Below are 45,957 nucleotides of genomic sequence, written 5' to 3' on the forward strand. Positions count from 1 at the left end.
ACTAGGTGAAGCCATAATGTATGCTTAATAAGACCAGTCATTTGAGTTATCCATGGGTACATCAAACAGTTTATAGCGTAGGGCTTGTATTTGATCGGCATCTTTGGGCTGTTGGCTTGGGGGCGCGCTATATCTTTCCACGGTATCCGGTGCGAAATAAACCGGGGTTGATGTTGCGTTGGCATAACCAGAATAATTTTCAGCACAGCCAATGAGAATAAGTATAACACCACAGAGGCCAATGGATAACGCTGTCTTTTTCATCTAAACTGCCTTAAAATTGGCTTGTGATTGTGCAATTATAGTACAGTTTGGGGCGAGTAAATCATATAATGCCTATTATCAAGCATTTTATTTAGATTTACGACTAGAAAGTAAGTTGATATGGAAGCTTCCACCGTTTATGTGCTATACCTTGTTTGTTCCGGACGAGATGCGCCGTACCCGGTTAAGACAAGACGACGCTTTTATAAATCTTATAAAAGGAGAGCTTATGTTTTTAGCTTGGGTAAATTTATTTGTGGCGGGTTTATTAGAAGTTTGTTGAGCTGTGGGCTTAAATTATACGGATGGATTTTCAAAATAACGGCTTATTTTGCATCGGACTAAGGGAGGAGCGACATAATGCAAAAACGATTGCTTGGAAAATCGAATTTAGCTGTAGTGCCACTAGCTTTTGGTGGTAATGTTTTTGGTTGGACCGTGGATGAGAACCAATCGCATAAATTATTAGATACGTTTTTAGATTATGGTTTTAATTTTATTGATACCGCTAATGTCTATTCTACTTGGGTTCCAGGTCATCGTGGTGGCGAATCAGAAACCATCATTGGCAATTGGTTAAAGGCTACAAATAAACGCGATCGCGTGATTCTTGCGACCAAAGTAGGTATGCAAATGGGTGATGGTTCCCAAGGTCTTAAAAAAGAATATATTATCCGCGCCGTAGAAGATTCCCTTAAACGGTTACAAACTGATGTTATTGATTTGTATCAATCGCATAAGGATGATGAAAATACGCCCTTAGAGGAAACTTTAGCGGCTTATCAAATCTTGATGCAACAAGGTAAAGTACGTGCCATTGGTGCCTCTAATTATAATGCCGCTCGTCTTAAAAAGGCATTAGAACTTAGTAAAGAAAAAAATCTTCCTACCTACATCTCATTACAACCTGAATACAATCTTTATGATCGAGCCGGCTTTGAAGAGGAATTAGAACCTTTATGCCTAAAATATGGACTTGGGGTGATTAGTTATTATTCATTAGCCAGTGGGTTTTTAACTGGAAAATATCGCTCTAGTGCCGATCTAAGCAAGAGTACTCGTGGCAGTGTAATTGGTAATCGATACTTAAATGGACGTGGAATGCGTATTTTATCTGCCCTTGATGAAGTCGCACACAGTCACAATTGTGGACCGGCTGCTATAGCTCTTGCTTGGTTACTGCAACGCAAAAGTATCACGGCCCCCATTGCTAGTGCTACAAAGGTTGAGCAAATTAAAGAGTTTGTTAAGGCACTGGAAATCAAACTTGAGGCAAAGCAAGTGAAACGACTTGATGAAGCGAGTGCTCCATAGCCTAGTCGCGCACTTAAAGGAAGTTCATATGAGCGATTTAATTACCAAGACGCAGTTATCCGATTCAAAGGATTGTCCTGAATATTCATTAAAACCGGTACAGCAAAAAATTGTGACACGACAAGCCTTGCTCGGTGAAAAGCTAATGATTAAGCGGGCATTGCCAACGCGTGAGCGGCGCATGATCGGTGCTTGGTGTTTTCTGGATCATTTTGGGCCATTAGTTTTAAACAATGGCCATGAATTTGATGTGGCGCCGCATCCGCATATTGGATTGCAAACCTTTACGTGGATCATCGACGGTGAAATTCTCCATTGTGATAGTCTAGGTTCAAAACAGGTGATTAAACCAGGCCAAGTTAATTTAATGACCGCAGGTAACGGTATTTCCCATTCTGAAGAATCGGTAGATCCGAAGAGTGTTTTACAAGGCGTACAATTATGGATTGCTTTACCAGACGCTGTACGTCATATAGAGCCTGATTTCATGCATTATCCTGAGTTACCCGCCGTACACCATGAAGGATTAGCCATCGCTGTAATGGTTGGCGAGCTATTGGGTACTCAAGCGCCAACAGCTGTCTATTCGCCCTTAATCGGCTTGGACATTCAAGCGGTGGTGTCTGCAAAAACAACACTGCCATTGAATCCAAAATTTGAATACGGAATTTTACCCTTAACTGGTGATATTCGCGTGGAAGATGTAACCATTGATAAAAATACTTTACTGTATCTTGGCTGCGGACGTTCTCAATTAGCATTAAATATTCCTAAGCAGGAACGGTTTTTGTTGATAGGTGGTGAACCATTTACAGAGGAAATTCTCACTTGGTGGAATTTTGTGGCACGCACCAAACAAGAAATCATTACCGCGACTAATGCTTGGAATAACCATACTTATTTTGGTGAAGTTATGGGTTATGTTGGTAATGCACGCACTCCAGCACCGATAATGCCTTAAACGTAGTCCTGTGGACAGAGTTTTAGGCTGGGTTGTAACGTTCATAGACGTCAAGCGAAGCCGAAAACTCTCATCTCTCAGCAAAGAGCTTGGCTTGATGACCATGCCCACGCGACCAGCTTACCATTGACTTCAGAGAATTCTTTTCAATTAGGGGGCGATAAATTATTAGCAACTTTTCTAAGGCTTTGATAATGCTGAAGGGCAATTTTTCGGACAAGGGCATGATCAACCAATGGATAAGGATAGTCTTTACCTAGCGTGATGGCTAGAGTTTGTGGGGGAGCTTCCCAAGGCTTGTGTATCCATTGCCTAGGTACTTGAGATAATTCTGGGATCCACATTTTAATGTACTCTCCTTGTGGATCAAATTTTTCGCTCTGAAGTGTTGGATTAAAAATACGAAAGTAGGGCGCTGAATCAGCTCCTGTGCCCGCAACCCATTGCCAACTGGCGGAATTATTGGCTAAATCGGCATCGAGTAACGTGTTATAAAACCAGGCTGCCCCTGCGCGCCAATCAATCATCAAATCTTTGATTAAGAATGATGCGACGATCATCCGTACCCGATTATGCATGTATCCGGTATGCCATAATTCGCGCATGCCCGCATCGACAATGGGGAATCCAGTCATTCCTGTTTGCCAGCATTTTAGGTGTGTCTCATCTTGCTGCCATGGAAAGGCATCAAATTCCTGACGAAAATTTTTGTTGGGTAATTCAGGAAAATGATAAAGCAGGTAATAGGAAAATTCACGCCAACCTAATTCTGCAAGAAAATGGTCTGCGGAGCGTAAATCGCATTTGGGTTGTAATTTTGCTTCTTCGATGGCATTCCAGACTTGCCAGGGGCTGATTTCACCAAAGTGAAGATGAGGTGCGAGGCGAGAGGTTGCTGTTTTACTAGGGTGATTACGTGCTTCTTGGTAATCCTGTAAATGATGCTCGATAAAAAAATTCAGTTTATTCATCGCCCCATGTTCGCCTGGTTCCCAATAATTAGGAAATTCTATAGCCCAGTTAGGTTTTTGGGGTAAAAGACGCCAATCGGAAAGCTGTTCTGATGTACTTGTAAGGGGGGGCGGGCGCTGATTGATGCTACTTACTCTTGATTGCGTGGTTTGGCGAATGCATTGTTTCCAATATGGGGTAAATACTTTAAAGTAGTCGCCGTTTTTATTTTTGACGGTCCAGGGTTCATTCAACAAGCTGCCATTAAAACTATATACTTGTAATCCTTTGAGCCGCAATTCATCTTTAATTTGCTTATCACGCTGAATGCTTTTCGGCTCATAACAGCGATTCCAGTAGACTGCTTCAATCTTATGGTTTTTGATTAGTTCATGGATTATGGATAAGGCTTGGCCTTGTTTAAGACATAAATCTAACCCCTGTTTTTTTAATTCTTTTTGCAAGGCTAATAAACTATGATGTAGCCACCAGTGCTGGGCGGCGCCGAGCGATTCTTGAGAATAAATATACAGAGGAATAATGTACTGATGGTGGTTACATGCTTCTGCAAGTGCTTGATTGTCATTACAGCGTAAGTCTTGTCGAAACCATACGATTGCTGTGGACAATTAATACTCCTAAAAAGGTGTTAGCGCAAATTACTACGCTCTTGTAATTTCCTGGTTAAGTCGAGTAATGCCTCTGCTTTTTGCGCAAATAATTTTAATGCATCGTTGGCAATTTGATAATGCTTTACTATTTCTTCTTCCAACTTCGCTTGAGAATAGAGGGTCGCAAAGGTGGTTTTTTGATTCGCTAAATCTGACGACCGACCTTTCCCTAAAAGTTCGGTTGGGGCATAGTGATCTAAATAATCATCTTGCATTTGAAAAACCAGGCCAATGTGACTGGCATAGGTTCTTAGGGCCGCTTTAGTTTGTTCGGAGACGGTGTCTTTTGCTGCTAAAACCATTTCAATACACGCAGAAATCAGGCGCCCAGTTTTTAGGTGATGAATTTCACGCAATTGCTCTTCCGTAATGGATGATTTGGCTAATTCTGATAAGTCCAGGCTTTGTCCACTGACCATGCCACTGATGCCACTGGCTTTGACCAGCTCCTGAGTAATGGCAATAACTTGCACGGGATGCACTAGAGGGGATAAATGGGTTAACAACACCTCAATAGCCAAAGCTTGCATGCCATCACCGACTAAAATAGCCGTTGCTTCATCAAATGCTTTATGACAACTGGGTTTGCCACGTCGCAGATCATCATCATCCATTGCTGGTAGGTCATCATGAATTAGCGAATAGCAATGGGTTAATTCCACTGCAGCAGCAATGACATCCAAAACTTGTGGATCAACATCGATGAGATGGCCGGTTAAGTAGACTAAAATCGGCCGGATTCTTTTGCCGCCAGGAAATAAAGAGTAATTCATTGCCAAATGAATTTGTTGCGCTGGCACAGATGACTCATTAATTATTTGTTCAAGAACATGTTCATGGCGTTTTATGTAGGTATTAATCACTTAATTTTTCATCCGGGGTGAGTTCTGCAGTGGATTGGGCTGCAGTTAAAGTTTCTATTTTTTGTTCTGCTTGTTGTAATACATCCTGACAACGTCTGGCCAAACCAATGCCTTTTTCAAATTGCTTCAGCGAGTCTTCCAAGGTTAATTCCCCTTTTTCCAACTGCCGAACAATTTCTTCCAGTTCCCCTATAGACTGCTCAAAATGGATGCCTTTACTCATAGACGTTGTCCTGATTGTGCAAAATTAACTGATTATACTGAGTTGTTTTCAGTATTCAATGGGGGATGGGGGCGAACATTGCTTTCTGCTTGAGAAAGTTTTAGCCGTTGCTACTTTTTAGATGGCTGGCTTTCCGTTATGATGCAGTCACAAAATCGAATGGATTACTCAAGGTCAGCAACTATGAAAACAAAAACCCAATTTGTCTGCAATCAATGCGCCGCAGTGTTTAAACAGTGGGCTGGGCAATGCACGCAATGTGGGTCTTGGAATTCAATTGCCGAAGAAGGCGTTGTCCCAGCCAGTCGTAATACGCGTAGTGGTGCTTCTTGGGTGAATCAACGTTCGGTAATTACTGCGGTAGAAGACGTGGTAATGGATAAAGAAGTCCGTATGGATTGTGGTTTATCTGAATTAAACCGGGTTTTAGGTGGTGGCTTGGTCTATGGCTCTGTGGTGTTAATCGGTGGTGACCCCGGTATAGGTAAATCCACTTTATTATTGCAAACCCTGGCCAATCTTTCTCTTCGCGAAACAGTTTTATATGTTACCGGTGAAGAATCATTACAACAGGTCGCGATGCGTGCCAAGCGTTTAGGCCTTCCCTTAGCTGGTTTACGGCTGTTGGCTGAAACTCAGGTTGAGGCTATTCTTGCCCAGGCACAAAAGGAACATCCTAAGATCATGGTCATCGATTCTATTCAAACTATTTTTACCGAAAGCATCAGTTCTGCTCCGGGAGGCGTGAGTCAAGTTCGTGAATCTGCCGCACAATTAGTTCGTTTTGCCAAAATGACTCAGACGGCCGTTTTTTTGGTGGGGCATGTGACGAAAGAGGGCGCTTTAGCCGGTCCGCGGGTTTTAGAACATATGGTCGATAGTGTGTTGTATTTCGAAGGTCAAAGTGATAGTCGTTTTCGCGTTATTCGTGCCATTAAAAATCGTTTTGGGGCGGTGAATGAGTTGGGGGTTTTTGCGATGACGGATAAAGGTTTAAAAGAAGTTGCTAATCCCTCGGCAATTTTTTTATCACGCCAGCCAGAACCCACCCCAGGAAGCGCAGTAATGGTCACCTGGGAAGGTTCGCGTCCGATGTTGGTTGAAGTGCAGGCACTGGTGGATGAGGCCCATGGGCAGCAATCCAAGCGGGTTACCGTTGGTTTAGAACATAATCGTTTGGCCATTTTGCTCGCTGTTTTACATCGTCATGGTGGCATTGCTACGTATGACCAGGATATTTTTATTAATGTGGTTGGTGGTGTAAAAGTTACCGAAACAGGATCGGATTTGGCTTTATTAGCTGCTGTGGTGTCTAGTTTACGTAATCGAGTTTTTGATAGTGAAACCATTATTTTTGGTGAAGTAGGATTAGCTGGCGAAATCAGACCTGTACAAAGTGGACAGGAACGCTTAAAAGAAGCAGCCAAACATGGATTTAAACGCGCAATCGTTCCCTTTGCCAATGCACCAAAACAACAGGGCTCGGCAATGGTAATCGAACCTGTAAAATATTTACATGAGGTTTTAGAAAAGATGTGATTGGAGTACTAAATATTTATCAATGGAAGTTAGATTGTTAAATCCAACAATCACTCTTTATAATATGTCCTATGCTTATAGGGACGAATGAGATAATAGGTGCTCATTCGCCATTTCCTTTAAATTGAGTTGATATATGGACATAACCCCTTTTTTTAAATTAATGGTTGATAAAGGCGCTTCAGATCTGTTTTTTAGTGTTGGCGCGCCGCCTAATATTAAAATTGAAGGCATGATTGCGCCTGTAGGGAAATCGCCCCTTACATCTCAGCAAATGGTGGAAATTGCGTTATCGTTGCTGAACGATGAGCAACGCAAAGAGTTTGAGTCGACAATGGAGCTTAATATGGCTTTGTCACTAAATGGAGTAGGGCGTTTTCGCATTAACCTGTTTCGACAACGCGGCGATGTCTCCATGGTTGCGCGTTATATTAAGAGTGATATTCCTTCAATTGAACAATTAAATTTACCGCTTATTTTACAGTCTATGGTGATGGAGTTACGTGGTTTGGTTTTGATTGTAGGGGCTACGGGTTCGGGTAAATCCACGGCTTTAGCGGCGATGATTGATTACCGAAACCAGCATCATCGCGGGCATATTTTAACCATTGAAGATCCCATCGAGTACATTCATTTACATAAAAAATCAATAGTCGATCAGCGTGAAGTGGGTATCGATACGTTAACTTATGATAATGCATTGAAAAATGCGATGCGTGAAGCGCCTGATGTTATTTTAATCGGTGAAATTCGTGAGCGTAGCTCCATGAAGCATGCGATTGCTTATGCAGAAACTGGCCACTTATGCATTTCCACCTTACATGCAAATAATGCAAATCAGGCTTTAGATCGCATCATTAATTTTTTCCCTGATGATGCGCGGCAACAAATACTTATGGATTTATCGCTTAATTTACGTGCGATTATTTCTTTGCGCTTGGTTCCTGGTATGGAAAAACAGCGCATAGCTGCCGTTGAGATTTTACTTAACACGCCTTATGTTGCTGATTTAATTGAAAAAGGGAAGCTAGATGAAATTAAGGACGTTATGGCGCGCAGTACAGAGCAAGGAATGCAAACTTTTGATCAGGCTTTATTAAAACTTTATCAACGTGGCTCAATTTCCAAGGAAAATGCGATTAAATTTGCTGACTCAAAAAATAATGTTGGTTTGCAAATTCGCCTTAATGCTGAAGGAGGCTTAGAGACACCCGATGATAATTTAACAATTGAATCCGATGAATTGGATAAGTAATTAGGGCTTGTTGATATTTCTACTATCTTGGTCAAAATTGGCCGCTTTTCTGTGCTCTTATGCTTACATACTCTGTGTATGCTGTGTTTCGGTGCTCGACTATATTGATTCAAGCGAGCAAAATGTCAGCAATCCTTCCTTCGGAACATTGTTTTTTTTTGCGGAGTGTGTTAAAATTGAACACGCAAAATATCTTTGTGGAGGCATTTCGGTGGTTGCTTTTTATAACATTAGTGATATTACTTTAGGTGCTCCTTCGCATTCAGGGCATGAGGCTTATCTTGGGGCGATTTATAATCCACTCAAGCAAAAAATTGTATATAAGAAAAATAAATACGGCCTTCCCTCTTTTTCTCGCTTAGAAATATCCTTTAGCCAATTAGCCAAATTATTTTTATCTCCTGATTTAACTCCAGATCAATATTTAGTTTTGGATGAGAAATATAATGTGGTTGGGGTTGCGGCGCAGCATCTTTGTTATAGTATTGAAAATAAAGAAAGTTTATGTCAACCGTTTTATGCTTTAAATGAGCCCCTGCAAGGATTTAACACAACTGCACGCACTCTTAAAGATTCGGCACAGATTCCAATTTATTTTTTAGATAAATTACCGCAAGGTTATTTTGCTACACTAACCGAGGCAGAGAAAAAAGGTCAATTAAGCATTGATTATGAGGCCTTAGCAAGCATCCTGGCTACTTCATACACGATGGAAGAAGACGACTTACATAAAGGAAACTTTGGTTTCTATATGGTCAAAAAAAATGGCAAGCCCCACGTAGTATTTTTTAAAATTGATCATGACTTAATGTTTGTCGACAGTATTATGGGCTTTCATACCCGCAGACCATTCCATTTATTTCATGGCCCTAGTGCTTTTGACATTATCGCTGAGGATTTGCTTTCTTTTCCGAACTTAAAACACTCCGCAAATTCTTATTGGCCAACAAAATTTGGTTATGTTGCTAATCCATTTGATAATAAGGAATATCATAGTTTCAGCGAAAATGCTGCTTTTGCCGCTTTAGCGGATAATCCTGAATTTATAAAAGCGAAATGGAAAACTTTTTATAAACATATATTAATTCCAACCGAATTAATAGAACGTACCTTGCGCGACTGCGCCAACATTGAAAATGCTGCTGATCGAGCACATATCGCCTTATTGACGCAAGCAATGGTCGCACGACTGGCTGCATTACGTGCAGTGCTGTTTTCTGTAAAAGAGTTTCGTGAGTTTGTCGTTGGCTTAGATGCTCAAAAACATGAAGCCTTATTGCGTGAAATAATTCCGCCAAATCATCCTTTAGAGCAACAAATAAAAACATCTGTTGCTCACTTTAACAGATTGTGTATGTCTGCTAATGGATTTGTTGCTGGCGATACGCCTTTGCATATGGCAATCAAACTTGGTGAGTACCGTTATGAAGAAACCACGCGGATGTTCGGTCATTTTATTAATACCCCTAATAGTGCCGGCCAAATTCCTTTAGATCTTGTTGTGGAACGGGCTTGTACGTTAACGGTTGCCGAGCATGATATTCGCAAAGACAAACATGCCATTATGCAACATTTGTTAGAAAAAGGGGCCCGTAAAACGGATCGTTTTAAACAGGCCAATATGGATGAGGAAATTAAAAATCATCAATTTACAAATCCATACCTGCCCATGATAAAGCCAACACTTTCGTATGAGAATTTTAAAAATATTTTACGCGATATTGGTGAAGATCACCGGTTTTGTCTGAAACATAAAAAGAATTTGGCGATTGGGTGCCTTAATCACTGGATCGAGCTGCGCCAAACTCATCCTTATTTCAAATACGAATTAAAAAAACTGCAGCAGGATATCAATGGGAAATCACCCGAGATTGAGTGTGCAAGCGTAAAATACATTCGTCAATTGCGTAGTAAACTATGGCTTATTCGCCAATTACGGGGCTTGTATGGCCAAACATCAACACAGTCTGAAATAAATCATATTATAGATAAAGCCATGGAGCCTTTCCTCGCCAAAGAAGGCAATACGTTTTCCTTCTTTAGCAGGTTTAGAGAACAACGATTAGATTTTGATGAATATGATTATCAGCCGGTACCCTAAAAGCTAACCGGAACCCGAGCTTCAGCTTCCTGTCTATCAATGGGTTTGCATTTCTCCTAAACGGAAAGGGTAATCATGGCGGCAACGAGCATAGGCAGGACCTATCTTGGCTGGGTTATTATAGAAGGCGTAATGGGTGGCGTTGTACTGGCAGCAAGGCACAGAACTGATGAAGCAACCGCGTTTACCATTCCATACATAACCACGGGGTGTTAGTTCTAATGTTCGGCCGTCATAACAGATATAACGTGGTTGCGAAGGGGTGTTGCCGACGATGCATCCTTGCGCATAGACGAAATTTACCATTACTAATAGTCCAAATAGAATAGTTCTCATGTATTAAGCCTTAAACTTGCTATAATTACTATAAACTAGTCCATATTACCCCTTCTCTTCAAGAGCGATGGGATATTAAATTACGAAATTTAAGGTTAAATTAATAAATTAAGTTTAAAATAAATCCATAATGATTTTTGGAGTTTGAATATGTCTAAAAATGCTGCCTTGTTAGCGAAAATAAATGACACAACGTTCTGGACTGGTAAAAATGCTGAAGATACAACTAAGATGCAAAATGCTTTAGATGCATTATTACAGGCGAATCCTGAGGATGAGCAAGAATTCCAAACTGCAATCGCGAGTCACGAGTCTACATGGGGCGTATTTGAAGAGTCACAGGCAGAGGGGGTAACTGCACCTATGTTTGGCTGGGCCCTTAGTTTTTTTGGAGCCTTGTTTTCGGTTCTGGGCTTGTGGAAGAAGCCTGATAAAGAGTCATTAGATGTTGAGGAAGATGTTGAGGAAGATGTTGAGGAAGATGTTGAGGAAGATGTTGAGGAAGATGTTGAGGAAGATGAAAATGTTGTTGAAGAGGAAGAGAATCCTTCTTCTCTTGTCATCCAGCAGGCAGCAGTTGCCCAACGAGTGAAACTTAGTTTAAATAAAACAAATGACCAAGAAATATTGCTGAAGATTTTAAAATATAATGAGGATGAGTGTAGGGCGTATTTAGCAGAAAAAGTAGAGTCGAGTATTACTAAAGCTTATGGTTGGAAAGAGACAACCACACCGGCACCTCTAATTGATGGTACTCAGCCAGATAATATTAATGATTCTAAAGAAGTTTTGACTGATGAGTACATTAATAACGATATTAAAAAAATGGCAGCAGCCCGGTGGGTTTTACAGGCTGTTGCTACAGCCAGTCTTGAGGTATTAACTAAATTAGATACGGCTAAACAAGAGAGCAATCTTGACGTTTTTCGCGAAGCGGTAAAAGAATTAGGTTTACCAGAAAAGGCGCTTAATTTGATTGATATGGATATTGTTTATGATTTAGCACAGGATAAAATTCAAGAGCGTAGAACTCTGTTAGAAACGGCTAAGAAGCAAGAAGCAGCGCAGTGGGTTTTAAGTGCTGTTGATAATGCGAGTCTTGAGGTATTAACTACATTAGATACAGCAAAACAAGAGGGCAACCTTGAGGCTTTTCGCAACACAGTAAAAGGATTAGGTTTCACAGACGATAGCAAATTTATTGATATGGATACTGTCTATGCTGTTGCAGAAACTAAAATTCAAGAGCGTAGAACGGTATTACAAGAAGAACAGGCTCAATTAGAAGCGGTTAAGAAACAAGAAGCTGAGCAGTGGGTTGTAAATAATGTTGATAATGCGAGTCTTGAGGTATTAAATAAGTTAGACCTGGCTAAAAAAGCCAATGATGAGAACGCTTTTCGCAACGCTGTAAAAGAATTAGGTTTTACAGGCGATAGCAATTTGATTGATATGGATACTGTCTATGGCTTAACAGAAACCAAAATTCAAGAACGTAGAGGTATATTACAAGTGCAAAGCGATCTATTAATGGCCCAAGAAGCTATGACCACCTATGATAGTTATATTGCAGAGTTAAGTGATGATGAGGTTTTTGCACAAGGTAACGCTCTGTTGGATAAGGAAGGCGAGCAATTTCGCGCGGCTTTGGTGGTAAAAGACAATCGCGATAAGTTGACGGTGGATAATCTTACTGCCCTTAGAGAAAAGCTGGGAGCGCGCTATTTAAATGTTGCTCTGGCAAGAGATAATTATTCTCGGCTTCTTCCCGCCATGCAAAAAGAGGAACTTGCCGAATTTAATGCTGAATTAGGCAAGCTGTTTCCTGGGCATACTTATATTGCTCAAGTGGTTACCACTCAGGAACAAATGGTCGAACTTAAACACATTATGGCGGCGCATGCTGTCCCTAATTTGCATCAAGCAATCAATAATGTGATTCAGTCGGCTGTTGGTAGCAACGCTTTCAAAAGAGAAATAGCGCAGCTTAAAACCTTTGATCAGAAAGAAGGTATGACGCTACAGCAATTTAGAGCGGAATTAGCGAAGATTGTCGGCGAGGAAGATAAGGCCGCTTTGTCTTATCTTACTAAAAATGACATGCTTAAGTTGCAAGATACTGCACGTATGCGTCGTTTGGACGTTCAGATTGGCGTGTACTCGATTTATGGAGTGAATAGACATTCGCGACTTCGTGAGGCGTTTAGAACCCTTAGTGTTGGGCAGCAACGTGATTTCTTAGATCGTAGTGCTGATAGTGAGAATAATCCTGATTTACGCCATATACTGCGTTCTACCGAGCTGAGTGTACTTACGAAATATCTGCATGTCGCGGATGAGCTGTTACAGAAAATACAGGAAGAAAATATAAATAATCAACTCGTGAAAAGTATTCATAATTCTCAAGTTATTAAGTGTCTTCTTAGTATTTCACCACCCATTATCCTCACAGAAAGCCAAGTGGCGGACATCAATAAGAATTTTATTGGCGTGGCGTCGTTTGCTGATGGCATCGACAACAGTAAATACATTGCTTTGGTTCACGCCATTAAAATTCAGGCATCTATATCAGAAGCACAGAAGGGACTTTTTTATCTGGCTTTCGGACTTGAAGAAGATGGTTCTGTTGTTAAGGATGTAAAGATAAAAAATAATATTGAGGAGCAACATAAGCGTAACCTCGAGTTATTGAATATAGCCGCTAAGGCTCCTGATAAGCAAATAATCAGCCCTAGACTTATCAGCTTTTTATTAAGAGTAAATAAAGGTAATGGGGATATTACTCACCTGAAAATGCAGACTGAAAGTGAAATCCAGGAAAAAATTCAGATGGCATTTAGGGAAAGTCGCTCAGCTAAGGATTTTATTGATCTGTATATACGGGGGGATAATAGTTTGATTGCAGAGCAATATAAAAAGGAATTGACACGAGAACTTACACCCAAATTATATCGCGAAATCAAAAATGATATTCGGATCCAAACATTTAAAATAGCTCCTGAGCTAATAAATAAAGAACTCAATGAGGTAGAAAAGAACCTGGCTGGATTTAAACGCAATCATAAGCAGATTGGCAAGTATGCGAAGAGTGTCGACTACATTCCTAAAATGAATGACGTTCAAATATATAATCCTGAGTTTCAAAGCGAGCCGGAACCTAAGAAGATTAAATATGAAGCGATTTTAGCGGAGTGTGAGGTTAATAGAGAGCAGTTATTGTATGACCGTCGCAGGCTCAAGGATTATTTGGACAGTATCCCTGTGCCTGCAAAAAGTACTAGCGTCGCGCAGCAGGAACTGAAAGCCCGAATCGAAGAATTACATAGTGGTATCCAAGCACAAATAGATGATATTGATAAGCAGGTCGCTTTTTTTGCTGAAGCAAAAGACAAAATAAAAAATGCGATTTTACCATCATTAAATAGGGAGCATTCTAAAAAATGGACCTATAATCCACATACAGTGGTTACTTATCTTGTTGGGCGAGAGCAAGAAAAATCAGAAGCAAAACGTGCTAGAGTGGCTTCTGATGATCCATATGGCGAAGATATTCAGATCGAAACTGAACTTGGTAACCCTCAAGATGATAAACAAGAACGCATTACTAGGTTTGTCTTTGAAAATCAGCCCAATGCAAGTCAAGTCCGTTGCTTTGATGTGACTTATAAAACAAAACATACGACCTCACAAGAAGAAATTAAGATTCAAGGCCGCTTTATTTACGATAAATCCGCTAATGAGGCAGGAAAGAGCAATAAATCAGAGCCCGGAAAATATATAGTCCGTCAGTTCCCTACGGCTAAACCTGGAGATGGTATATCCCCAGAAGCGCTTGATGCTGCCAGAGTGAATTTTGCGATGGCTATGGCGACCCAGGTTCTGGCCGGTATGGATGGCCCTCCTACGCGGGAGAATCCTATTCGCTTGCGTAAGGGAAGCGCAGAGGAGTTGCAATATTTATGGACGGCCTTTGCCATTTTAGGTGAAAAAGTTCCAAAAATGAAATTTGGTACGGATGCAATTTTTGTGGTTTCAACTAAGTTTGATCCCGCCAGTCAAAAAGGATTTTGGGGGTATGCTGAGGGTTCCCTTTACAAAGAGTCATTTGCAAAGAATAATGAAGTAGTAAAAGAGTTTATCGATGATGCTCGTGAATACGTATCTAAGCGCCACGATAAAAAGGGTGTTAAGAGTAGAGAAAAAAGTGGCGAAAAAGCGACTGAGTTCTTTAAGAAGCAACTACATGCAACTCGAGTGGAAACCGAGGAGCGGCAGAAAGAAGAAGGCCTTGCCGCAGAACCGTCAGAAGCATCTTCTGTTGTTCCTCGCACTGGCGGATAATTATAAATATAAGGGGTAAGCAATTGAATTTGAATCAATTGGCTGTAGGTGTCTTTGACTCAGGGATGGGTGGCTTGACGGTGCTGCGCGCATTAAAAGAAAGTTTGCCGCATGAATCATTTATTTACTTAGGTGATACAGCACGTTTGCCTTATGGTACTAAAAGCCCTGATACCGTAAAACAGTATGCCATGCAAATGGCAAAACTGTTGGTCGAGCGTCATATCAAGGCTTTAGTTATTGCTTGTAATACAGCAACCACCGCGGCATTACCCTATTTGCAATCTATGTTACCGGATATGCCAATACTTGGCGTGGTTATTCCCGGTGCAAGTGCCGCTGTTGCCGCAACAAAAAATCAACGGGTCGCTGTTTTAGCTACGGAAACAACCATTGCTTCTAAAGCCTATCAAGAATTAATTGCGCGCCAATTACCGCAAGCGGTAATTAGTACTCGCGCTTGCAGTGTTTTAGTTGCATTGGCAGAAGAGGGGATGATTAATAACCAGATAGCGCGTGAGGCATTAAAGCATTATTTGGATGGTTTTAACGATGAGGACACGTTTTTACTGGGATGCACGCATTTTCCTGTATTTAAGTCTTTGTTAGTTGATTTGTTACCAGAAGGAATTGCTGTAGTTGATTCGGCGCATGCAACCGCTAATTCATTATATTCCTTATTACAGAAGCAAAATTTGCTTAATGACAAGATGTTGGGGAATGGTTCGGTAAATTATTTGGTGACGGATTCAATCAAGCGTTTTCAGGCTGTAGGCGAGATATTTTTAGGGGAAACGCTGGCCGTTGGGGATATTGAATTAGTTGACGTTCGCTAGAGTCTTAACAGGTTCTGCATGTGCTAATGCTGCTTATTTATGGCCAGGTTGTCCAGAGCATTAATCAATGCTTCGCTGAAATGTTCAGCTGGGTCAGAAGTGGTAAGATGCACTGGTAGCCATTTAGCAAGAGTTGACGTCGCGAGCACCGTACTTGTGATAAAGATAATTGCTAATATACTATGAAAAGGTAGAAATAAATAACTAAGGATTGTTTTTTATGAAACCATTTTTATGGTCTACATCAGTATTCATCATTCTATTTTTTCTCATCAATAAAGCTTTGGCTGTTTGTCCCATATGTACTGTTGCTGCATGCATGGGTTTGGGTTTAAGTCATTATTTGGGTATTGATGACATTATTTCTGGTATTTGGATTGGCGCAGTCGTTCTTTCAAGTAGTTTGTGGACAGTGGATATCCTCAAGAGGAAAAATATTCACTTTCCCTATCTAAAATTATTAATTGTCTTTTCTTTCTATTTTTTTACAATTCTTCCGTTATATAGAACAGGAATGATTGGTATTGATGGCAATACACTTTGGAAGATGGATAAATTAGCTCTTGGTATAGTCATTGGGTCAATTTCCTTCTTGATTGGTGTATTTGCTGATCTATTTCTACGAGCATTAAACGATTGCAAAGTTTTTTTCTATTTTCAAAGGCTAATATTACCCATTTCTTGTTTAGTGTTTACCACTACCATTTTTTATTTAATCACCAGATAAAAAATAAAAGAGGACTGATATGGAACTACAAGACAATATAAAACAATTTATAGATAAAGTTAAAAAAGCTGAAAAAGGCGAAATACTTGATCTGTCATCTGACGAAGACTTGTCTATGGGGGTGATGAATCTTATTTCTATGGAAGAGCACTTCTTCTTTACTTTTAATAAAACGAAAGATGAGAAGTATTTGGACTTGCTAAATGAAATACGTCAAATGCGTAAAGAGTTACTTAAAAGACTAATTAAAGACTATGAAGGCGAAGTGTGGTGTATCAGTAAACATTTATTAGCAGCATCCATGAGATTGATGGAAGTAGGGACAAAAGCGCTGACCAAGGGGGATAAAAAGGATGCGGCTGATTTATTTCAGAAGTCTTATCAGCTTTACAGTCTTTTTATGGGACTAAACTTAGGTTTAATTGATTCAAAATCAATGGAACATGTTAAAACTGATAATGAGCATGCATCGGTTCCGAATAATGAGCCAACCGTTAAAAATTCTGGGACAATTATGGCAAGATTAGGCCGGTTTGTACAGAAGATGGTTGATTGTTGCAAAGAGTAAAATAGTTTGGTTCCAGGTGTTTCTCTGGAATCTGTATCATATCAGCCCATTTTTAAAACCAGTAAAATCCAACATTATGTCCAAGCGGATCGACGGGTAATCTGCTCAGTCGCGATTTCTTATCCATAACATTATATTAATAGTGGCTAACGCTAGCGAAATGGCAACATAAATGGTTAATCGCTCTGGGTTATTATACTAAAACAGGATGCAGGAAGGCTTGCAATTATCACTGGGTTTCTTAACTAGGGCTTCTGTTTTCAATTCGCCATAAAGCAACAAAGCATTTTGCAATAAGCTATTTGCCTGATGCCATAGGGGTAAATTTTCATTGATTGCTGCTGCTAAATTACCTAATAAAATAATGCACTGTGCCTGTTGATAGCTGAATTTTTTTTGCGCAAAGAAAGAACCTTTGGGAGCTATTTCCGGTAATGGTACTTCTTTTAAATTAACAATATAGTCAATAATTTCAGGGAGTTGTTCTTGGCAAAGTACATTGAGCAAGCTTGATATGCGTTCATGAGCGAGTACTTTAGGCTCTTGCATAATTTCTTGGAGTACCCTAATTAATTGCTTTTTAGCGTACACAATCGCTGACGCATTTTCATGTTCAAGTAAGACCGTTTTTTCGAGTTCACCTAATATGGTAATTGCTTGCTCATATTTCTTTTGTATCTGTTCAATATAATTTTTCATGAAGTAAACCCCCAGGAATCAATTCAATTAAGAAGGAGTTATTCTTCCTTGGGTGGGCGGCTCATTAAATTATTAACGGCCTCTTTCGCACTGATTTTCCCTTGTAATAGTGCATTGATTTGCTCGCAAATAGGCATTTCAACGTGAGATTGCTTGGCTAAGGTACATACCTGTGCGGCATTGCTTTTTCCTTCAACAACTTGACCAATTTGTTTCTCTGCTTCATTTATACTCACATTTTGACCTAAAAGCAAGCCAAAACGGCGGTTGCGTGATTGATCATCAGTACAGGTAAGTACTAAATCACCTACACCAGCTAAGCCAAGAAAGGTATCTGCCTGTGCACCGAGACTTAATCCCAAGCGGCTCATTTCGGCTAAGCCACGGGTGATTAGGGCTGCTTTAGCATTAGCACCATAACCGAGACCATCGCTGATGCCACAACCAATAGCCAAGACATTTTTGACCGCGCCACAGACTTGTACCCCGGTGAGATCATCACTGAAGTAGACCCGTATATTACTGTGATGGAGTAATTGCTGAATGTTTTTTTGGTAGTCTAAATTGTTGCTCGCCAAGGTTAATGCGGTAGGTAAAAAACGCGCGACTTCTTTGGCAAATGAAGGACCGGTAATCATGGCCACTGGAAATGACGGGCCAAAACGTTGCGCCACTAAGTCACTTAATAATCGGTGACTGTTTGGATCGATCCCTTTAGTAATCCATGCCAGACCTTGCAATGGTTCTTTGATGTTGGCAAGAAGGCCGGCAAATGCATGGGAGGGGACAGCAATAAGAACATAATCCGCTTCACGCAGACATTGATTTAAATCGCCTGTAGGGATTAAGGTCTCCGGGAATTTAATATCTGGTAAATAGCGTGGATTTGTTTTTGTTTCTGCCATAAGGGCTACGTGCTGTGGGTTATGCGCCCACAGCAATACACGATGCCCTATTTGGGACAGATGAATTGCAACAGCGGTGCCCCAAGAGCCGGCACCTAATATGGCAATGGTTTTTTTATTCATCGTTTAGTGAGTAATCGCTTCTTCTGTAGTTTGTGCCCCTTTTTGCTTTTCTGCAAGTTGTTGCATGTATAAAGCATCAAAATTAATCGGAGCCAATACTAATTGTGGGAAGCTGCCACGAATTACTTGCGATGTAATCGCTTCACGAGCATAGGGGAAAAGAATACTTGGGCAGAAGCTATTTAACAGATGGTCTAATTGATTGTCTGGGGCGCCTTGAATAGTGAATATACCTGCTTGTTTTACCTCAACCAGGAATGCAACTGTTTTTTGGTTATTTACTGTAGCAGTTACGGTTAATATTACTTCATAAACGCCAGCTTCTAATTGAGTACTGGTTGTATTCAGATCGAGTGTCAGTTCTGGTTCCCATTGTTGTTGGAACACCGCGGGTGTATTTGGCGTTTCATAAGATAAATCTTTAACATAGACTCTTTGGATCATGAATTGAGTGTCATTGTTTTGTTGTTCTTGGTTTGCTTGTTCTGCCATGATATTCCTATCCTCTTAGTAATTGGTCTAATTTTCCCTGGGCCTCCAGGGCATATAAATCATCGCAGCCACCGACATGATGACCATTAATGAAAATTTGTGGCACGGTGTGCCTGCCGCTTTTGGCGATCATTTCTTCACGTAGTTCCGGTTGTAAATCAATACGAATCTCCGTAAATGAAACTTTTTTTTGCGTCAATAATTCTTTTGCTTTCACACAATAAGGGCAGTAGTCCTTAGTGTATATAATGATTTCAGGCATCTTTATTTCCCTTTAACCAACGGTAAATCTGCGTTTTTCCATGCCTCAATACCACCGGAAAGGACTAAAGGTTGATAGCCTTGGGTTTTGATTTTGTTGGCAAAAGCAGGCGTTTGCAAGCCACGGGCGCAGACTAAAATAATGGGTTTGTTTTTGTATTTTTCCATTTTTTGTTGTCCAAAGTCTTCGCTTTTGGCATTAATTGAATCAATGATGTGGCCTTTTTTAAAGCTTTCTGTATCGCGTAAATCGATAACGAGCGCATTTTCATTGTTGATCAAATCAACAGCTGCTTGTGGAGAGAGCTCTTTGGCTTTCTTTCTCTGAGTGAATAACTCATTTAAGAATGTTAAAAATAAAACCACAATGAAGAGAAGCCATAGTGGCCAGTGGTTTATGATAAATTGACCTAAGTGTTCCATAGTGAGCTCTTGATGTTTTGACAATGATGCGAATTATCCTCAGAAAGGTGGGTTAACGCAAGTGATGGTAGGGTAAAAAACTAGACTCGCGCGCGGTCTCTATTTTTTTTTAGTAAAACATAGACCGCACCAGTCCCTCCATCTTTAGGTAAGGCGCTGTGAAATGCCAAAACATTCTCTAACTGGGGTAGCCAACGATTAACTAAGTTTTTGATCACCGGTGGCGCGCCTTCATGACCGCCTTTTCCATGAATAATTAATAAACAGCGTTTATTATTCTCCGCTTCAATATGAATAAATTGGCAGAGGGCATCACGTGCTTTTTCACTCTTTAGCCCATGTAAATCTAAACGACTTTCCCAATGAATATGGCCATTTCTTAAGGCTTTAAAGCGTTGATTTGTCAGGCCTGGTTGCGCATAGGATAATATTGTTTGAGAAAGAACAGTATCTTTTATAATATCGGATAAATAATAGTCGATTTTTTTTTCCACTGGCGGAATATTAATTCTTCTCGGTGGTATTGCTGGCTTAGAGGGTGTTGTTTTAACCCGTTTTGTTTTTTCATTTAATGGTTTGACCGAGCGCATGTGCGCATGAAATAAAGCTTTGTCCTCATCAGACATAAAATCATCAACCATTTTTATAAGAATTTAAGGGTTATGCTTGAAGTATAACCCAGGTTATAGAAAGCAGGACAGCTTTCTGATATAAGGTACGATCATAATTTTTTTTCCTACTAGGGTCTGTTGACATCCCAATAAAATGGAGAGGTAATGAGCAATTATATACTTAAAGAAACGGAAGATTTATCCACGGTGCTGGATTTTTTACGTTTTAGTTTATCTTGTGCTATTAATGCGCATTTGTATTACGGTCATGGTACTGATAATGCTTGGGATGATATGCGTTCCTTAATTTTGAGAAGCTTATCTTTACCTTATGATCTTGATCCGCATTTGTTGAACGGACGTTTAACACCGAGTGAAAAAAAGCATTTATGCCAACAACTGGAAAAACGTATTAACCAGCGCGTACCTGTACCTTACTTAATTAAAGAAGCTTTTTTCTGTGATTTGCCTTTTTATGTGGATGAACGTGTACTTATTCCTCGTTCGCCAATTGCCGAATTAATTAAAGAACAGTTTTCTCCCTGGATTGATGCGGGCAATGTGCATCGTGTCTTGGATTTATGTACTGGCAGTGGTTGTATTGCTATTGCTTGTTGTTATGCTTTCCCCGATGCGCATGTCGATGCGGTTGATATTTCCAGTGAGGCGCTTGCAGTAGCTGCCATTAATCGCGAAGAATTAGGTGTTGAGGATCAACTTACGCTGATTGACTCCGATTGTTTCGCGAATGTACCCAAGGTCCGCTATGATTTAATTGTCAGTAATCCGCCTTATGTTGGCAAGGAAGAAATGCAGACATTGCCTGATGAGTTTCGTCATGAGCCCGTATTAGCTTTAGAAACAAGTAATAATGGCTTGGCCATTGTCGAAACGATTCTTAAAGAGGCACATGCTTATCTTAGTGAGCAGGGGATTTTAGTGGTTGAAGTAGGTAATAGCGAAGAGGCGTTAAGCGATGCTTATCCGCACGTGCCATTTACTTGGCTGGAACTGAGTCATGGTGGACAGGGCGTGTTTTTATTAACCAAACAACAATTGGACGAATACTTTCATGTCCGGTAATAGCTTTGGCACTTTATTTACCGTAACGACCTTTGGCGAAAGCCATGGTCCAGCCATTGGTTGTGTCGTTGATGGTTGCCCTCCTGGATTGTTGTTAGGTGAAGAGGATATTCAGCCGTTTTTAGATAAACGCAAACCAGGACAATCTAAATACACAACCCAAAGAAGGGAAGACGATAAAGTACAGATTCTTTCCGGAGTCTTTGAGGGTAAAACCACTGGTGCACCTATTGCTTTATTGATTCATAATACCGATCAGCGCTCTCGTGATTATGAAGAAATAAAAAACCTGTTTCGCCCGGGACATGCTGATTTTACCTATCATCATAAGTATGGTCATCGCGATTATCGTGGTGGTGGGCGTTCTTCGGCGCGCGAAACGGCGGCACGCGTTGCTGCAGGGGCGATTGCTCGTTTGTACTTACAACGGCATTTGCAAATAGAGATCGTCGGTTATTTACAACAAATGGGCGATTTAGTGCTGCAGGTTGATGACGAACAAGAAATTAATAATAATCCATTTTTTTGTCCTAATGACCGTCAGGTTAATGATCTTGCACAGTACATAGACCGTTTAAGGCGACAAGGCGACTCGGTGGGCGCGCGCGTTAAGGTTCTGGCTAAAAATGTGCCTGTAGGCTTGGGCGATCCGGTATTTGATAAATTAGATGCGACTTTAGCTTTTGCGATGATGTCGATTAATGCGGTGAAAGGCGTGGAAATAGGGACGGGTTTTGCTGCCGTAAATCAATTAGGCTCGGTGCATCGCGATCAGATGTCACAACAAGGGTTTTTGACGAATCATGCGGGTGGTATTTTAGGTGGTATTTCCACAGGACAACAGATTGAAGTGAGTATGGCCTTAAAGCCCACTTCAAGTATTACCACACCTGGAAAAACAATGAATGTTTTTGGCGAAGAAGTAACGGTAGTGACCAAAGGTCGGCATGATCCTTGTGTGGGGATCCGAGCAGTGCCGATTGCTGAAGCCATGATGGCTTTGGTGTTAATGGATCATTATTTGAGGCACAAGGCTTTAAAATAGGGTATGCGACCCAATATTAAATAATTTTCAAAGAGGGCATAATGAGCAGAGAACTAAACGTAGCTATAGTCGGGGCTACCGGCGCGGTCGGGGAGACTTTTTTAACGGTATTAGCCGAACGAAAATTTCCCATAAAAAATCTATATCCATTAGCTAGTGCTCGCTCTGTAGGTAAAACTGTTGCGTTTAAAAATCAAGAACTGGATGTTTTGGATCTCGCTGAGTTTGATTTTAGTCAAGCAGATATTGCTTTATTTTCCGCCGGTGGTGCTGTATCGAAAGAATATGCCCCCAAAGCCGCTGCTGCAGGTTGTGTGGTCATTGATAACAGTTCTTGCTTTCGTTACGAGGATGATATTCCTTTAGTAGTGCCCGAAGTAAATCCACATCGTATTGCTGAATATACGAATAGAGGCATCATTGCGAATCCAAATTGTTCCACGATTCAAATGGTTGTTGCTTTAAAACCGCTGTATGATGTTGCCGGAATTACCCGCATTAATGTTGCGACTTATCAATCCGTTTCGGGTACCGGTAAAAAAGCGGTTAGTGAACTTATTGCACAAATGGCTGATTTACTCAATGGTAGACCGGCAAAAGTGGATGTTTATCCGCAACAGATTGCATTTAATGCTATTCCCCATATTGATCAGTTTGAAGACAATGGTTATACCCGCGAAGAAATGAAAATGGTGTGGGAAACCCGCAAAATTATGGAAGACGACAGCATTATGGTTAATCCAACTGCTGTTCGTGTACCGGTGATTTATGGCCATTCAGAAGCTATTCATGTGGAGTTAAAAAAACCGATGACTGCTGCAGAAGCTCGTACTATCCTTGCTAAGGCACCTGGTGTTAAAGTGGTTGATAACATCACTAAAGCCAGCTATCCCACGGTGATAAAAAATGCTGTAGGTCGTGATGAGGTTTTTGTGGGTAGGATTCGAGAAGATATTTCTCATCCTAATGGCTTAGATCTTTGGGTGGTCGCGGATAATATTCGCAAAGGTGCGGCATCAAATGCGGTGCAGATTGCAGAAATTTTACAAAGAGATTTTTTATAGGATGCTAATTCTGGGGTTAAGTTTTGTCTTAACCCTTGCCGTATGTAACAAAATGTACTTCAATTAGCCACAATGTTTTTTTAGGTATATACTCATTAATTATGAGCGAAAAAATTTTACCCACTGAGATTAGATTACCAACGGGCGATTCTTCTGGAAGAAAGCGCAAAGCTTCCTTTTTAGTTGAAGAAACTAAATCGATGGAGCGTAAAAGGCGTTTACAGGAGCAAGATGGTGAACGCCGGTTTGCGCGCGTAAATGCACGTGAGCATGCCGATACCGAAGTTTCTGGCAATTATCTTGAAGAAGCAGCAGAAAATGGCATGTTGCAACATCCTGAGTTAGACAATCAACGTTTTGATGGTATTGATCCTACCGTTAATCCTGCGCCCGGTTTAAATGATAAAGCGCGTATGGAATTTGACAATGAACGACGTAACCAGGAGCAAGAGAAGCAATTGCGTTTGGGTAATATGCCTAAATTTAATAAAGCCCCAACTCCTAGAGGACCTTAGGAATGACCATTGCTAACGACATAATTAGTCATCGAATGCCTGATTTTGATGCATATGTCCGGGCTGGTGATTCTTTAGATGACATTGATGAATATGGTTTTACACCGCTTATTGAGTGTGCTATTACACGTCAGCCCAAAATTGCTGAGCAATTACTAGCGCGCAAAGTAGAGGTGAATAAACTGGATGTCGCTGGGCGTACGGCATTGCATTGGGCTGTGGACAATAATGATGTTGATTTAGCACGTTTACTATTAACCTATGGCGCCGATCCTAATGCTTATACGCCTAATGGTCTTTCCGTATTGGTTTATCCCGTATTACGTGGCCAGGATACTCTAAAACATTTATTGTACCAGCATGGCGCAAAGCTTGATTTCGCGCTTGATTTTATCAATGGCAAACTGGTTGGGCATCGATTTGAATTGCAAGGCGATGTCGATATTGTCAATGCTCAAGGTGAATTTATTGAGCTGGATTATGAAGGCTTTATGCTGGAATTCACGGTAGCGGTACTTAAAGACTCTTTAAGACGTTTTACCAGCAGTTATTCTACGCGCCATCTAAGAGAATATTTTCCTTTTATCCATGTGATGATGGATGCCTTTGCTGATGCCGCAGAGTTGCTGCAGTTCCAACATCAACCCATGCTAAATGAGCAGCATTTTGCACGTATGGGGCAAATATTAAATGCGCCAATGCTAATCCTTCCTGCGGCAAGTCGGGGTCATGCAATGGGGTTTGTCCGTTTTGGGCAGTGGTGGGCCAAGATTGATCGGGGGGAGAATAGTTTAAAAGAAGGAACGGTGAATATTTATCAAATCACTCGTCCTGAAGAGTTAAACTTACGGTTTTTGCAAAATTTTCTTTATAAAAAACAAAGCCGGCGTTATTTTCATCAACAGATTAATCAACAATTAGGCTTAATAGCAGTCGCTAAAATGCCGATTAGTGCGCAAATTACGGGCAATTGCTCGTGGGCTAACATCCAAGCAATCGTTCCTGTTGCTTATGCCATGCAAGAAATGCATGCAGTGAATAGTTTTAATCCTGCACCTGCATTGTATGTCTATGATGAATGGGTAGAATGGGATAAAGATAGGGCGCTTGATGAATGTGTGCAGCGTTTTTATTTAGCTAATTCGCAACGCAAGGCAAGTATTGCCGCAATGTTAGGTGGTATTTTGTTCCAAGCCTGCGACGCGAATAAAGCAAAACATTTAGAACGTGCTGAAAAAATTCTTAGTATCCTGATGCTGCCTGATTATGAATATATTTTAAACAGTTATCTTGAAGAGTACTGTGTCAAACGCTTAACAAAACGAGGCAATAATTTACTTAAAATTCTTGATGATTGTGGTATTAATCCTAATATTGGGGTTAATCCCGTAGCAACAGAATTATAAGTACTCCTACAGGCGCTAATACAATTAGCAAAACAATAATCTATACTTACAAAATAGCCATTTGGGCTATTGTTGGATTTTTATGATAAGGAGATTGCTATGTTACAGTGGGCAGTCATATTTTTGGTAATTGCGATTGTTGCTGGTATCTTTGGATTTCGTGGTATTGCCTCAACAGCCACTAGTATTGCGAAAGTTTTATTCTTTTTGTTTATTGTCATTTTCATAGTCTTTTTAATTATGAGCTTATTCGGAGCTGCCACGCCAGTTATCCCCTCTTAGATAAAATTACCCCTTCAGTTAATGGAGGGGGCTCTTCGTTGAAATTCTTAATTTAGTATTAAAAATCATAGTATTTGACATGACCATCATTTCTGTTATTATTGCCTATATTTTGGTCATGAAAGGGTTTTTTATATGCAAACTAAAGCTAACGATGATATGGCTCAAGTTAAAGAATTACTTGAAAAATCATGGTCTATGGATACAGACGCGCCAGCAGGTATTTATGAATTTGTACAAAAGAAATGGGCAAAAAGACCTGGTTTTTTTACGCCATTTCACAGTGTTTCTGATTTTAACGTGACCCTAAATACTCCTATGGTTGGATCTCTAATTGGAGCGTTTGTCTTTGGTCTTGCAGCAATAACTGCAGCTACCGCTGCGCTAGCTTCTGCTTATAGTTTAGTTTTTGCTGCTGGTTCTGCTTTATTCGGACAGTTTGAGACGGCTAAAACTGCTCTTGCTTTGAGTGCTATTGCTGCATTAATTGTTGGTACTGCTGCTCTGGCTGCAGTGGCGCTTGCGATAACCGTTACAATTGCAATTCCGTTAAGCATCGCGGAAATTGTTACTCGTAGTTTGCTTACTGTAGGTTCTTCTGTTGTTAATTTATTTTCTGCTTCTTCAGCAGAAGAAACAGAAGAGCGTCACCTGGCAAGCTGCTCTATGTAATTCTTGTTGAGCCTTAGGGCTCAACTTGCACCGAACGGCCGTATTTGGCGCTCAAATCCGACCGTTCACTAAGATTTTGAACATTCCCCGTGACCTACTACTAGTGTTCTTAAATTGAGGCGATATCAATAACAAAACGATAACGAACATCGCTTTTTAAGACGCGCTCATAAGCTTCATTAACGTTCTCCATGGCAATTAACTCAATATCCGAGACGATGTTGTGTTTGCCACAGAAATCGAGCATTTCCTGCGTTTCCTGGATGCCTCCAATCGCGGAGCCGGCTAGGCTGCGGCGACCACTGATTAGAGAAAAGGCATTCAGCGGAACTTCTTCTGCAGGAATACCAACCACGACCATTGCGCCATCGCGTTTTAATAAGGTTAAATATTGATTCCAATTCAATTTTGCAGAAACGGTACAGATAATAAGATCGAAATAATTGCTTAGTTTATCAAAAGTTTTAAAATCGGACGTTGCATAGAAATGATCCGCACCTAAACGTTTTCCATCGGCTTCTTTGTTCAGCGAATGGCTAAGTACCGTCACTTCAGCTCCTAAGGCATGAGCCAGTTTTACCCCCATATGGCCTAATCCGCCTAAGCCTAAAATGGCTACACGTTTGCCAGGCCCTGCATGCCAATGTTTGAGTGGTGAATATAAAGTAATGCCTGCACAAAGCAGCGGTGCTGCTGCATCCATGGGTAAATTTTCCGGGACCCGCAATACATAATTTTCATTAACAACGATCTTGGTCGAATAGCCGCCTTGAGTCGCTTCTTGGCCGTCACGGGTGCGACCGTTATAAGTGGCTGTCATTCCGCGACTGCAATATTGCTCTAAATGTTCATGACAATTCTCACATTCACGACAGGAATCCACAAAGCAACCAACGCCAACTCGATCGCCTGCTTTAAATCGCTTCACCTCGGAGCCAACTTCGCTGATTATGCCCACGATTTCATGACCTGGTACCATTGGAAAGGCTGAACCACCCCACTCATCACGAACTTGGTGTATATCTGAATGGCAAATACCACAGTAGTGAATATCAATCAGGACATCATTCTTGCCTACATCACGGCGATTGAAGGCATAAGGTGTCAGTGGTGTCTTAGGATCTTGAGCTGCGTATCCTTTCACAGGTATCATGCTTGATTTCTCTCTTTTTATATAGGTAGCAATAAGATATGACGCTTCGACACAATCGTCAAGTTTAGAAAATTTTTTGCAAAGAAGGGAAGAGAGTAGTTTAAACTACTCTCTTTTAAGTGCTCTTCCATGATGGAAGAGCAAGTTTTTAATTATTTTTCAACTTCTTTAGTTATAGGTGCTTCTCTTTTTTTATTACCTTCGCCACGTGCCGAGGCAGGGCGAGAACCACCTTGCTGTTGCTGATTGGGGTTAGAACGTCTACGGTGTTGTGGGTTAGGATTGGTATTAGCAGTAGTCGCTGCATTAGCGCTTGGATTATTAGCACGTTGCTGTTGATTGCCACTAGGACGACGTCTGCGGTTATTTTGTGATCTACGTTCATTGCTGCCAGTTCCTGTCCCCGTTCCTGTACCTGTACTTGTACCTGTACCTGTTCCACGGGAAGATTTCCCCTGATTTTGATTACGAGCTGGTGTTTTTTTGGTATGCTGCGGAGGTGATACCGCTTCTACATCAGTATGCCCACCAAATAAACTTGACCACAAACGTTTAATGAAGCCAGTTTGTAGATTTTTTGCCGGTTGGTGGCCGGTGAATGGTTTTACTGCTGGTTCGTCACGTGATAATGCTTCTTGAGCATTTGCGGTGACCTGCAACTCAGGCTGTTGAATTAACGTGTAACTTGGTTTTTTCGTTTTGCCAACGTTATCTTCTTTTAAACGAGTGATGGTGTATTGTGGTGAATGCAAGTAAGGATTAGCAATAATCATCACAGAAACGCTATGTCTTTTCTCAATATCGCGAATGAAATTACGTTTTTCATTCATGATAAAGGTAGCCATTTCAGGCGGAAGTTGCACTTGTATTTCAGCCGTTTTATCTTTTAATGCTTCTTCTTCAATAAGGCGCGTAATCGATAAACCATGGGATTGAATGTTACGAACAGTACCACGACCTTCACATCGTGGGCAAACTTCCTGAGCCGTTTCACCTAGAGATAATCTCAGGCGTTGACGTGACATTTCTAATAAGCCAAAACGTGAAATGCGACCAACTTGAATACGCGCTCTGTCCGCCTGTAAGGCTTCTTTTAAGCGATTTTCAACATCGCGTTGGTTCTTGCTCGAACCCATGTCGATAAAATCAATAACCACTAATCCGCCCAAATCACGTAGACGTAATTGACGTGCGATTTCGTCTGCTGCTTCAATGTTTGTGTTGAATGCTGTTGCTTCAATATCTGAGCCGCCAGTTGCTTTAGCTGAGTTTACATCTATTGAAACCAGAGCTTCAGTGCGGTCAATGACTAATGCACCACCAGAAGGCAGCATCACTTGGCGCTGGTATGCTGTTTCGATTTGGCTTTCAATTCCGTAGAAATTAAATAATGGGACACTACTATTGTATAGCTTCAGATTAGGTAAAAATTCAGGTTTAACTCGCCCAACATATTTTCTGGCTTCAATATAGGAAATCTGATCGTCAATGATGATTTCACTGATGGATTTACGTAAATTATCGCGAATCGAACGAATAATAACATTGCCTTCTTGATGGATTAGGCAAGGAGCAAGCTCAGTATTATACGCTTGTTTGATTGATTGCCATTGATTACATAGCATATTCAAGTCATCTTGCAGTTCTTCTTGGCTTTTACCCACACCTGCGGTACGGATAATTAAACCCATGTCTTCTGGTAAGGTAAGTGCGTTTAGTGTTTCACGTAATTCATCACGCTCATCCCCTTCAATTCGTCTGGATATACCGCCAGAACGAGGATTATTGGGCATTAAGACTAAATAACAACCGGCTAAAGTGATGAAGGTGGTTAGGGCTGCGCCTTTATTGCCACGCTCTTCTTTATCGACTTGAATCAGTAATTCTTGGCCTTCGCGAATTAAGGTTGTAATCGGTGGTTTTTCATCGCCGAAATCATCTGGGTTCCTGCTTAAATATTCAGGTGCGATTTCTTTTAGCGGTAAAAAACCTTGACGTTTCGAACCGTATTCAACAAAAACAGCATCCAGACTTGGCTCACGGCGAGTAACCGTTGCTTTGTAGATGTTGCCTTTCTTTTTTACTTCACCTGGACATTCAATGTCTAGGTCAAATAAGTGATTGTTTTTAATGAGTGCAACACGAACTTCTTCAGCCTGCATTGCATTTATTAACATTTTTTCCATCTGTAACCCCATGTTTAGGGCGCTGTCATTTAAGTTGCGATAGTGTAAGGCTCAAAATATCTTAGAGGTTCATTTTTTGAACAGTAAGAGAGATGATCTTTAAGCGAATCCTTAGCCTTGTGGACAGACTTTACGCATGTTCCCTGTACAATAAGAGGTGCACACTGTGAACTACACCGGGTACGAATTAAGTGGGTTAAAATGAGGCGTGCGAAAGCCTTAAAGTAATTCGTAGCTGGTATAAAGCATGTCTGGCATGCGTAGGTTTCTGTCAAATAAGTGATCAATTTGTCTCTGGCATTGGTTCGCTTCCTTATATCTGTAAACTTAACTGAAAGCGCTATTTTTTTGTAACTAGTTACCTTATAGCCTATTATCGTCGTGCCGCACTGTGTTTGCTGACTCCAAAGAGGCAGGGCGGTAAATAGTTACGCTTTTTTTACATTTATGCGTTATAATTCGGTCGCATGGAATTATTCCTATGCTACAGGCGATCATATCAAAAAAATCACGCCCAGAAAACAGGTTTATTGACAATGAGTGAAGTAAGTTATAGAGAGATAAGTAATGAAGAGGAAGGACAGCGTCTGGACAATTACTTAATCCGTATTTTAAAGGGTGTGCCCAAAAGCCATATTTATAGAATTATACGTGGTGGCGAAGTTCGTGTGAACAAAAAAAAGAGCTCAGGTGAGTTCAAGATTGCATGCGGGGGATGTTATTCGCATTCCCCCAATTCGCACTTCAGAGGCTAAAGAGGTTTTTGTTGGCGATGCTTTGGCAAAACGACTGAAGGATTGTATTATTTTTGAAGATGCATGCTTTCTGGTGATTAATAAGCCCTCAGGTATCGCCGTTCATGGCGGCAGTGGTTTAAGCCTTGGTGTAATTGAGGCCTTGAGAAAAACCAGGCAGGATTTGGCTTATTTAGAATTGATCCATCGTTTGGATAAAGAAACTTCAGGTTGCCTCTTATTGGCTAAAAAAAGAAGCACACTAAGAGCCATGCATGCGCTGTTGGAAGCACGCGAGGTACAAAAAACGTATTGGGCTTTGTTAACGCATCGCTGGGAAGGAAAAAAACAGGTGACGGTTCACGCCGCTCTTGAAAAAAATATTTTAAAATCAGGCGAGCGAGTTGTTTCAGTAAATGACGAAGGAAAAGCTTCGGAAACAACCTTTAAATTACTTGAGAATTATCAACAGGCGTGCTGGGTTGAAGCCAGCCCCAAAACAGGGCGAACACATCAAATTCGGGTTCATAGTGCCCATTTAGGACATGTTATTGTTGGCGATGAAAAGTATGGAGCTCTTGCCGGCGAAGTAGAAGGCATAGATAATCGTCATCGTCGCCTTTATTTGCATGCACGTTCCATCCAGTTTGAATTAAATGGAACGAAGCATTGTTTTCAAGCTAATGCAGATGACATATTTTCTAACACACTAAAACAATTGCGTGCGAGGAGTGTAGAGAGCAATGAGCAGTCCATATGATTTAGTAGTCTTTGATTGGGAAGGTACTATTGCAGACACCTTAGGTGCAGTATTTCACTCTGTAGCTGTAGAAGCGGACTTGTTGGGTTTTGGTGCGTTTGATCACAATGAAGCAAAAAAATATGTGGATTTGGGGTTAGCGAAAGCGTTGAAGAAAGCATATCCTAATTTGTCTGATAAACGACATGAGCAACTATTGCATGCAGTGCAACAGGCGATGCATACTCGTTCAGTGGAGGTGTGTCTGATCCCTGGTGTACGCGAGTTTATCAGGCAATTGCACGATGCAAAAATCAACATGGCTATTGCAACGAATAAAGGGCAGCAGTCATTAGCTCGTGCATTGCAAGCAACAGGCCTTGATAACCTAATTAAAGTAACGCGGTCTGCAGGACAAGTACCTGCAAAACCTTGTCCACAAATGCTGGATGAAATTATTGATGAGTTTGCCGGTAATCGTGCTACAACACTCATGATTGGTGATTCAACTACAGATATGGAAATGGCTAAAAATATCCAGGTAACGGCCATTGGCGTGGATTTTTATCACCAACATGGAACAGCACTTAAAGCGGCAGGTGCTTTAGCTGTATTTGATGATTATAAGGTGCTGGCAGATTATTTGAATTTGTAAAAAGCAGGGGAGCTCAGATTTTAGGCGTAGCTGTAATCCGGCCATGCTATGCTCACCGGGTATGGCGACGTTAAATCTGGGCTATAGGCCTATTTAATTTAACAACCCCAGGGGGCTGTTGCCATTTCTACTATCTTGGCCCAAATGAGTCGATTTTCTGTGCTCCGATGCGCACCTACTTGATGTATGCTTTGCTTCGGTACTCAAAAATCAACCCATTAGGGCTTAATCTAGCGAAATGGTAACTGTCCCTAGAGTAAATCTTTTTTTTTAAGTTAAAGTTATCAAGTCTGCAAAAGGGAGTATGAAGCATTGAATACATTAACCAGTTTACCAAATTTATTAACTTTGCTGCGTATCTTATTGATCCCAGTTCTTATCATTATCTTTTACTTACCATTCAAATGGGTGAATGCTGTGTCAGCAGGTATTTTCGCTGCAGCCAGTTTTACTGATTGGCTGGATGGTTACTTGGCGCGTAAATTGAAAATGATGTCGCCATTCGGTGCTTTTCTCGATCCAGTTGCTGATAAGTTACTTGTTTCCACAAGTTTACTGCTTTTAGTCGGCGCTAAGGATATTCAGTACATTACTATTCCTGCCATTGTCATTGTGGGGCGAGAAATTGTAATTTCCGCATTACGTGAATGGATGGCTGAAATTGGAAAACGAGCAAGTGTTGCCGTCGGTTATATCGGTAAAGTAAAAACTTTTTTACAAATGGCCGCTTTATTTTTATTGTTAGCCTTTAATCCAATCAATTCTTGGTGGGGCGCACTTGGCTTTGTGTTGCTATATGTGTCTGCAATTTTAACGATTTGGTCCATGGTTGCTTACTTAGCGATCGCTTGGCCAGAATTAACAAAAAAAAGTTAAATTTATTGTTGACATAGTTTTAAATTTCCGTAGAATGACACCCCGTAGAGACGCGGGAATAGCTCAGTTGGTAGAGCACAACCTTGCCAAGGTTGGGGTCGCGAGTTCGAGTCTCGTTTCCCGCTCCAAATTAAAGCGACGACAAAGTCGCTTTTTTTTTAGAGCAACAAGATATAAAAAAGATACTTGCGAGGCAAGTATCAAATGAGGCTGTGTGGCAGAGTGGTCATGCAGCGGCCTGCAAAGCCGTGTACGCCGGTTCGATTCCGGCCTCAGCCTCCACATACAAAATGCCCAGGTGGCGAAACAGGTAGACGCAAGGGACTTAAAATCCCTCGGTGGTAACACCATGCCGGTTCGATTCCGGCCCTGGGCACCAATTACACATTTTGTAATGGTTCGCAAGAGTTCAAATTAGTACGTAACTGATTGATAAATAATAAAATAACATCGACTTCTTCTTCTCAAATCGTTCTCAACTATTCGTAATTTTTCGCATATAACCGCGAGAACTTTGGGTAAGATTTTGGGTAAAGTTTTTTCTTCTTCCAGTTCTTCCAAAGTTACCGCTTAGTTGAGGTAATTGCCATGTTATCAGATTCACTAATCAGATCTTTAAAGCTAGGTGATAAAAAACGCCACACTGACCGTGATGGTTTAGTATTAGAACTTAGGCCAAGCAAGAAGCAACTTAAAAAAATATTTATTTTTCGTTTTCAGTGGGATAAAAAACCGCAAACAATTACTATTGGTGATTATCGCAGTGTTGGTTTAGGAGCAGCTAGGGACATCGCTTTAGCTTATCGAAACATGGTTAACAGTGGGATTGATCCTAGATCGAAAAATGTTGAAGCTGATCAAGAAAAAATAACCTTTGAAGTTGTTGCTGACCAATGGTTTCAAAAATACAAAGGTACGTGGAAAGACTTTGCTCGTAATCGTCATTCCAAAAGCCTTTCACGAGATATCATTCCTTTAATTGGCGATAAACCCATTGACGATATAACAAAAGCTGATCTGTTATTTATTATTAAACCGCATGAGGATTTAGGGCATCATGATGTGGCTCACCGACTTTATGCAAGACTCCAAAGTATATTTGAATTTGCAGTAGGTTCATCTCTTACTGAAAACTTTCCATTCATCGGCTTGAAAAAAGCTTTAATACCTAAACCTAGGGTTATAAACCAGCCAGCTATTAGCTCAAATAATGCTCATGAGATGATGAGGGTCATCAAACAAACTAATTCTACAAAAATTGTTAAGGTGTATATGGAATTGTTGGCACACCTATTCACACGACCCACAGAACTAAGAGAAGCAAAGTGGAGTGAGTTTGATTTGCAAAAATCTGAATGGAATATACCAGCGGAGCGAATGAAAATGGGGATACCTCACTGGGTTCCTTTAACTCCTCATGTTTTGAACTTACTGAAAGAACTAAGACTGATAACTGGATTTACACCATATTTGTTTAGTTCACCTGCATTGAAAAAAGCTAAACCCATTAGTGAAGCAAGTGTACGTAAGCTCTTACATAATGCTGGTTTTAAAAATCGGCATACAGCCCATGGTTTTCGGTCGTTGGCTTCAAGTGTATTGCATGAGCAAGGGAATTTTAGAAGTGATGCTATAGAAGCTCAACTTGCACATAAGGTACAGGGAGTAAGAGGTGTATATTTACGTGCTGATTTTAAAGCTGAGCGGAGAGAACTAATGCATTGGTACAGTAGTTGGTTATTGGATGAGCATATAACTTTATTAAATCAGGAGGTTATCTAATATGGATTCTAAAATTGATTCTCTTGCGCTTGCTTTAAAGCAATCTTTTCTTGGCATATTCCCAAGAAGAACTCATATAGACGATTATGAAGAAGTGAAAGCAAGGATAAAAAAAGAATTGAAGATTGAATTAACTGTAAAAGAAATAAATCAAATCAGTTTTTTCGTCATCAGAAGTATTTTGGATGCTCAAAACCAAGACTCTTCACTTCAATGCGTTAATTCAGCTCAGGCAAAAACTATAGCGAGTAGTCACACGGCGCTACTAGAGGATCTTCAGTATGAAATTAGTCAAAAAATGGATAAAAATAGCGCTAATCAAGCAATAGGAATTGTTATTGAGGAAATGACTCAGTTTAAAAATCCAACAATATTTGTAAAAAATACCATCTCTTGGCGTTCTAAAATGGTTTGGGACGATAAAACATATGAATCTAAAAAATCACAATTAGAATCCTTACTTAAAAGAGATCTATTAAAAGAAGAATTTTATTTGATTGCAGAAGCATGGTTTCACTATATGGTATTTGTCGAAGATCTACGCAGTCCTGATAATTATACTAAAGAAAAAATAAAAGAGTTAAGAACAACACTAATTGTCCGCATTGCTCATCTTGAAGGAGTAGTTAACTCAAGCAAGGAGATTATTGATCAAGTCCGTGATATTGATCGTTTTCCTGAGATTGATATTGAGGCAGAAGAAAGAGGCCTATTAGATGCTCAAAGTAAATTAAATGAATCCAAGGCTCTTGCAGAACGTCTAAGACAAGATAACGGTTATGAATTAAGTATCAACCATATTCAAGAGAAGGCTTATTTTTCAGCGTTCTTTTTAGGGGAGCTACTGGGTTTATTTGAGCCTGAATACAATAAAGATGGGAATCCTCTTCTAACATTTTTAGATATTTTAACAGGTTGGACTGATTCTCAAATGGATAAAGAGGGGACACGGAAACGGATTAGTAAAAATTACAGCAAATATAAGCAATTTAAATTAAATCCAAACACTAAACCCTTAATTGATGGTTTGTTAAGATGTCATCAAGAAGAAGGAGTCAGCTTAAATATTATTTTAAAAGAATTTCAGTCTCATTTGCTAAAATTATCTATTAAACCTCAGGCTCTGTCTATCGCTCCTGACGCTTAGCTTAAAACTGCTATCGTCTGTAGCTTATTGCGACTCTTCAAAATAATTAACAATGCTCTTTACGGATCCTTGAGAACGATTCGTGAAGAGTTATTGTTATTTTTGGAGAGTAAAGATGAAGGAAGAATCATTATTGTTATACCCCAAGCAGGTTCAAAAGCTTTTGGGCATAGGAACAACCAAATTTTATGAACTTAATAAGTTGCCTGATTTTCCTAAGCCAAGAAACCCTCTTGGTAAACGTCCGATGTACCTTAGGAAAGAGATTGAGGAATGGACAGTAGGTTTAGAAATAGAGGTGAGCCATGATTAGAGAGATTCAGGATGGTTGTTACAGCGACTTTCAAATTATAGCTGCTGAAGCAAATTATATTGAAAAATGCCCAACAAAAAATGAAGAAAGGATGTTCATAATCATGCAAGAAGTTAGTATTTATTGTGATCGTGGCTGGGCTGTTCACCCACTTAATAAGAAAAAGCGACCATTATTAAAAGGCTGGCAAGAGAACGCGACAACTAACCCCAACATATTTATGCAATGGCTTCAAAAATGGCCATGGGCAAATGTGGGGATCGTTACTGGTAATATTAGCAATTTGTTGATATTGGATGTTGACGGAGGGGAGGGTATAAATAGTCTTCGTGGTTTGGATTTACCAGTTTCCCCTATTGTCGTTACTGCACGAGGCCACCATTATTATTTTAATTGTCCATCTATTTTAAGCAATGTTTCCACAACGCGCTCCGGATTATTATCTAATGTAGATACGCGAGGCAGGGGAGGTTATATAACTGCTCCTCCATCAATTCATGAGACTGGACATCAATATTACTGGAGTGAGCCATTAGATGGAGATCTCCCTGATGCTCCAGAGTGGCTTATACAACGGCTACTCCCGCCAGTAAAAATCTCTTACAAAATGCCTATTTTTATTGATAGGACTACTTCTCATTATGCTCGAACTGCTCTGCTGAATGAAACTACAGCCCTTGCAGCAGCACCTCCAGGCACCCGTAATATGCGTCTTAACCAAGCTGCTTTCTCTATGGGTACATTGGTAGCATCAGGTTGTATAGAAATTAATTTTGTCGCTGAAGCCTTAGCTAGGTCAGCTCTGAGTGCAGGATTGCGTGAGAATGAGATTAAAAAAACGCTATCTAGTGGGTTATCTGCCGGAATGCTTCATCCTCGGGAGGTTTCTCATGGATAATATTAATAATTTAATTGATATGGCAGTTAGTGATGCAAAGACTAACGATTATATTGATATTGTAATGACAGCATTATCCGAGCTTAAGAGTAATGCAGGAGCAATTTTTGAGGAGCCAGTATTACTTGCATTAATGGCTATTAGAGAGAGTAGTCCTGCTGAATGGCAGCGTGCTCGTGCTCTCATGAAAGAAGAGAAAGTGCAGTTATCTGAGATAGATCGCCTCACGATGGCAAAAAGTTCTAACCATAATGAAACATCAATTATATTTCCTGATGAAACGCTTTGGCCAAGCATGGTTAATGGTGCTCACCTGCTAGATGATATCGTGTGTTTTATCAATACTCATATTGTAGCTGAGCCTGAAACCGCTCAAGCTGCTGCATTATGGATTGTGTTTACATGGTTAACTGATGTTGTGAATGTTGCTCCTCTCGTAAATATTACCGCGCCAGAAAAAAGGTGTGGTAAATCAGAGATGTTGGCTATTTTAGGTTTGCTTGTTTATCGTCCTCTTCTTGCTGCAAATATGGGATCTGCTCCTATGTTTAGGCTGATTGATCAATACCATCCAACATTACTTATAGATGAAGTAGACACCTTTTTATCATTACATGATGACATGCGCGGAATTTTAAATGCTGGCTTTACTCGGTCAGCTTCTTTTGTCTATCGCTGTGTTGGCGATCATCATGGTGTAAAGCAATTTTCAGTATGGGGAGCAAAAGCCCTGTGTGGAATTGGTGGAGTGGATAAATTGCCAACATTGTCTGATCGCAGCATACCAATTCGACTCCGTAGAAAATTAAAAGGAGAAAAATCGGTAAAAGTTCGACACCATGATCAGCAATTAGTTGCTATCTTGCGTCAACAATTAGCAAGGTTTACTCAAGATGCTAAGAATGATATCCGTTCTTATCAATCAATAGATATTCCTGAATTGAATGATCGTGCTAATGATTGTTGGGAGCCATTATTTGCCATAGCAAGCATAGCCGGAGGCAATTGGCCAAAAATAGCAAGAAGTGCAGCTATCATCCTTCATGGCATGGAAGAATATGTCCCTACCATTGGTGAGCAATTATTATGCTCTGTAAAAGATGTATTTGAACAAAAAGGTTGTGATCGGATAAAAACAACTGATTTATTAGATGCATTAGCTATGGACGACGAATTACCTTGGGCAACTTGGAATAAAGGTAAATTGATGACCCCTTATCAATTAGGTAAACGTTTATCTGAATACGGGATTAGAAGTGGCACTGTCAGGTTTGGTACAAAGACAGCCAAAGGATTCAAACTTGAGCAATTTACAGAGGTATTTGATCGTTATCTTGCTAGTGATGCAGTAGTTGAAACAGTAACATCGTCACAACTCTTACCACAACAGGGTTTTATGAGCTTTGAGAAAGGTAACAAAGAAAATAATGTTACGAACTTAAGTACGTTAAAACCCATATCAACTATTGAATGTGACGATGTTACGGAGTCTTTACCAGAGATCATTGATGGGGAGGTATTCTAGTGGTTATCACGGAGCTAATCCAACATCTACAAGACTCTGGTGTTTCATTATCATTTTTTAATGGAACAATTATCGCAAAACCAAAGGATTGTTTAACTGACTCGACTCGAAACCAGATAATTATCCATAAAAAACCGCTGCTTGTGTATTTTCAGGTAGAATCGGCTTGCAAGGGCATGAATATTTCTCCATCACACATTATAAATCATCTTCTATCTATTGAGGATGAAGCTGATTTAATTAATGGCGACTTGCCTGAAATAGCGTTAAAATTACACATTGAGCTTTGGATGGCAAAAGGTATGCCTCATTATTCGGGCAAGCCCGAATTGAAAATCGATCAGGGAGAAAAGTAAAATGACTGTACTTAAGCAAGGTAGGCCAACAAAATATAACCTCAAGTTAGGCCAAGAAATTTGTGATGCTATTGCATCGACCAGTAAGGGCACAAAGAAGTTATGTGCGGAACATTCACATTGGCCTTGCCAAGATACTTTATTCACATGGTTGAGAACTTATCCTGAGTTTTCCGAGCAATACGTAAAGGCGAAAATATGCCAAGTTGAACTATTAGTGGACGATATTTTGGAGATTTCTGATGACGCATCTCAAGATCAATATGTTAATGAGCGAGGGGTATTAGTATCAAACACTCAATCCATAAACAGGGCAAGGTTAATGATAGATGCAAGGAAATGGGTGGCTTGTAAGCTTGTGCCAAAGGTATATGGTAATAAAATTGACATTGAAAGCAATAGCAGCATGTCAGAGGAGCTACGACAGTTAAGTGCCGATCTTGATGCTAAGTATACGCGCGATTATTAGACTCATTGGTTAGGTAACTAAGGTGAAACTGATTAATTTGAATTACATTTTTCAATTTTCATGCAGTGACAATAACTTTTATCTTGGTTTATGTTGCTCTCTCTATCAGAGGGATGTAATGTAAACCAGATGTAACTTAATAAAGACATAACGGATAAAAATATTAAGAACCAAAGTTTTCTATTCAGCGATCGAGATGACTTCCTCATATCAATCAAATCGTTGCTCATAATGACTTCATGAAACTAAATTTTAATTATACAAGATATACGTTAGAAGCATAGAACGACGAATCGGTATTTTTGTTAAATGTTCTTAAAACTTTCGATGGGAGGAAATAGCTCGCCTACTTCCACGTTAAGCGCTTGAGCAATTTTAATTAAATTAAGAGCAGCTATATTCCTTTCGCCACGTTCTACACTACCCATATAACTGCGGTCTACCCCTGATTCAGAGGCAAAAGCTTCTTGAGAGAAGCCATGTGCTTTGCGCATTTCTCGAATTTTATTACCTAATTTTAGGAGTTGAGGGTCTTTTTTCATGTTTGATAATTTAAGGCAAAGGTGATAATGTAACCACGGACTATGAGTACCATTTTTTATGTTCTAGTCATAAGGGGAAGGTTTTTGTTATCGTTTCGTCTCAAATTTGTAGGGATTCAAATAAGTACTTCACAGGAAGAGAGTTAACCGATCATTGGTCATAGTGAGCCGTTGATATACTGAAAATCCTTCGATTAGTTAAATTAATCATTAATTACTAAGTGAAGTATGAAAATAAACTCATTAGCAGAAAAAGCCCCTCATTTAATCGAGGAATGGCATAAGAGCAAAAACGTCCTAACACCCGACGAGGTTTCATACTCGTCGAATAAAAAATACTGGTGGCTTTGTAAAAAAGGTCACGAATGGGAGGCTGCTGTAGGGAATCGATATCGAGGAACAGGATGTCCAGTTTGCGGTGGCAGGAAATTGTCTCCGGAGAATAATTTAGCAGTTAAATGCCCTCATTTGCTCAAGGAATGGCATCCAACTAAGAATGGTACTTTAACTCCATTTGATGTAACTCCCAGAGGAAGAAATATAATATGGTGGCTGTGTGAAAAAGGTCATGAATGGCCAGCTACAACAGGGAACAGATATATGGGTACAGGATGCCCTCATTGTGATGGAAGAATAGCTACGCCAGAATATAATCTTGCTATTAAAAGTCACCAATTAGCCCAAGAATGGCATATAGAGAAAAACAGCCCTTTAACACCTTTTGAAGTTACACCAAATAGTCAAAAAAGAGTCTGGTGGCGGTGTGAGAAAGGTCATGAATGGCCAACTAGTATTGCTGCTAGGTTTAAAGGAACTAATTGCCCTTACTGTGCGGGTAAAAAACCTTCTGCAGAATATAACCTTGCAGTAAAATGTCCTCATTTAATTTCAGAATGGCATGTGGAAAAAAACAAGCCACTTACTCCTGACAACATAACTCCTGGTTCTAAAAAAAGAGTATGGTGGCAATGTGCATATCAACATGAATGGCCAGCTGCTGTATATACGAGAGTAAATGGTCATAATTGCCCAAAGTGCAATATTCGGACTTCTCGTCTTGAAATTAGAATTTATTGTGAATTAAAAAGCATCTTTGAAGATGTATTGTGGCAAGAAAAAATTCATACGAAAGAAATCGATGTCTACATTCCCCACCTTACACTAGGGATTGAGGTAGATGGCTTTTATTGGCACCAGAGCGATGAAAGAAAAAAGGCTGATAATGCCAAGCAAATTTTACTTGGTAATAATGGGATTACTTTAATTCGTGTTATGGATGATCGATTGGAAGTAAACGAAAGTAACTCCATTCCTTATGTAAATAACGGCAATCCTCTCACTGTTATTGTTAATGTCTTAACCTTTATAAGGAGGACATTGGAGCTGCCTAAAATTGATGCAAAAAAAAATTGATGAGTATATAAGTGCAAATGAATATCAAAGTGAGGGGGAGTACAATGCAATTATAACCGCTCTCCCTAGCCCCTTAATAAAAAGTTCTATTGCAGGGAATCCAGATTTACTTAAAGAATGGCATCCCAATAAAAACAGTTATCAGCCAACACAGTTATCCTATGGTTCAAAAATCAAAGTTTGGTGGCAATGTGGGAAGATGCATGAATGGGAAGCAACCCCAAATAGCAGAACCCGACCACAAGGCACAGGCTGTCCCTATTGTAATGGGAAACAACCAACCCATGATAATAATTTGGCGGTACAAAGTCCGGAGTTAGTTAAGGAATGGCATCCAGAGAAGAATAACGAACTTAGACCAGAGATGTTTCTACCCAGGAGTAATAAAAAAGTCTGGTGGTTGTGCAAATATTTACATGAATGGCAAGCCACCATTGATAATCGATTCAATGGAACAAATTGTCCAGTCTGCTGGAGTTCTAAGAGTAGCTAAGCTGTAAGCTTACTCTCGCTGTTTCACTATACAGCAAGTGAGTATGCATGAGTTTTAGAGGGGGTATGCCCCGTGACAGAGCCTACCCCTTCACTAATATGGAGCCTCAGCCCTTTTCATAACTGGAGCTATTTTTCTAGTAATTTTTCGAAGGTATGCTTATCCATGAATACTTTAAGAGGTTTGATCTGAGTTTAAATCGTGTTGAAAGGTCTTAATTTTAAATAGAAAGCGATAAAAATCTAATTTTTTTATCGAATAAAATCAATGGAGTATATAGTTTAACTTAGGAAATTCTTGATAAAACATTGACCATCGTGTATACTTAAAGTGTAGGGAATACTAATTATACGCTGTAGGGCTGTACTATAAATAAATTAAATAAGAGTCTAAAAATTTCAAATTACCGCGGATCCTTGTTGCAATGGATATCCGCTGTTTCTGTTTTGTCCATTTCAAAAACTTTGTTATATTTTTTTCTAAAAACTAATAATCAATTTTTAATAAGGAGGAAATTTATGGAAACATAAAATTAATTATTATAGGTTAGATTGTTTAATTATAATGCAAAGTGATTATAACCTTCTTTCCTATATGAGTCAAATCGTTTCGAAGAATTGATGAGGAAAATTCAATATCTTCGTTATTTAAGCAAGCCAACATATCGAGAGAGTAGTGATGATAGATATTATTATTGAAGCAATAAAAAACCAAAATACAATTTCTTTTTCTTACAATGGTCAGAGAAAAGTAGTAGAGCCTCATCATTTTGGAGTCTTTGGCACTAATGATCAAATACATGGATATCAGATTAAATCTGGATTTTCGAACACAGGTTGGAGAAATTTTATTGTATCCTCTATGCAAGATATCTCTATAAATTCTTCTGTATTTACACCTCAAAGTGACTATAACCCTAGTGGTTCAAGGTATTCTAATATATATATTTCTGTTTTAGATCCTATAATAAATGACCCTAATGACCCTAATGACCCTAATGACCCTAATGACCCTAATGACCCTAATGACCCTAATGACCCTAATGACCCTTAATGACCCTAATGACCCTAATGACCCTAATGACCCTAATGACCCTAATGACCCTAATGACCCTAATGACCCTTTTCAGCCATAAAAATTAATTTATCTATGGAATAAGATATATAATTTATTGTTGGAATTTCGATCTATGGGGATCTTGATCAATAATTAGCAAGATCTCTAAAATTAATTTTATTCGTAACTTTTCTTAATCATTCAAATTAGTTATCATACTCAAAGTTGGGTAAGATTTTGGGTAAGCTTCGAGTCCATATTATTTTAGTTAAATAAAATCAATAAGTTATATGCCGGTTCGATTCCGGCCCTGGGCACCAATTACACATTTTGTAATTGTTCGCAAGAGTTCAAATTAGGTAACTTCTCAATAAGTTGTGGCAGGAAGCTTAATTGATGATCGAACTAACTCATCTAAATGAGGAATAGAATACGACTGGAAGGTTCTATCAATAAGATAGTCCCAAAATTTAACTCCCATTTTCAAAGCTGTTTTCTTGAGACTAGCAAAGGTATCACGACATCGCCGTCCCTCATCGCTTCGGGTAGAGCCGCTGATTTTACGTCGTGTAACATATTCACGAATATCTCGCTCACTTAAATTATTATGGAGAGGTATGTCAGGGCGCTCCAGTACAAGGAGCAATTCTTCTTTGTTATTATGCAATCGCTTAAGTGCTTGATTAAGCAGTTGATAGTGAGTCTTTGTAGCACATAATTTATCGAATCGATTTGTTATTTCTGTCTTAGCGGCCAAAGTAGGGACTGACTTATAATCACGTAGAGCTTGATAAATAGCCCATAGTTCGTTTCGAGCCCATCCTACTGCTTGTGTTTGAGTATCGGTACTCATGCTTAACGATTTAATTCCCCTCTCAGCATGAATCCAGCATAGTGCATGATTGAATACATTAAATTGTCCTGCATCATCGCTTATGATAACGGTATCTATTGAAAACCCGCGATTTAAAATGCTGCCAATCAATGCTGCTTCAATCACTAACCTTTGGTAATGCTCATTGGTAATGTCTAATGCATTGAGGTGGCACTTTAAATCCTGTTCACTGATGAAGTGAGATTGGTCGGCATCATGGAGTTTGTGGCGTATCCACGGTGCTACCTTATAGCGTACCATATAGGCATAAGACTCTTCAGTTAACCGATAATCTTTATGCCTTCCTCGCAATAATTCAAGGAAATTAATTCGACTCTTGCTTCCTGTGCTCTCAAACCAGCTAAAAAGCTCATTCCCAATGAAAGTGCAATACCCACTTTTTCCTTGATGGCGTGCTCCTGTATCGTCAACCTGGATGTAACTTGACACCGCAATATCTGCCGGTAAAAGAGCAGCCTTTTCTTGATGAAATGACTCTTTATCTTCCGTTAATAAACGATTTAATTGACCAGATGAAATATCAATGTCCCATTCCAATAATTGTTTACGTAATAGAGGTTGTGTAACCCTTTGATGATGATGTTGATGGAGCACATAAGCTCTTAAGGTTGGGCCAAAATGATGCCCTCTTACTTCTTTGGGCAACGGTGCTGTAATTATACGACCATTAGGTAATTCCCAACGCTCCAATAAATATCGGGTCACTATAGGCTGCAGTCTGATATCTTGGACAACATAGGATTGATATCCCTTATGACGGGAACCCAATGGAACACTCTTTACTTTTATCGTTTCTTCTTTATCTATCTTCAGTTGATTAGTCTTACTGCGTTTTGATGATCCAGCACGTTTTCTTGTCCCTCCTGCTCCCGGTGGCTCATTATCTTTATCGTCTTTATTCTTCTCTAAAGTACTTGCTCGAAGCTTCGGTTTCTTACTCAATTTCTTTAGGCTGCGAATTTCTTCTAGTAGCGCATTAATTTTGGTGTTCTGCTCGGCTAATTGCTGTGTTAATTGCTCTATCACCGTGAGCAAAGAGGTCACCAAAGGCGTTCGCTCTGTCTCTGGTACGATATTTGATTTCAATGGTATGGGGCGTTTTTTCATAACCAATAGTATAAGCCCTCCTCATCAATAAGAAGATGAGATTTTTCTTATTTATCTTTGATCTTTTGCTTGGTTTATGCTTAGTTGCCACAACTTATTGAGAAGTTACCTAATTAGTACGTAACTGATTGATTTATAATAAAATAACATAGACTTTCCCCTCTCAAATCGTTCTCAACTATTCGTTAATTTTCGCATATAACCGCGAGAACTTTGGGTAATATTTTTGTAACCTCCTCGTCTAAGCAACCATCCATAATCTTTTATAAAACATCAAGATAGTGTATTGTCCGCATCAATTTTTACGGAGTAGCTGAGTTTTAAGGATGGGCAAAGCGATAAAAGTGGTTATAACGCAAGAACAAAAACAAACACTGCTAAAACTAAGAAGTTCGCGAGCGGGAAAAAATATAGGGGAGCGAGCGTATTATGTTTTACTATCCTCATCAGGCAAAAGTATAGGTGAGATATCAACACAATTGGGTCGTAATCCACACACGGTGAGATGTTGGATAAAACGTTATTTACGTTTTGGCATTTCAGGATTAATAGATAAAAGTTCAAGCGGTCGACCTAATCAATTGAGAGAAAAAGTCAAGGAAGAGCTCAACCAACTGCTAAGTGCATCACCTAAGGAATACGGTTACCAACAGTCTGGATGGCAAATTAATCTTCTATTAGATCAATTGACTAAAGCGGTTGGATCTGTGAGTGCCACAACAGTAAAGCGAGCGCTTCATGAGCATGGATGGGTATATAAACGATTTTCTAAAAAGCCCCCACTGAATGCGCCGAGTAAAGAAGACAAAGCAGCTTATATTGAAAAAATGGTTGCATCGCTAAGTAAACAAAAGTTGGAGCATGAAATAGAAATATTATTTGCAGATGAGTCTCACTTCTCAAACGAACCCTATGTAGAGAGAGGTTGGTTTAAACGTGGCGAAAAAAAATCCATCCACACCAACAAAAAAAGCTTCGTACACGACAATTTTTTAATTTAGTAGTAACTCGTTGAAAGATAAATATAATCTCGCTTGTCTAGAGGAGGTTATATTATGGATCATATCAACGAGTTGATTGTTATTTT

General features: G+C 39.9%; 43 protein-coding genes, 3 tRNA genes, 1 pseudogene and 1 riboswitch. Of the genes and pseudogenes, 33 read left to right on the plus strand and 14 right to left on the minus strand.

All coding sequences use genetic code 11. The features are described 5' to 3' along the window. Nucleotides 1-24 precede the first annotated feature (24 nt). A complete protein-coding gene (locus tag LDG_RS07165) occupies nt 25-264 on the minus strand; it encodes a hypothetical protein (protein ID WP_006870576.1) in 240 nt (79 codons plus the stop codon). A gap of 140 nt (nt 265-404) precedes the next feature. Continuing rightward, nucleotides 405-468, plus strand: a riboswitch (guanidine-III (ykkC-III) riboswitch). Nucleotides 469-624: 156 nt separating this feature from the next. Here LDG_RS07165 and LDG_RS07175 point away from each other — a divergent pair. Both LDG_RS07175 and LDG_RS07180 read left to right on the plus strand, forming a co-directional pair. Beyond that, complete coding sequence (locus LDG_RS07175) at nt 625-1,578, plus strand: aldo/keto reductase (protein ID WP_006870577.1); 954 nt, start codon at nt 625-627, stop codon at nt 1,576-1,578. Between the two features lie 28 nt (nt 1,579-1,606). Then, nucleotides 1,607-2,539: a pirin family protein gene (locus LDG_RS07180; RefSeq protein ID WP_006870578.1), complete on the plus strand. Its 933-nt coding sequence runs from the start codon at nt 1,607-1,609 to the stop codon at nt 2,537-2,539. A 146-nt stretch (nt 2,540-2,685) separates the two neighbouring features. On the opposite strand, the gene LDG_RS07185 is transcribed toward LDG_RS07180, so the two are convergent. The 3 genes from LDG_RS07185 to LDG_RS07195 are packed head-to-tail and all read right to left on the minus strand — an operon-like array spanning nt 2,686 to nt 5,247. Further along, nucleotides 2,686-4,119: a cryptochrome/photolyase family protein gene (locus tag LDG_RS07185; RefSeq protein WP_006870579.1), complete on the minus strand. Its 1,434-nt coding sequence runs from the start codon at nt 4,117-4,119 to the stop codon at nt 2,686-2,688. A 20-nt stretch (nt 4,120-4,139) separates the two neighbouring features. Beyond that, nucleotides 4,140-5,024: a polyprenyl synthetase family protein gene (locus tag LDG_RS07190; protein WP_006870580.1), complete on the minus strand. Its 885-nt coding sequence runs from the start codon at nt 5,022-5,024 to the stop codon at nt 4,140-4,142. Then, nucleotides 5,017-5,247: an exodeoxyribonuclease VII small subunit gene (locus LDG_RS07195; RefSeq protein WP_006870581.1), complete on the minus strand. Its 231-nt coding sequence runs from the start codon at nt 5,245-5,247 to the stop codon at nt 5,017-5,019. The genes LDG_RS07190 and LDG_RS07195 overlap by 8 nt, the downstream gene beginning before the upstream one ends. Nucleotides 5,248-5,430: 183 nt before the next feature. Here LDG_RS07195 and radA point away from each other — a divergent pair, with 183 nt between their 5' ends. The 7 genes from radA (at nt 5,431) to LDG_RS07235 (ending at nt 16,950) form a co-directional block, all read left to right on the plus strand. Then, the gene (gene radA, locus LDG_RS07200) at nt 5,431-6,786 is read left to right on the plus strand and encodes a DNA repair protein RadA (protein WP_006870582.1); all 1,356 of its coding nucleotides are present in this window, start codon (nt 5,431-5,433) and stop codon (nt 6,784-6,786) included. Between the two features lie 136 nt (nt 6,787-6,922). Beyond that, nucleotides 6,923-8,041, plus strand: a complete 1,119-nt coding sequence (locus tag LDG_RS07205; protein WP_040534814.1) for a PilT/PilU family type 4a pilus ATPase — start codon at nt 6,923-6,925, stop codon at nt 8,039-8,041. A 91-nt stretch (nt 8,042-8,132) separates the two neighbouring features. Next, entirely contained in the window at nt 8,133-10,142 is a 2,010-nt protein-coding gene (ankK, locus tag LDG_RS07210) for a Dot/Icm T4SS effector AnkK/LegA5 (protein ID WP_233491432.1), read from the plus strand. Nucleotides 10,143-10,628: 486 nt separating this feature from the next. Beyond that, the gene (locus LDG_RS07220; protein ID WP_006870587.1) at nt 10,629-14,819 is read left to right on the plus strand and encodes a hypothetical protein; all 4,191 of its coding nucleotides are present in this window, start codon (nt 10,629-10,631) and stop codon (nt 14,817-14,819) included. A gap of 23 nt (nt 14,820-14,842) precedes the next feature. Then, nucleotides 14,843-15,655, plus strand: a complete 813-nt coding sequence (gene murI, locus LDG_RS07225; protein WP_006870588.1) for a glutamate racemase — start codon at nt 14,843-14,845, stop codon at nt 15,653-15,655. 220 nt (nt 15,656-15,875) lie between these two features. Next, nucleotides 15,876-16,382, plus strand: coding sequence for a hypothetical protein (locus LDG_RS07230; protein ID WP_040534818.1), 507 nt, complete (start codon nt 15,876-15,878; stop codon nt 16,380-16,382). Nucleotides 16,383-16,401: 19 nt separating this feature from the next. Continuing rightward, nucleotides 16,402-16,950, plus strand: a complete 549-nt coding sequence (locus LDG_RS07235; protein ID WP_006870591.1) for a hypothetical protein — start codon at nt 16,402-16,404, stop codon at nt 16,948-16,950. A gap of 198 nt (nt 16,951-17,148) precedes the next feature. On the opposite strand, the gene LDG_RS07240 is transcribed toward LDG_RS07235, so the two are convergent. The 6 genes from LDG_RS07240 to LDG_RS07265 form a co-directional block, all read right to left on the minus strand. After that, nucleotides 17,149-17,649, minus strand: a complete 501-nt coding sequence (locus tag LDG_RS07240) for a hypothetical protein (protein ID WP_006870593.1) — start codon at nt 17,647-17,649, stop codon at nt 17,149-17,151. 38 nt (nt 17,650-17,687) lie between these two features. After that, nucleotides 17,688-18,677, minus strand: a complete 990-nt coding sequence (locus LDG_RS07245; RefSeq protein ID WP_006870594.1) for an NAD(P)H-dependent glycerol-3-phosphate dehydrogenase — start codon at nt 18,675-18,677, stop codon at nt 17,688-17,690. 3 nt (nt 18,678-18,680) lie between these two features. Further along, nucleotides 18,681-19,169, minus strand: a complete 489-nt coding sequence (gene secB, locus LDG_RS07250) for a protein-export chaperone SecB (RefSeq protein WP_006870595.1) — start codon at nt 19,167-19,169, stop codon at nt 18,681-18,683. Nucleotides 19,170-19,176: 7 nt separating this feature from the next. Further along, nucleotides 19,177-19,431 carry a glutaredoxin 3 gene (grxC, locus tag LDG_RS07255; protein WP_006870596.1) on the minus strand — a complete coding sequence of 85 codons (255 nt, stop codon included), beginning with the start codon at nt 19,429-19,431 and terminating at the stop codon, nt 19,177-19,179. A 2-nt stretch (nt 19,432-19,433) separates the two neighbouring features. Next, nucleotides 19,434-19,853 (minus strand): rhodanese-like domain-containing protein, encoded by a 420-nt coding sequence (locus tag LDG_RS07260; protein WP_040534820.1) that lies wholly within the window; start codon nt 19,851-19,853, stop codon nt 19,434-19,436. A gap of 80 nt (nt 19,854-19,933) precedes the next feature. Next, the gene (locus tag LDG_RS07265; RefSeq protein ID WP_040534823.1) at nt 19,934-20,494 is read right to left on the minus strand and encodes a Smr/MutS family protein; all 561 of its coding nucleotides are present in this window, start codon (nt 20,492-20,494) and stop codon (nt 19,934-19,936) included. A gap of 135 nt (nt 20,495-20,629) precedes the next feature. On the opposite strand from LDG_RS07265, the gene prmB reads away from it, so the two are divergent. The 7 genes from prmB (at nt 20,630) to LDG_RS07300 (ending at nt 26,531) form a co-directional block, all read left to right on the plus strand. Further along, nucleotides 20,630-21,547, plus strand: coding sequence for a 50S ribosomal protein L3 N(5)-glutamine methyltransferase (gene prmB / locus LDG_RS07270; RefSeq protein ID WP_006870599.1), 918 nt, complete (start codon nt 20,630-20,632; stop codon nt 21,545-21,547). After that, nucleotides 21,537-22,592 carry a chorismate synthase gene (gene aroC / locus LDG_RS07275; RefSeq protein WP_006870600.1) on the plus strand — a complete coding sequence of 352 codons (1,056 nt, stop codon included), beginning with the start codon at nt 21,537-21,539 and terminating at the stop codon, nt 22,590-22,592. The genes prmB and aroC overlap by 11 nt, the downstream gene beginning before the upstream one ends. Before the next feature lie 41 nt (nt 22,593-22,633). After that, the gene (locus tag LDG_RS07280; protein WP_040534825.1) at nt 22,634-23,656 is read left to right on the plus strand and encodes an aspartate-semialdehyde dehydrogenase; all 1,023 of its coding nucleotides are present in this window, start codon (nt 22,634-22,636) and stop codon (nt 23,654-23,656) included. Between the two features lie 101 nt (nt 23,657-23,757). Further along, nucleotides 23,758-24,171, plus strand: a complete 414-nt coding sequence (locus LDG_RS07285) for a hypothetical protein (protein ID WP_006870603.1) — start codon at nt 23,758-23,760, stop codon at nt 24,169-24,171. A 2-nt stretch (nt 24,172-24,173) separates the two neighbouring features. Further along, nucleotides 24,174-25,577 carry a Dot/Icm T4SS effector AnkH/LegA3 gene (gene ankH, locus LDG_RS07290; protein WP_006870604.1) on the plus strand — a complete coding sequence of 468 codons (1,404 nt, stop codon included), beginning with the start codon at nt 24,174-24,176 and terminating at the stop codon, nt 25,575-25,577. 99 nt (nt 25,578-25,676) lie between these two features. Then, nucleotides 25,677-25,859, plus strand: coding sequence for a DUF1328 domain-containing protein (locus tag LDG_RS07295; protein ID WP_006870605.1), 183 nt, complete (start codon nt 25,677-25,679; stop codon nt 25,857-25,859). A 135-nt stretch (nt 25,860-25,994) separates the two neighbouring features. After that, complete coding sequence (locus LDG_RS07300) at nt 25,995-26,531, plus strand: hypothetical protein (RefSeq protein ID WP_006870606.1); 537 nt, start codon at nt 25,995-25,997, stop codon at nt 26,529-26,531. Between the two features lie 109 nt (nt 26,532-26,640). Here LDG_RS07300 and LDG_RS07305 read toward each other — a convergent pair whose 3' ends face one another. Together LDG_RS07305 and LDG_RS07310 are read right to left on the minus strand one after the other, a co-directional pair. Further along, nucleotides 26,641-27,684, minus strand: a complete 1,044-nt coding sequence (locus LDG_RS07305) for an NAD(P)-dependent alcohol dehydrogenase (RefSeq protein WP_006870607.1) — start codon at nt 27,682-27,684, stop codon at nt 26,641-26,643. A 152-nt stretch (nt 27,685-27,836) separates the two neighbouring features. Then, complete coding sequence (locus LDG_RS07310; RefSeq protein WP_006870608.1) at nt 27,837-29,870, minus strand: Rne/Rng family ribonuclease; 2,034 nt, start codon at nt 29,868-29,870, stop codon at nt 27,837-27,839. 536 nt (nt 29,871-30,406) lie between these two features. On the opposite strand from LDG_RS07310, the pseudogene LDG_RS07315 reads away from it, so the two are divergent. The 13 genes and pseudogenes from LDG_RS07315 (at nt 30,407) to LDG_RS07375 (ending at nt 39,364) form a co-directional block, all read left to right on the plus strand. Continuing rightward, nucleotides 30,407-31,364: pseudogene (locus LDG_RS07315) on the plus strand (RluA family pseudouridine synthase). Continuing rightward, entirely contained in the window at nt 31,348-31,998 is a 651-nt protein-coding gene (locus LDG_RS07320; RefSeq protein WP_006870610.1) for an HAD family hydrolase, read from the plus strand. Before LDG_RS07315 ends, LDG_RS07320 begins: the two are co-directional and overlap by 17 nt. Nucleotides 31,999-32,310: 312 nt before the next feature. Next, the gene (gene pgsA, locus LDG_RS07325) at nt 32,311-32,874 is read left to right on the plus strand and encodes a CDP-diacylglycerol--glycerol-3-phosphate 3-phosphatidyltransferase (RefSeq protein ID WP_006870611.1); all 564 of its coding nucleotides are present in this window, start codon (nt 32,311-32,313) and stop codon (nt 32,872-32,874) included. Nucleotides 32,875-32,926: 52 nt separating this feature from the next. Then, nucleotides 32,927-33,002 (plus strand) — tRNA-Gly (locus LDG_RS07330). An 80-nt stretch (nt 33,003-33,082) separates the two neighbouring features. Beyond that, nucleotides 33,083-33,156 (plus strand) — tRNA-Cys (locus LDG_RS07335). Between the two features lie 10 nt (nt 33,157-33,166). Continuing rightward, nucleotides 33,167-33,253 (plus strand) — tRNA-Leu (locus LDG_RS07340). A gap of 209 nt (nt 33,254-33,462) precedes the next feature. Next, entirely contained in the window at nt 33,463-34,656 is a 1,194-nt protein-coding gene (locus LDG_RS07345) for a tyrosine-type recombinase/integrase (protein WP_006870613.1), read from the plus strand. Nucleotide 34,657: 1 nt separating this feature from the next. Beyond that, a complete protein-coding gene (locus LDG_RS07350; RefSeq protein ID WP_006870614.1) occupies nt 34,658-35,803 on the plus strand; it encodes a hypothetical protein in 1,146 nt (381 codons plus the stop codon). A 115-nt stretch (nt 35,804-35,918) separates the two neighbouring features. Further along, entirely contained in the window at nt 35,919-36,116 is a 198-nt protein-coding gene (locus tag LDG_RS07355; RefSeq protein ID WP_006870615.1) for a helix-turn-helix transcriptional regulator, read from the plus strand. Next, nucleotides 36,109-37,014 (plus strand): bifunctional DNA primase/polymerase, encoded by a 906-nt coding sequence (locus tag LDG_RS07360; protein WP_006870616.1) that lies wholly within the window; start codon nt 36,109-36,111, stop codon nt 37,012-37,014. Before LDG_RS07355 ends, LDG_RS07360 begins: the two co-directional genes overlap by 8 nt. Beyond that, on the plus strand, nt 37,007-38,539 hold the full coding sequence (locus LDG_RS07365) for a DUF3631 domain-containing protein (RefSeq protein ID WP_006870617.1): 1,533 nt from the start codon (nt 37,007-37,009) through the stop codon (nt 38,537-38,539). The genes LDG_RS07360 and LDG_RS07365 overlap by 8 nt, the downstream gene beginning before the upstream one ends. Beyond that, complete coding sequence (locus LDG_RS07370; protein ID WP_040534827.1) at nt 38,539-38,895, plus strand: hypothetical protein; 357 nt, start codon at nt 38,539-38,541, stop codon at nt 38,893-38,895. Before LDG_RS07365 ends, LDG_RS07370 begins: the two co-directional genes overlap by 1 nt. A gap of 1 nt (nt 38,896) precedes the next feature. Continuing rightward, entirely contained in the window at nt 38,897-39,364 is a 468-nt protein-coding gene (locus LDG_RS07375; protein WP_040534829.1) for a terminase small subunit-like protein, read from the plus strand. Between the two features lie 305 nt (nt 39,365-39,669). Here LDG_RS07375 and LDG_RS07380 read toward each other — a convergent pair whose 3' ends face one another. Continuing rightward, complete coding sequence (locus tag LDG_RS07380) at nt 39,670-39,906, minus strand: helix-turn-helix domain-containing protein (protein ID WP_006870620.1); 237 nt, start codon at nt 39,904-39,906, stop codon at nt 39,670-39,672. A 228-nt stretch (nt 39,907-40,134) separates the two neighbouring features. Between LDG_RS07380 and LDG_RS07385 the strand changes: the two genes are divergently transcribed. The 3 genes from LDG_RS07385 (at nt 40,135) to LDG_RS19305 (ending at nt 42,865) form a co-directional block, all read left to right on the plus strand. Next, nucleotides 40,135-41,319, plus strand: a complete 1,185-nt coding sequence (locus LDG_RS07385) for a zinc-ribbon domain-containing protein (protein ID WP_006870621.1) — start codon at nt 40,135-40,137, stop codon at nt 41,317-41,319. After that, the gene (locus tag LDG_RS07390; protein ID WP_050805530.1) at nt 41,303-41,812 is read left to right on the plus strand and encodes a zinc-ribbon domain-containing protein; all 510 of its coding nucleotides are present in this window, start codon (nt 41,303-41,305) and stop codon (nt 41,810-41,812) included. The genes LDG_RS07385 and LDG_RS07390 overlap by 17 nt, the downstream gene beginning before the upstream one ends. A gap of 678 nt (nt 41,813-42,490) precedes the next feature. After that, nucleotides 42,491-42,865, plus strand: a complete 375-nt coding sequence (locus tag LDG_RS19305) for a WYL domain-containing protein (protein WP_006870622.1) — start codon at nt 42,491-42,493, stop codon at nt 42,863-42,865. Nucleotides 42,866-43,235: 370 nt separating this feature from the next. Here LDG_RS19305 and LDG_RS07395 read toward each other — a convergent pair whose 3' ends face one another. Then, entirely contained in the window at nt 43,236-44,870 is a 1,635-nt protein-coding gene (locus tag LDG_RS07395; RefSeq protein WP_040534831.1) for an IS66 family transposase, read from the minus strand. Between the two features lie 326 nt (nt 44,871-45,196). Here LDG_RS07395 and LDG_RS07400 point away from each other — a divergent pair, with 326 nt between their 5' ends. Then, on the plus strand, nt 45,197-45,871 hold the full coding sequence (locus LDG_RS07400) for an IS630 family transposase (protein ID WP_006870625.1): 675 nt from the start codon (nt 45,197-45,199) through the stop codon (nt 45,869-45,871). The last annotated feature ends 86 nt before the right edge of the window (nt 45,872-45,957 follow it).

It is taken from the genome of Legionella drancourtii LLAP12 (assembly GCF_000162755.2).
Lineage (GTDB): Bacteria > Pseudomonadota > Gammaproteobacteria > Legionellales > Legionellaceae > Legionella > Legionella drancourtii.

Excerpts from the sequence above, each read along its gene's own strand:
- LDG_RS07195 (WP_006870581.1), bottom strand. The coding sequence starts at position 5,247 with ATGAGTAAAGGCATCCATTTTGAGCAGTCTATAGGGGAACTGGAAGAA.
- LDG_RS07295 (WP_006870605.1), top strand. The coding sequence starts at position 25,677 with ATGTTACAGTGGGCAGTCATATTTTTGGTAATTGCGATTGTTGCTGGT.
- aroC (WP_006870600.1), top strand. The coding sequence starts at position 21,537 with ATGTCCGGTAATAGCTTTGGCACTTTATTTACCGTAACGACCTTTGGC.
- ankH (WP_006870604.1), top strand. The coding sequence starts at position 24,174 with ATGACCATTGCTAACGACATAATTAGTCATCGAATGCCTGATTTTGAT.
- LDG_RS07390 (WP_050805530.1), top strand. The coding sequence starts at position 41,303 with ATGCAAAAAAAAATTGATGAGTATATAAGTGCAAATGAATATCAAAGT.
- LDG_RS19305 (WP_006870622.1), top strand. The coding sequence starts at position 42,491 with ATGATAGATATTATTATTGAAGCAATAAAAAACCAAAATACAATTTCT.
- LDG_RS07285 (WP_006870603.1), top strand. The coding sequence starts at position 23,758 with ATGAGCGAAAAAATTTTACCCACTGAGATTAGATTACCAACGGGCGAT.
- LDG_RS07365 (WP_006870617.1), top strand. The coding sequence starts at position 37,007 with ATGGATAATATTAATAATTTAATTGATATGGCAGTTAGTGATGCAAAG.
- secB (WP_006870595.1), bottom strand. The coding sequence starts at position 19,169 with ATGGCAGAACAAGCAAACCAAGAACAACAAAACAATGACACTCAATTC.
- LDG_RS07265 (WP_040534823.1), bottom strand. The coding sequence starts at position 20,494 with ATGGTTGATGATTTTATGTCTGATGAGGACAAAGCTTTATTTCATGCG.
- LDG_RS07355 (WP_006870615.1), top strand. The coding sequence starts at position 35,919 with ATGAAGGAAGAATCATTATTGTTATACCCCAAGCAGGTTCAAAAGCTT.
- LDG_RS07395 (WP_040534831.1), bottom strand. The coding sequence starts at position 44,870 with ATGAAAAAACGCCCCATACCATTGAAATCAAATATCGTACCAGAGACA.
- LDG_RS07260 (WP_040534820.1), bottom strand. The coding sequence starts at position 19,853 with ATGGAACACTTAGGTCAATTTATCATAAACCACTGGCCACTATGGCTT.
- LDG_RS07245 (WP_006870594.1), bottom strand. The coding sequence starts at position 18,677 with ATGAATAAAAAAACCATTGCCATATTAGGTGCCGGCTCTTGGGGCACC.
- LDG_RS07345 (WP_006870613.1), top strand. The coding sequence starts at position 33,463 with ATGTTATCAGATTCACTAATCAGATCTTTAAAGCTAGGTGATAAAAAA.
- LDG_RS07205 (WP_040534814.1), top strand. The coding sequence starts at position 6,923 with ATGGACATAACCCCTTTTTTTAAATTAATGGTTGATAAAGGCGCTTCA.
- LDG_RS07360 (WP_006870616.1), top strand. The coding sequence starts at position 36,109 with ATGATTAGAGAGATTCAGGATGGTTGTTACAGCGACTTTCAAATTATA.
- LDG_RS07280 (WP_040534825.1), top strand. The coding sequence starts at position 22,634 with ATGAGCAGAGAACTAAACGTAGCTATAGTCGGGGCTACCGGCGCGGTC.
- prmB (WP_006870599.1), top strand. The coding sequence starts at position 20,630 with ATGAGCAATTATATACTTAAAGAAACGGAAGATTTATCCACGGTGCTG.
- LDG_RS07350 (WP_006870614.1), top strand. The coding sequence starts at position 34,658 with ATGGATTCTAAAATTGATTCTCTTGCGCTTGCTTTAAAGCAATCTTTT.
- LDG_RS07240 (WP_006870593.1), bottom strand. The coding sequence starts at position 17,649 with ATGAAAAATTATATTGAACAGATACAAAAGAAATATGAGCAAGCAATT.
- LDG_RS07310 (WP_006870608.1), bottom strand. The coding sequence starts at position 29,870 with ATGGAAAAAATGTTAATAAATGCAATGCAGGCTGAAGAAGTTCGTGTT.
- radA (WP_006870582.1), top strand. The coding sequence starts at position 5,431 with ATGAAAACAAAAACCCAATTTGTCTGCAATCAATGCGCCGCAGTGTTT.
- LDG_RS07165 (WP_006870576.1), bottom strand. The coding sequence starts at position 264 with ATGAAAAAGACAGCGTTATCCATTGGCCTCTGTGGTGTTATACTTATT.
- LDG_RS07175 (WP_006870577.1), top strand. The coding sequence starts at position 625 with ATGCAAAAACGATTGCTTGGAAAATCGAATTTAGCTGTAGTGCCACTA.
- LDG_RS07380 (WP_006870620.1), bottom strand. The coding sequence starts at position 39,906 with ATGAAAAAAGACCCTCAACTCCTAAAATTAGGTAATAAAATTCGAGAA.
- LDG_RS07300 (WP_006870606.1), top strand. The coding sequence starts at position 25,995 with ATGCAAACTAAAGCTAACGATGATATGGCTCAAGTTAAAGAATTACTT.
- LDG_RS07180 (WP_006870578.1), top strand. The coding sequence starts at position 1,607 with ATGAGCGATTTAATTACCAAGACGCAGTTATCCGATTCAAAGGATTGT.
- LDG_RS07320 (WP_006870610.1), top strand. The coding sequence starts at position 31,348 with ATGAGCAGTCCATATGATTTAGTAGTCTTTGATTGGGAAGGTACTATT.
- LDG_RS07230 (WP_040534818.1), top strand. The coding sequence starts at position 15,876 with ATGAAACCATTTTTATGGTCTACATCAGTATTCATCATTCTATTTTTT.
- LDG_RS07400 (WP_006870625.1), top strand. The coding sequence starts at position 45,197 with ATGGGCAAAGCGATAAAAGTGGTTATAACGCAAGAACAAAAACAAACA.
- LDG_RS07235 (WP_006870591.1), top strand. The coding sequence starts at position 16,402 with ATGGAACTACAAGACAATATAAAACAATTTATAGATAAAGTTAAAAAA.
- LDG_RS07220 (WP_006870587.1), top strand. The coding sequence starts at position 10,629 with ATGTCTAAAAATGCTGCCTTGTTAGCGAAAATAAATGACACAACGTTC.
- LDG_RS07305 (WP_006870607.1), bottom strand. The coding sequence starts at position 27,684 with ATGATACCTGTGAAAGGATACGCAGCTCAAGATCCTAAGACACCACTG.
- grxC (WP_006870596.1), bottom strand. The coding sequence starts at position 19,431 with ATGCCTGAAATCATTATATACACTAAGGACTACTGCCCTTATTGTGTG.
- LDG_RS07385 (WP_006870621.1), top strand. The coding sequence starts at position 40,135 with ATGAAAATAAACTCATTAGCAGAAAAAGCCCCTCATTTAATCGAGGAA.
- LDG_RS07375 (WP_040534829.1), top strand. The coding sequence starts at position 38,897 with ATGACTGTACTTAAGCAAGGTAGGCCAACAAAATATAACCTCAAGTTA.